Raw genomic sequence first — 57671 nt, 5'->3', positions numbered from 1 at the left:
ATCGCGGTCACCGGCTACGACGATGAAGCCGCCGCGCAGTCCGCCCTCGAATCGAGCGTGGTTCCCGAGCTCCAGGACGTCGACGGCGTCAACGCCGCGCAGATCGTCGGCGGCATCGGTGAGCGCATCACGATCACCCCCGATCAGGCGGCACTCGCCGAGCGCGGATTCACGCAGCAGGCGATCACCGACGCGCTCGATGCGAACGGCGTGCTGTTCCCGGGCGGCGAGATCACCCAGTCCGATCAGACCCTGACGGTGCAGACGGGCGCGAAGATCACCTCGGTCGACGAGCTCGCATCGCTGCCGCTCGTGCCGACGGATGCGGCGCAGTTCGGTGCGGGCGCCGTCACGATCGGCGACGTCGCGGCCGTGGCCGAGGTGGCCGACCCCGTCACGTCGATCTCCCGGGTCGACGGCGAAGCGGCGCTCACGATCGCGGTGACCAAGCTCCCGTCGGCCAACACGGTCGACGTGTCGCGCGGCATCCTGGACGTGCTGCCCACGCTCGAAGATGACGTGCCCGGCGCAACCTTCACCGTGGTCTTCGACCAGGCGCCGTTCATCCAGCAGTCGATCGAAGCGCTCGCTCAGGAGGGTCTGCTCGGCCTCGTCTTCGCGGTGCTCGTGATCCTGCTCTTCCTGCTCTCGGTGCGTTCCACGCTCGTGACCGCGATCTCGATTCCGACGAGCGTGCTGATCACGTTCATCGGCATCCAGGCCTTCGGGTACTCCCTCAACATCCTCACCCTCGGTGCCCTGACGATCGCCATCGGCCGCGTCGTGGACGACTCGATCGTCGTGATCGAGAACATCAAACGGCATTACGTGCAGGGCGCCGACAAGCTCGCCTCGATCCTGCTCGCCGTCCGGGAGGTGGCCGCGGCGATCACCGCGTCGACCCTGACGACCGTCGCCGTCTTCCTGCCGATCGCGTTCGTCGGAGACCTCACGGGCGAACTGTTCCGACCGTTCGCGCTGACCGTCACGATCGCGATGGTCTCGTCGCTCCTCGTGGCGCTGACCATCGTGCCCGTGCTGGCGTACTGGTTCCTGCGCCCCGGCAAGCCCGTCCTCGACGAGAACGGTGCGCAGATCGATCCGGAGGACCCGGCCGCGCCGCCGAGCCGGCTGCAGAAGGCGTACCTGCCGGCACTGCGGTGGACGCTCTCGCACGGCTTCATCACCCTGCTCCTCGCGGTCGTCGTGCTCGCCGGCACGCTCCTCGCCGTGCCGCTGATGAAGGTCAACTTCCTCGGCGACAGCGGTCAGAACACGCTCACCGTTACCCAGGAGCTGGCGCCGGCCGCGAGCCTCGACGCCGAAGACGCCGCCGCGCAGCGCGTCGAGCAGGCGCTCATCGACCTCGACGGCGTGCAGACCGTGCAGGTCTCGATCGGTTCGACCGGTTCGGCGCTGCGCGACGCGTTCAGCGGTGGGGGCGCCGGAGTCACCTACTCGATCACGACGGATGCGGACGCAGACCAGGCCGAGGTGCGCGCTGCGGTGCAGTCCGCGGTCGCCGACCTCGACGACGTCGGCACCATCACGGTCGCCGCGGCCGGCGGCGGATTCGGCTCGAGCGACATCGAGGTCGACGTCACCGCGCCCGATGCGAGCACGCTCCAGAACGCGACGGATGCGGTCGTCGCGTCGCTGCAGGCTCGCGACGGGCTCGGCCAGGTCTCGAGCAACCTCGCCGCATCGCTTCCGTACATCAGTGTCGCGGTCGATCGCGCGGCGGCCGCCGAGCGGGGCCTTTCCGAGGTCGCTGTCGGCGGGCTCGTCTCGAACACCATGCAGCCGCGCCAGATCGGCACGATCGAGGTCGATGAGACCGCGGTCACCGTCTACCTCGCGGCGTCGGCCACGCCGGCCACGATCGACGATCTCCGCGCCCTGCAGATCCCGACGGCGACCGGCCCGGTGCGGCTCGACGAGATCGCGACCGTCGACCAGACCGACGGCCCGACATCGATCACCACGGAGCGCGGCCAGCGCACCGCGACCGTGACGGTCACCCCGCAGAGCGACGACCTGAACGCCGCGTCGACGCTCGTGAACGAGGCGCTCGCCGACACCGACCTGCCGCAGGGCGCCGACGCATCCGTCGGCGGCGTGCTGACGCAGCAGCAGGACGGCTTCGCTCAGCTCGGCCTCGCCATGCTCGCCGCCATCCTCATCGTCTACATCATCATGGTGGCGACGTTCCGGTCGCTGCGTCAGCCGCTGCTGCTCCTCGTCTCGGTGCCGTTCGCGGCGACGGGCGCGATCCTGCTGCAGATCGTCAGCGGCATCCCGCTCGGCATCGCGTCGCTGATCGGTGTCATCATGCTGATCGGCATCGTGGTGACGAACGCCATCGTGCTCGTCGACCTGGTCAACCAGTACCGGGAGAAGGGCCTGAGTACGTTCGACGCGACGATCGCCGGCGGCTCACGGCGTCTGCGCCCGATCCTCATGACCGCTCTCGCAACGATCTTCGCCCTCACGCCGATGGCGCTCGGGATCACCGGTCACGGCGGGTTCATCTCCCAGCCGCTGGCGATCGTCGTTATCGGCGGGTTGGTGTCGTCGACCGTGCTGACCCTGCTCGTGCTGCCGACGCTGTACAACCTCGTCGAGGGCGCGCGCGAACGTCGCGCCGCGCGTCGAGACGAGGCTCCGGACGACGACGGCGGAGACGACGCGGAACCGCATGCTGCCCCGAGCGGACCTGCTCCGACGCGTCGAGCGCTCCGCTCGAAGGGGTCTGCGGCCTGACGTCCGACTCTCCCGCGCGCGGCGTCGCGCGGGGCGGTGTCGCGACGATCACCGTCTCGACACCGGCGTCGGCCTGCGTCGGGGCGACGGATGCGGGGGCGTCGACCGTTTCGATCGTGAACGTGTCGTCGGCTTCGGCAGAGACGACTTCAGCAACGTCGGCGACAACGGCTTGAGCAGAGGCGGCTTCGGCGACGACGGCTTCCGCGACGACGGCGTCGGCTACGACGGCTTCCGCAACGACGGCTTCCGCGCGGACGGGAATGGGCGCCGGGAGCACGGATGCGGGCGCCGCAGCGCGGGCAGCAGCGGCTTCGGCGAGCACGGCGTCGCGGCGCACGCAGAGCGTGAGGCATCCGAGGAAGATCCCCGACCAGCCGAAGATCGCCCCGAAGGCGATGACCTCGAACAGGGCGAGGTTGATCTGGCCGGTGACGAACACCCAGGCGCCCGCGAACACGCCCGCGAAGACGAGCACCGTCGCCAGCACCAGGCGGCGCGGCATCCGGTGCATCAGGAACGGGCTCGTTACGAGCAGGCCGGCGAACCCGAGCACCATGGCGGCGGCGACGCGGTCGTGCACGAATCCGTTGGAGTTGAGCGGGACGCAGCCCACGAGCGACAGGTTGACGCCCATGATCGAGTACATGATGCGCGTGGTGCGGGCGGCGCCGCGTCGGATGCGGCCGGGCGCGAGAGCGCGCAGCTCGCGCGCGACGGCGCCGGCGTAGATCACGACGAGGATTCCGCCGGCGATGAGCGCGCCGTTGAAGAACGCCGCTGATCCGTTCTTGAACGTGCCCAGCTGGCTGAAGTGCAGGTGCCACCAGACGGGGTCGGTGGTCGTGGCGATCGAGATCCCGATGCCGACGAGCATGGTCGTGCCGATCAGTACCGCGAGGCGGGAGGCTGATGCGGCGCGCAGACGCTCGACCCACGCCAGCGCCCCCGTGCGCTCTGGAGGAGTCGGCCCTGCCACCGCCACCGCGGGGAAGAATACGACGAAAGAAGAAACAGCAGAACGCATGCGGGTACCCTCCACCCAGACGGACACCGATAAACCGCCGGTGGAGTCGCGTGGATCCCCGCCCCGCACCGGATGACGAGCGCCAGACCCTGTATCCGGCGCGGCAGGAAGACTGCCGGTCTAAAGGTATCGGTCGCGGGTTAACGCTGACCCCGGCGTGTGTTACCTCTTGACGCAGGATTCCGGGTTTTCGGGGTCAATCAGGGCGTGCGCTCACGCGTGCAGCGTGATTCCCCACCGCAGATGCCAAGCCTCGCCGGGTTCGAGCCAGCGGAGGTCGCGCCCGGAGTTGAGTGAATCGGCCGGCGCCGTCATGGGCTCGATGGCCAGCGCGAGGTCGTGTCCGGGGTACCGGTCGGTCGTGAACAGCTGCAGGTACTCGAACCCCTCGCCCGCCCACAGCTCGACCCGCCGCCCGTCGGGGGCGTGCAGGATCGCACGAATGAGGCCATCCGCCCCGCGGGGGATTCCCGTGAATGCCGCGTCGAGAGCGAGGTCGCCGACCCGCCGCGGAACGCGGAGATCGTGCTCCTCGTCGAGGGGCTCCTCGGCGATCGGGAGGTTCCGCTCATCGAGGCGGAACCAGGACGCGGCATCCAGCTCGAGGCGAAGGTCGGCGGTCGCGGCGTCGGAGAAGCACAGATAGGGGTGGATGCCGACCGCCACGGGAGCAGCGGCCGCCCCCACGTTGACGATCTCGTGCTCGACCGCGATGCCCGCATCCGTCAGTGTGTAGGTCACCCGGGTCTCGAGGTGGAACGGGTACCCGGTCTGGGGAACGACAGCGGCCGCCAGCGTGACCGCATCCGCGGAGGTCGCGACCGGCCGGTACGGCGTGAACCGCAGCAGACCGTGCGAGGCGTTGCCGAACTTCGGCTCCGAGATGGCGAGCTGGTACGTCTGCCCGCGCTGGGTCCAGAGGCCATCGCGGATGCGGTTCGGCCAGGGAACGAGCACGACACCGGATGCGGCCGGTGTCGGCAGGTCGTCGGCGTATCGCGGCACGAGATCCACGTCGCCCACGCGCAGGGCACGGAGCGCGGCGCCCACTTGGGCGATCTCCGCAGACCCCCGCCCGGAACGGAGGGTGAAACGGTGACCGGTCGGATCGGCGCTCATGCGTTCAGCGTAGACGGCACGCGCTCGGCACTCTTCCAGGCCGGTGCGCTACTCTTGAGGGTCGGCTCTGGACACCGCGCATGTTGTGCGGATGGGTTTGTGAGTTCTAGGGGCCGATGGTGAGTGCCGATCGGCACACATGATCATCATCGATAATGGCCCCCGGATGACGGATGTCCCGGGTTATCCCCGCGTGCGCGCGGGTGCTGTTCTCGTTCGAGAGAACCCAGAAGGACACAGGCATGCCCAAGAACAAGAAGCCCGCCGGCGGACGACCGGCGAAGAACTTCGAGCCCCGCTACGGATCGAAGACCTCCTATCAGGACCGCAAGCGTCGCCCCGGCGAAGCATCCGCGGGAACCACCGGCTCCAAGAGCGCCGGCCACCGCGGCTACCGCGCGGAGGAAGCGACCGCCGAAGCTCCGAAGCGCCGCTGGACCGCATCCGACCGTGCCGGTCGCGACGAGTCGCGCAGCATCCGCACCACGGGCCGCGATGAGCGCCCCGCCCGCTCGTTCGACGACCGCCCCCAGCGCCGCGTCGCCGGGGAGCGTCCGGCCCGGTCGTTCGATGACCGCGCGCCCCGCACGTACGGCGATCGCCCGCAGCGTGATGACCGCGCGCCTCGTACCTACGGTGACCGTCCCGCTCGCGATGAGCGCGCTCCCCGCACGTACGGTGACCGGCCGCAGCGTGATGACCGTGCTCCTCGCACGTACGGCGATCGGCCGCAGCGTGATGACCGTGGTGCTCGCTCCTACGGTGACCGTCCCGCCCGTGACGACCGTGCGCCCCGCACGTACGGTGACCGCCCGCAGCGTGATGACCGTGCTCCTCGCACGTACGGCGATCGGCCGCAGCGTGATGACCGTGGTGCTCGCTCCTACGGTGACCGTCCGGCCCGTGACGACCGTGCGCCCCGCACGTACGGTGACCGGCCGCAGCGTGATGACCGTGGCGCTCGTTCCTACGGTGACCGTCCCGCCCGTGACGACCGCGCGCCCCGCACGTACGGTGACCGGCCGCAGCGTGACGACCGCGCGCCTCGCACGTACGGTGACCGCCCTCAGCGTGACGATCGCGCGCCTCGTACGTACAGCGACCGACCGCAGCGTGACGACCGTGCGCGCCGCGACGAGCGTCCGGCCCGCTCGAACAGCGACCGTCCGCAGCGCGACGAGCGTCCGGCCCGTTCTTCCCACGATCGCCCTCAGCGTTCCTTCTCGGACCGTCCGGCCCAGAGCGATCGTCCGCGCCGCACCTCCGACGAGCGTCCCGCACGCTCCTTCGATGACCGCGCGCCGCGCACCGATCGCCCCCGTCGCACTGACGGTCCGGGTCGATCGGACTGGAAGGCGACGCCGAAGGCGTACGACGCGCACGTCGACACCGTGCACGAGCGTCTCGAGGCCGAGTCGGTTGTGGCCGAGTCGGTCGAAGGCCAGGGCTTCGGTGAAATCGGTCTGGGCGATAACATCGTGAAGGCGCTCGCCGAGCTCGGCGCCGCATCCCCGTTCCCGATCCAGACCGCCACGATCCCGTCGATCCTCGAGGGTCGCGACGTTCTCGGGCGCGGACGCACCGGCTCCGGAAAGACCATCGCGTTCGGCGCGCCGCTCGTCGAGAACGTGCTGCGTTCGCAGAAGGGGAGCAAGCGCGAGTTCGGCCGCAAGCCGCGCGCGCTGATCCTCGCCCCCACGCGCGAGCTCGCCCTGCAGATCGACCGCACGGTGCAGCCCATCGCGCGAAGCGTGGGCCTGTTCACGACGCAGATCTACGGCGGTGTGCCGCAGGCGCGTCAGGTCGGAGCGCTCAAGAAGGGCGTCGACATCATCATCGGCACCCCCGGCCGCATCGAAGACCTGGTGAACCAGGGCAAGCTCGACCTCTCGCAGGTGCAGATCGCGGTCCTCGACGAGGCCGACCACATGGCCGAGCTCGGGTTCGTCGAGCCTGTTCAGCGGATCCTCCGCGAGACCGCCCCGAACAGCCAGAAGCTGCTGTTCTCCGCGACGCTCGACCGTGAGGTCGCCGCGCTCGTCGACGAGTTCCTGCGCGATCCCGCCGTGTACGAGGTTGCCGGGGAGACCCAGGAGTCCAGCACGATCGAGCACCGCGTGTTCGTGATCGACCACCGCGACAAGGCCGAAATGCTCACGTCGCTCGTCGACCGCGAGGGCAAGACGCTCGTCTTCGCTCGCACCCGCGCCTACGCCGAGATGCTCGCGGAGTCCTTCGAGGACGCCGGAATCGCCGCGGTCGCGCTGCACGGAGACCTCAACCAGGCCAAGCGCACGCGCAACCTGCAGCGCATGACCGACGGCAAGGTGCGCGTGCTCGTGGCCACCGACGTCGCGGCTCGCGGCATCCATGTCGACGACATCGACTTGGTCGTCCAGGCCGATGCGCCCGACGAGTTCAAGGCGTACCTGCATCGCTCGGGGCGTACCGGTCGCGCGGGTCGCTCGGGCACGGTCGTGACCCTGGTGACGCGTCAGCGTCGTCGGCGCATGACCGAGCTGCTCGGTCGCGCCGAGATCGACGCGCCGTTCGACGAGGTGCGCCTCGGCGACGACGTGATCGAAGAGGTCACCGGCCGCCAGCTCACCGACGTCACCAACTGACGCCGCACCACCCCTAGACCGCGAGACTGCAGTTTCGCGCCGAGACGTTGGGTTACACCCGCTGTCTCGGCGCGAGAATGCAGTCTCGCGGTTTTTCGCGCGTCAGAACAGGCGCGGCGGGGCGGCGGATGCGGATGCAGCAGCGGCGGCGGAAGCAGCGGCGGAGGCGAGGCCGCGGGAGGTCACGCGCACGGGCAGGGCTCCGGGCGGACCCCCGCCGGCGGGACGAGCGCGCACCGGCTCCTCCTCGTCGCGGCCGTCGAGGCCGTGGGCGCGGAGGAGCGGTCGCACCCGGCGCGCGAGCCACTGCCGGTACGCCTTCGGCGCGGCGGCGCTGACGCCCGGGTAGAGGCCGAGATAGCTCGACACGAGATGCGGATGCGTGCTCTCCAGCCACTGCATGAACCACGGCTTGACCCCCGCGCGCAGGTGCAGCGCCCCGTAGACGACGCGCACCGCGCCGGCATCCCGGATCCGGCGGAGGGCGTCGTCGAGCGCGGCGATCGAATCGGTGAGGTGCGGCAGCACCGGCATCAGGAAGACGGTGACGCGGAACCCCGCATCCGTCGCCGCGCGCACGGTGTCGAGCCGGGCCTGCGCGGACGGCGTGCCCGGCTCGATCTGCTTCTGCAGCTCGTCGTCGTACACCGCGATCGACATGGCGATGGAGATCGGCACGCGCGCGTGGGCCTTCTGCAGCAGCGGAAGATCGCGGCGCAGCAGAGTTCCTTTCGTGAGGATCGAGAAGGGGGTGTCCGACCCGGCGAGCGCCTCGATGATGCCCGGCATGAGCCGGTAGCGGCCCTCCGCGCGCTGGTACGGATCGGTGTTGGTGCCGAGCGCCACATGCTCACGGCCCCACGAGCCGCGGTGCAGCTCTCGCTCGAGCACCTCGGCCACATTCACCTTCACGACGACCTGCGAGTCGAAATCCCGCCCGGCGTCCAGGTCGAGATACGTGTGCGTGCCCCGGGCGAAGCAGTTGTGGCTCACCACACCGTTCGCCACGAAGTCGCCGGTGCCCGTCGTGATGTCGATGAGATCGTGCTCGGTGCCGAGGTCTTCGATGGACACGATGTGGAGGTCGGCAAAGGTCTTCACCGCCATGCCCTGCAGGCTGATCTTCCTCGTGATCGCCGGCAGCGTGAGGCGGAAGAAGCGGTCGCGCACCGGCAGGCCGCCCACGAGCCGGATCGTGCTCACGCCGTTCGGTCTGATCGGATCGTCTGCGTAGGGGAGATCGAGGGCCTGAAGGGCCTCGCGCGTGAGCGCCAGCAACTCCGGATCCTTGTTCGCTACGCGCACGATGCCGCGGGAACACGATCCTTCCGCGTCGAAGATGCCGGCCAGGAATCCTGTCTGCCACGACCGTGTGCGCGAGACCGGTGCCTGCGCGAGGGCTTCCACTCTCGCGACATCCGCGCCCCGCGCGGAGTGGAGAGCGGTCATCGCCTTGCGCGTCGCCGTCGCCGTCGCGAAAGGACGGACGAGTGTTGTCACACCCTCTGCGCTCAGGTACGCCCGGGACCGTGCGAGTGCTTCACCGTCGGCAAGGGCCAGACGGAAGCGGTGGATCGTGCGGCTCCGCCGCTCATCCACATAGGTCGCGTGGAAGAGCATCCCGTCGCCGCGCACCATTCCGCACAGGTAACCCCGGCGATAGTCGTCCTCGAGGGAAGCCGCCGGGGGAATGCCGCCGAGGCCGAAGCCCATCAGGCGACTCCGGGGTGTGAGGTGAGGGCGCCGAGCCGCGCCGGAGGTCGCACCGACGACGTGCTTCCACCCGCGCTCGGTGAGAAATCGGTGATCTCCGCTCGCGACGATCTCGGTTCCGTCGGCAAGGGTCACGCGATACGCCCGCTTCCGGGTGTCCCACTTCGCCATCACGGTCGTGGGGACGTAACGCCGGTATGCCCCCTGTTGCTCGGTGCCCATGACATCGTCGCCGATCCGGATGTCGCGGAGCGAGCGCTGACGGCCGTCGGCCATCAGGATCAATGTGTCGGGAGCCAGACAGTACACGCACGCATGACTGCATCCTCGATACGGGTTCACGGTCCAGTCGAACGGCATCGCCGACGAACCCGGCACGTGGTTCAGCGCCGAACGCGCCGCGACCTCGTGGAACGTCATCCCGGCGAACTCGGGCGTCGTCACAGAACGGACGAGACCCGACAACTGCTCCATTCCGGGCAGTGCCGCCGCATCCGACGCGTCTACCTGCTGCCCCTGCCATCGCATCCTCAGAGTAGAACAAAGAACCGATACTAAGTCAACCAGCGGGTATCCATACTCGTATATAAAACGGTTGCGGTCGCCGTGTCGGCCGCGATCGGGCGATGGGTGGACGACAATGGATCAGTGATCCGATCCGCCGACCCCGCGGCGGCCTCGACCCGTCGCGCTGCGCGAGTAGCGTCGGTGCGCGTGCGCCGTCGCCGCATCGTTGCGCTCTTCGCGGTCGTCGCCGTGGTGATCATTGCGGTCGCGATCGCGACGACGCGCGGCTCCGGAGGCGGCTCCGACCTGAGCGCCGTGGAGCCGGAATGGCCGGCGTCCGTCGACGCGATCCCCGCGCCGCAGTTCACGACCGTCGCCGCTGCGCCCTCGATCTGCGACGACCCTGCCGTCGCGGCCGCCGTCGCCGCGGGCGACGACGAGGCGGTCGTCATCGCGGCCGGTGGCGGCGCGGCGTTCCGCGAGGCCGTCGTCTCCGGCACCGCATCCGCCTGCGTCTCGCTCTCCGATCCGGCGCGGCGCTGGGTCGTGGTGAACAAGCAGCGTCCGCTCGATCCGCTCGACTACGTCCCCGGCAATCTGGTGCGCGTGCAGGGGCTGCAGACGATGAACTCCGGCATCCTGCGGCAGGATGCGGCGGAGGCACTGCAGGCCATGGCGAGCGCGATCGACCAGTCAGGCGTGGGGGCCATCGGGCAGCTGAGCGGATACCGCTCCTACGACGTGCAGGTCACGACCTACGCCGAGAACGTCGCGCGGGGAGGGCAGGCGGAGGCCGACATCTCGAGCGCCCGACCGGGCTTCAGCGAGCACCAGCTCGGCATCACGATGGATCTCATGCCGTGCGCGAACGGATGCGGCACCCTCGACGACTTCGGGGCGTCACCGGAAGGCCAGTGGGTCGCCGAGAACAGCTGGCAGTTCGGTTTCGTCGTCCGCTACGAGGAGGGGTACACCGGGATCACCGGGTACGAGGCCGAGCCGTGGCACCTGCGGTACCTCGGCCCCGAGCTCGCCCGCGCCTATCACGACGGCGGATGGCACACCCTCGAGGAGTTCTTCAACCTGCCCGCCGCGCCGGGTTACCCCGGCTGAGATTCCGCGGCGGTCCGCGGACGGTAGCGTGCGAGCCGCGCGACGCCCGCGCGATGCAACCGGTCGCCGACGAGCACGCCGAGTGCGGTGCCCGCGAGGCAGCTCGCGATCGTCAGCGCGAAGAACCCGATCTGCGCGCCCACCGGCATCGACCAGAGGTTGAACGAGACGGCCGCGAGGATCGGATACAGGATGCCGACGAGGAGTGCCCCGGCGTAATGCAGCCAGGTGGCCCAGTAGCGGTAGATCACGACGAGGAACGCGACCTCGGCGAAGAACGCCCACCACAGGCTGGTCGCGAGGTACGGGAAGGCGACGAGACCCGAGATGAGCCCGACGAGGATGCCGGCGAGCGGCCGGTGCAGCAGTCGCAGCGCCACCGTGGCGGGCAGGAGCCAGAGGCCCGCGATCGCGACCGAGATGAACGGAAAGACACCGAACAGCACGGTCGAGACAGCGGCGGCGCCCCAGAGCAGCACGCCCCCGGCCACGCCGATCGCGGCGCAGGTGAGCAGATAGACGGTCGATACGCGACTCATCGGGTTTCCTCTCCGGACGCAACGGTATGCGGATGCGGAGCCGCACCCTCGGGCCCCACTCGCCAGTAGCCGACGAAACCGATGGCGTCCTTCGGCACCCCGCGCTCGACGAGCGCGCGGCGACCCCCGGTTGCGAGCGCCTGCTCGCCCACCACGAACGCGTGCACGTCGGGTTGCGCGAGCGGCACGGTCCGCACCTCCGCGAGCGCCAGGGTCCCCGGAACCGTCTCGGCGTCGCGCACGAGCCACCGCACGTCGACGCCGGCGGGGCGGTCGAACTCCAGGGCGTCCTCGGCGCTCGGCACCTCGACGAGTGCGGTGCCGACCGCATCCGCCGGCAGGTTCGCGCAGATCCCCGCCACCGCGGGGAGCCCGGTCTCGTCCGCGACGAGCAGCACCCGGTCGAGGCCGAAGTCGGGGTGGAACGTGATGCCCTCATCGATGATGACGACGCTGTCGCCCGGCACCGCGGCGTGCGCCCACCGCGAGGCGGGGCCGGCGTCGGGCCCGGTGCCGTGCAGCACGAAATCGACGTCGAGCTCGGCGCCGCCGTCGGCCGACGCGGGTCGGTAGGCCCGCACCGTGTAGTTGCGCATCACCGGCCGCATCCCCTCCGGGATGCGGAGGAACTTCAGGTAGCCGATGAGCTTGTTGGCCTTCGCCGGAACCCGGTCGAGCCCCGCCTCACCGCCGACGGGCAGGAAGATCCGGAACCACTGGTCGAATCCCATCGGCGTGAACCGGTCGATGTCGCCCTCGCCGAGGGTGATCCGCATCCAGTGCGCAGACACCTGCCGGGTGCGGACGACACGGAGATGGAGCAGTTCTTGCACGGCGGGTTTGATGAGCCGACTCGAGCGGGCCATGGCGTCCTTTCGGGAACGGAGGGGTCTTGCGAGAGCCGGGGCTCAGGCGATGCCCCACGGGAAGAGAGAGAGGAAGATCGCGGCCGACGCCACCCAGAAGGCCAGCACGAACAGGGTGTCGCGGGTGCGGAACGGCACGTCGTAGCGTTCGGTGCGGTCGTCGTACGCGCCGAACGCGCGGGCATCCATCGCCAGCGCGACCCGCTCGGCGTGCCGGATCGCGCCGGCGAGCAGCGGAACGACGTACCCGAGTGCGCGTGCGGCTGCGGCGAACGGTCCGCGTCCGCCGTGGGCGCCGCGCACGCGATGCGCCTGCCGGATCAGGTCGAGCTCGTGCGCGAAGCGCGGCACGAATCGGAACGCGGCCAGGGCGGTATACCCGATCCGGTACGGCACGCGCAGCTGCTGCACCATCGCGCGGACGAGGTCGGCGCCGGTGGTCGTGAGCCCCGACAGCAGCGCGAGCGTGATGATGGCGCCGAGCCGGAGCGCCGTCGCGAAGCCGATCGAGAGCGCGCCGGCGAAGAGCTTCCACTCGCCGATCTGCAGCACCACCGGGGTCGTGTCGACCCGGGACGCATCGGCCCAGAGCGAGAACCCGCATCCGATGATCGCGATCCCCAGCGGCACGGCGAGCACCAGGATGCCGGCCAGCTGCGGCGTCCACCGAGCCCCCGCCAGCAGCACGGCGTACGCCAGCACGAGGAAGACGAGCGGCGTCGTGAGGTCGCGCACGAACACGAGCAGCACGGTCGCCGGGATCACGGCCGCGAGCTTCGCGAGCGGGTTGAGCGCGGACAGGAAACGCCCCGCGCGGGCGGGGGCGACAGTGTCGACCGCGACGCTCACGTGAAATCCCCCGGAAGGTCGGCCAGGCGCGTGGCGCGGGCGATCTGCGGATGCTGCGACAACCCGCGCACGGCGCGGCGGAGCGGCGGCACCCGGAGTCCCGCCCGTTCGATGAGGGCGACGTCGTCGAACACCGCGCCGGTCGGTCCGTGGGCCGCGATCCGGCCGTCCTCGACCAAGATCATCCGGTCCGCGTACTCGGACACGAGCTGCATGTCGTGGGTGACGACGATGATCGTGGTGCCGCCGCGGTTCAGTTCGGCGAGGAGACCCAGCAGCTCGTCGGCGCGCGCGCGGTCCTGCCCGAAGGTCGGCTCGTCGAGGGCCAGCACGGGCGCTCCCGCGACGAGCGCGGTTCCGACCGAGAGCCGGCGCTTCTGCCCGCCGGAGAGCAGGAACGGGTGGGCGTCGGCTTTGCCCTCGAGACCGAATCTCTCCAGGAGCGCGCTGGTGCGGGCGTGCACCTCGTCCTCCGAGAGGCGCAGGCGGCGTAGGCCGTGCGCGATCTCGTCGGCGACGGTGTGCGCGATGAACTGGTGCTCGGGATTCTGGAACACGAACCCGATTCGCGACGGCAGGGTGCGCGGATCGGTGCGCGAGACATCGATCCCGTCGACCCGCACCGATCCTCGCGGCGGCGGGATCACGCCGGCGATCGCCTGCAGGAGCGTCGTCTTCCCCGCGCCATTCGCGCCCACGATCGCGACGAACTCGCCGCGGACGACGTCGAGCGACACGTCGTGCAGCACCTCGACGCGCTCGCGGCGGCGTCCGCGGGTGAGGCTCAGCCCGCGGACCTGCACGACCGCATCCGTGGGTCGCGTCCGGTCGGAATCGGCCGGGGTCGTGCCCTGCTGCGGTGCGCTGACTGTCGCGCCCTGCGCGGGCCCGCTGACTGTCGCGCCCTGCGCCGGCCCGCTGAGAAGAGGGCCATCCGCCGAGAGGAGGGGGATTCGGCCCGAATCACCCTCATCCGGGCTGATCATCCTCGTCTCGGCGAGGGGTGCGGCGAGAGGCGCGGCGAGTGCCGTGGCGCCCAGCGCAGAGGCGGCGAGGGGCGGATGCTGCGCGAGCACCGCGCGGAGTTCCTCCGGCGTGAGCGGCAGCGGGTCGCACACGTACCCCGCTGTGCGCAGCCGCAGCGCCGCGAGCGCCGATGTCGGCAGCCACACGCCGAGGCGGTGCAGCTCCGCGGCCCGGCGCCGGAGCACATCGTCGACCGGTCCGTTCGCGACGGTGCGGCCGGCCTGGTCGAGAACGACGACGCGGTCGACGATGCCGACGACGGCGTCCAGGTTGTGTTCGATGAGCACGATCGACCGGTCGCCCTCCGCGACGAGCTCGGCGAGCGTCGCGTAAACCTCCTCGATGCCCTGCGGGTCGAGGTTCGCGGTGGGCTCGTCGAGCACGAGCAGCGGCGAGCCCATCGCCAGCGCGGCCGCGATCGCCAGCCGCTGCCGCCCGCCGCCCGACAGCACGTCCGGATTCTCGGCGCGCCGGTGCCAGAGCCCGACGCGGCGCAGCGACTCCTCGGCGCGGCGCAGCACCTCATCCGCCGGGAGACGCAGGTTCTCGGGGCCGAAGGCGACCTCGTCGAGGATCGTGCCCGTGACCAGCTGCGCGTCGGGATCCTGGAACACCATCGCGACGTGCGTGCTGAGCGTGGCGACCGTCGCCTCCGTCGTCGCGATGCCGGCGACCTCGACGGTGCCCGTCAGCTCCGCCGGGACGACGTGCGGGATCAACCCGTCGAGCGACAGCGCGAGCGTGGACTTTCCCGATCCGCTGGGCCCGAGCAGTAGCACGACCTCGCCGCGACCCACCTCGAAACTGACGGATGCGGGCGACGGATCGGTCGCGCCGTCGTGTGTGATGCCGACGTCGCGGAGGCGGAGGAGGGGCGCATCCGGGGTCGACTCGGTGCGACCTCGCGGAGGCGACGGATGCGGATCGGGCACAGGGATTCCCGGGAGGAGAGGGCGGGTGACCCCCTCAACTTAGCCGACCCTAACCTCAGTCGGAAGCGTGCGCGCGCGGCGGGAGTCCGGCGAGGAGTTCGCGGATGCCGACGCGATACGCATCCGACAGCACCGCCGCCGGCATTCCGCACAGCAGCGCGAACTGCAGGCCGCGCCACTGCGCGACGATGCGGGTCGCAGCGTTCTCGGCCGCGGTCTGCGGGTATCCCTCGGCGACGAGCACGTCGCGCACGAGCGCGACCCAGCCCGTGCCGAGCTCGCCGAGAAACTCCGCCCACTCGTCGGGGGCGCCGATCGCGACTCCGAACCGGTGGAAGAACATCACCAGGTACGGGCGGTTCGCCTCGTCGCCGATGTCGTCCCATGCCCGCAGCAGGCGGGCCTCCAGGGGCAGATCGTCGGCGCCGAGACGGTCGAAGACCGCCGCGAGGTGCGGAAAACGCTCGGACGCCCGCGCAGCCGCCGCTTGGAGCAGGCCGCCCTTGGAGCCGAAGTAGTACAGCAGCATCCGGTTGTTCGAACCGATCTGGCGCGCGATGCCCGAGAGGCTGTGGTCGAGCATCCCGTCGGCGAGGATCAGATCGGCGACGAGCCCCGCAAGGCGCCGCCGCTCGGGGGTGTCGGCGGTGGGCACGTCCGTCACCGCCGTCCGGTGCGGACGACGCCGGCGCGGCGAAGCCCCACGCCGAGCCGCAGACCGATCGCGGTCCAGGCGGCGGGCGCGAGCACGGCGACGACGAGGTACGCGACCTGCGCCCACGGTGCGTAGCTGGAGATGTGCGCCGCGAAGGCGACCGCGACCGCGATGACCACCCCGATGATGACCGCCGAGATGTAGAAACGCCACGTGGGCCAGGCGCGATAGCGGGTGAGCGCCGCGACGAGCTCCTGGATCCCGCCGAACAGGATGGCGGTGCCGAGGTAGCGGAGTGTCCACTGCGGGCTCGTCGCGCTCGCGACCAGAGCCGCCAGCACGTGGGTGAGAAGCGCGACCCAGGGAAGCCGCAGCACTTCCTGCGCGATGATGCCGGGCAGCACGTGCACCCCGAGAACCAACCCGTACGCGATCGGCACGGTCGAGAGCACGAAGAGCGTGGCCCAGCCGGCGATGCCACCGAGCAGGCCGGTCACGACACCGATCGCGGCGCAGATCAGCAGCACGCGGGTGGACATGACGACGGGACGGGCCACGGCTCCAGCGTACCGGCGGCGGCCGGGCCCCCGGACGCCCCGGGCCGGGAAAGACCGGTCGCTCAGAGGCGACGCCCGCGACGGCGCAGCCGCACCGCGGGCAGCGGCGGCGCCGGCACGCGTACATCGCCGTGATCGGCGACCCGACCGAAGCGCGCGGAGTGCGCCTCCCATTCCTCGCGGGCGGCGACGATCTCCTCGTGCGAGCGACCGACGAAGTTCCACCACATGACGATCTCGTCTTCGAACGGTTCGCCGCCGAGGAGGAAGAACGTCGCCCCGGATGCGGAGTGCGCCTCGATTCCGTCGCGCTGGATGCCGAGGTACAGCAACTGCATGTCGCCGACGGTCTCGGTGGTGTCCGCATCCGTCGTCACGCGCAGGTCGCCGTCGACGCCGACGATGGCGTACTCCCATTCCGGATGCAGCGGCACCCGCACACGCGACCCGGCGGGCACCCGCACCTCGGCCCCCACGAGGGGCGTGAACGCGCTCGCGGGCGACGTCGTGCCGGCGAACTCGCCCATCACGACGACCGCCTCGGCAGGCTCGCCCGTGACGGCGGGCAGGGTCAGTTGCGGCAGCGACGCGTGCTGCTCGAACGCGGGGGCACCGTGGCGTCGGGACTCGGGCAATGCCACCCACAGCTGCAGGGCATCGAGCGGGATCGGCTCGTCGGTCACGGAGTACTCGCTGTGCGAGATGCCCGCGCCGCTCGTCATGAGGTTCAGCGCACCGCGCGAGATGAGCACATCGCTGCCGAGCGAGTCGCGGTGACGCACGACGCCCTCGAACGGCCAGGTCACCGTCTGCAGGCCGATGTGCGGATGCGGCTCCACGCGCATGAGCGCGCGCTGCGGCCCGAAGCGGTCGAGGAAGCACCAGGCGCCGACCATCGGCAGGTCGCGCTGCGGGAGGGCCCGCCGCACGTCCATCGCGCGCACGCCGCCGAGCGGCACCTCGCGCGCCTCGAGCATGACCGAGCGGGGTCCGTCGCACTCCACGGCGGATTCGGTGGTCTCCTCGACCGGACCGGCATCGAGCCGCGTCATCGCTCGCCGCCGCCGCGGCTCGCGTCGGGCTCGTCGCCCGGGGGCGGCGGCTCCACTCCGGTGAGGCGACTCGAGGGCCAGGCGATGTCGAGGCCCGGCACGTGGTGGCCGCGCAGGTACTTCGCCACGAACGGGCACAGCGGTACGACGGTCTCACCGCGCGACGCGACATCCGCCATCGCCGCGGAGATGAGCCGGCTCCCGAGACCCTGCCCCGCATACGCCGGGTCCACCTGTGTGTGGGGGAACACGAGCCGCCCGCGCCGGTCGGGCTGGAACCGGGTGAACCCCGCGTCGCGACCGTCGACGCGGATCACGTACTGCCCCTCGGTATCCTCGCGGACCACCTGGATCGTCGGATCGTCCTCGCTCATGGCACATCCCCTCGTCGCTGCGTCCACGGTAACGGGCCAGCGGTGCCCGCGGGTCGCCGCATCCGGCAGACTCGAGAGATGACCGCATCCCTCGCCGAGCTCGTCAGAACCGCCGGCGACGACGCGGATGCGCTCTACGACGCCTTCCTGTCGTGGGCGGTCGATCGGGGCATCGAGCTCTACCCGGCACAGGACGAGGCGGTCATCGAACTCGTCTCGGGCGCGAACGTCGTGCTCTCGACCCCCACCGGCACGGGCAAGTCGCTCGTCGCGGTCGCCGCGCACGCTGCCTGCCTCGCCCGCGGCGGTCGCTCCTACTACACGGCGCCGATCAAGGCGCTCGTGAGCGAGAAGTTCTTCGCGCTCGTCGAGATCTTCGGGGCGGAGAACGTGGGCATGGTCACCGGGGACTCGTCGGTGAACCCGGATGCGGCGATCATCTGCTGCACGGCCGAGATCCTCGCGAACCTCGCGCTGCGGCACGGGTCGGATGCGGACGTCGACCAGGTCGTGATGGACGAGTTCCACTACTACGGCGACCCCGACCGCGGGTGGGCGTGGCAGGTGCCGCTGCTCACCCTGCCGCGCGCGCAGTTCCTGCTGATGTCGGCGACCCTGGGCGACGTGACCCCGATCACGGCAGACCTGGCGCAGCGCACCGGCCGCAGCACCGTCGAGGTCACCGGCGTCGAACGCCCCGTCCCGCTGCACTTCTCCTATGAGCGGCGCCCCGCGCACGAGCTCGTCGAGACGCTGCTCGAGGCGGGCGAAGCACCCATCTACATCGTGCACTTCTCGCAGCTGCAGGCCATGGAACGCGCGCAAGCGCTCGCGAGCGTCAAGGTCACGACCCGCGCGCAGCGCGACGAGATCGCCGAGGCGATCGGCGCGTTCCGCTTCACGACCGCGTTCGGCAAGACGCTGTCGCGACTCGTGCGCTCGGGCATCGGCGTGCACCACGCGGGGATGCTGCCGCGCTACCGACGCCTCGTCGAGACCCTCGCCCAGCAAGGGCTGCTCCGCGTCATCTGCGGCACCGACACCCTCGGGGTCGGCATCAACGTGCCGATCCGCACCGTCCTGCTGACCGCGCTGTCGAAGTTCGACGGCACCAAGATGCGCCAGGTCAGCGCCCGCGAGTTCCACCAGATCGCCGGTCGCGCCGGACGCGCGGGCTACGACACCTACGGCAACGTCGTCGTGATGGCGCCCGAGTGGGAGATCGAGAACGCCGAGTCGCTGCGGCGGGCCGGCGACGACGCTGCGAAGCGCAAGAAGATCGTCCGTAAGAAGGCGCCGGCGGGCGTCGTGAACTGGGGCGAGGGGTCGTTCGAGCGACTCATCGAGGCGCCTCCGGAGCCGCTCGTTCCGCAGATGCAGCTCACCGCCGCGATGCTCATCAACGTCATCGGCCGCGGCGGCGACGTGTTCGCCGACGTCCGCGCGCTCGTGTTCGACAACCACGAACCGCGTGCCCGGCAGCTCGCGCTCGCCCGCCGCGCGCTGGCGATCTTCCGCACGCTCCGCACGGCCGGTGTCGTCGAGGTGGGGCCGGATGGCCGCATCCGGCTCACCGTCGACCTGCAACCCAACTTCGCCCTGAACCAGCCGCTGTCGCCGTTCGCGCTCGCCGCGATCGAATTGCTCGACCCGGAAGACGCCGCGGGGGCCGTCGGGTCGGGGCACTACGCCCTCGACGTCGTGAGCGTTATCGAGGCGACGCTCGACGACCCGCGGCCCGTGCTCAAACAGCAGGAGTTCAAAGCGCGCGGCGAAGCGGTCGGGGCGATGAAGCGCGACGGCATCGAGTACGACGAGCGGATGGCCCTTCTCGAGGAGGTCACGCACCCGAAGCCCCTCGCGGATCTCCTGGCGCAGTCGTTCGAGGTCTTCGCGAGCAGTCAGCCGTGGATCCGGGATTTCGAGCTGCGACCGAAGTCGGTCGTCCGTGACATGTTCGAGCAGGCGTTCTCGTTCGCCGAGTTCGTCTCGTGGTACCAGCTCGGCCGGAGCGAAGGCCTCGTGCTCCGCTACCTCAGCGACGCCTACCGGGCGATCCGGCAGACCGTGCCGTCCGAGGCCCGCACCGACGAACTGCTCGACATCATCGAGTGGCTCGGCGAGCTCGTGCGGCAGGTCGACTCGAGCCTCGTCGATGAGTGGGAGAGCCTCATCCACCCCGAGGCGACGCCGCTCGGTGCCCCGATCGTGCCGCCGGCGCCGCCATCCGTGGTCACCAACCGCCGCGCGTTCACGGTGCTCGTGCGCAACGAGCTGTTCCGCCGGGTGACGCTCGCCGCGCGGCAGCGCGACGACGAGCTCGTGGCGCTCGATCCCGAGATCGACTGGTCGGCCGTGCTCGACGCCTACTTCGACGAGCACGACGAGATCCTCACGGGTGGTCCCGCGCGGTCGCCCGCCCTGTGCGCGATAGACGAGTCGGACGCGGCCGCCGGTCTCTGGCGCGTGGAGCAGATCCTCGACGATCCGGACGGCAACCACGATTGGCGCATCCGCGCGGAGGTCGACCTCGCCGCATCCGCCGAAGAGGGCACCGCCGTCGTCCGGGTGACCGAGGCTCTGCGCCTGTAGCCGCCGGCCCGGGCCTGCCGCTGTAGCTGTGGCCGGGTGCCGTCGCGCCTTGTGACGGTACCCGCGGGCGACGTCCCTGCGGGGACTGGGCCGATAACTCCTCCACTTCTCGGGGTTCTCGGCCTAGCGGTGGTCCGGCGTGCGGTTTTGGAGGAGTTACCCGCTGCGGGCAGCCCTGACGGCGGCCGCGCCTGCCGGTGGCCCGGGCCGCGCGGCGGTGGCGGCTGGTGGACGTCGAGCCGGGGGCCCGGCCGATAACTCCTCCACTTCTCGGGGTTCTCGGCCTCGGGGACCCCGCGCGTGCTGTTTTGGAGGAGTTGTCGGGCCGTTGGCCGCCCCGACGGTGGCCGTCCGGCCGGTGGCCGCGCCGGCGGGTGGCAGCCCTGCTGATGCCAGAGCCGGCCGGTGGCCCGGGCCGCGCAGCGGTGGTGGCTGGTGGCCGTCGCGCCGGGGCCCCGCCGATAACTCCTCCACTTCGAGGGGTTTTCGGCCTCGGGGTGGTCCGGCGTGCGGTTCTGGAGGAGTTAGCGGGTCGAAGCGTGCGTGACCCGGGAGCGTCGGCCACGCGAGCGGGCAGGATGGGGGGATGCGCGCACACGTCGGATGGGGGAAGGTCGCGGCCGTCGCGCTCGTCGCGGCCGCCGTGCTCACCGGCTGCGCGGCGGAGCGGCCCGTCGGCACCGAACCGGCGTCCGCCGCGCCGACCCCGACCGCCACCCCGACGCCCACTCCGGCGGATCCGATCGCGGGACTCGACCTCGACGAGCGCGTCGGGCAGCTGTTCATGGTCGGCACGTCCGTCGACGGCGCCGACCCGACCACCCTTGCGGCCGTCGCCGACCAGCACGTCGCCGGCATCTTCCTGCACGGGCGTTCGTCGGCCGGGGCCGGCGCCACCGCCGCGCTCGTCGCCCAGTTCACGGCCATGCACGATTCCGCATCGCCGCGGCTCTGGGTCGCGACCGACCAGGAGGGCGGCGATGTGCAGGTGCTCAGCGGCGACGGGTTCGAGAAGATGCCGACGGCGCTGACGTCCGCTCAGCGCGACGACGCGACCCTGCGGGCCGACGCGGCGCGGTGGGGTGCGCAGCTTCGCGCGGCGGGCATCGACATGAACCTCGCGCCCGTCGCCGATATCGTGACGAGCCCCGAGACCGCCCGCGACAACAAGCCGATCGGCATCTACAACCGCGAGTACGGGTTCGACGAGGCGACTGTCGCCGCGAAGTCCGGTGCGTTCGCTCAGGGGATGCGGGATGCGGGCGTACTGCCGACGCTGAAGCACTTCCCGGGCCTCGGTCGGGTGACCGGCAACACCGACTACGCGGCCGATGTCGTCGACGGCCAGGTCGGCGCCGACTCGCCCGACGTCTCGGTCTACCGCACGCTGCTGCCGCAGGGCCCCGCGGTCGTGATGATGTCGACCGCCGTGTACGACCGGATCGATCCGAGCGCTCCGGCGGCGTTCTCGGCGCCCGTGGTGACGGGGCTCCTCCGCGGCGACCTCGGTTTTGACGGGGTCGTGATGACCGACGACCTCTCCGCTCCCGAGCAGGTGGCGCAGTGGTCGCCGGGTGAACGTGCGACCCTCGCGGTGGATGCGGGCGTCGACCTTCTCCTCGTCTCCGCGGATGCCTCGGTGTTCCCCGAGATGTACGAGGCGGTGCGCTCGCGGGCCGAGTCCGACCCCGCGTTCGCCGAGAAGGTCGACGACGCCGCCCGCCGGGTCGTCGAGTTGAAAGCGGATTTCCCCTGAGCTCGGCAACCCCCTCTTCAGGCGGCATCGCAGCGGTACGTTGGCAGCTCGATCGGTCGAGGGGGAGGAGACGTCATGGCGTCATCGCGGGAAGATGTGGTCGGGGAGATTCTGGCGTTGAACGGGGAGGATGTTCCGTTCGCGTTCGCGGCGTTCGAGGGTGGTGTGGTCGGGGTCTGGGATTACGCCGACGCGAAGTGGGCCGGCCTGTTGGCGGCGGGGCAGATCAGTCGCGATTACGAGCTGACCGTGACGCTGCACGACGACGGAAGCTACTCGCTCCTCGATGAGACGCACGACACGCAGACCCGGCTCGACACGAAGGGTCTGCATCACGAGCGTTCGTTCTTCAAAGGAACGAAGCGCACCTTCAGCTTCAACGCGTCGTTCGCCCCGATCGCGTCCGATCACGGTCAGGTCGGCAACACGTTCGGGTGGAAGTTCGACACCGAGGAGATGAAGGAGCCCGTCCGCGAGATCCTCACTCGCCACGGATGGATCCCTCGCAACCGATCCTTCCTCGATCGACTCTTCGGGCGCTGACGGGCCGGATGGCGGGTCGCCCTCGGCCGGATGGCGGGTCGCCCTCGGTCGGGTGACAGTCGCTGACGCCCGGATGGCGGGCCGCCGGCAGTCCCGCCGGTCACCGGATGTCCGGTCACCGCGCCATGATGGCGGGGTGACCACCTACCTTGCCTTCCTCCGCGCGATCAATCTCGGGGCGAAGCGCGTCTTCCCGAAGGACGACATCCGCCGCGCGGTGGAGTCCGCCGGGTTCGACGACGTCGTCACGCATCTGAACACGGGCAACGTGCGCTTCACGAGTGGGATGCGGTCGCGCCCCCGCATCGAGGAGGCGCTCGAGCATGCGTTCCTCGCGGACCGCGGATTCGATGTGCCGACGATCGTGTTCTCCGCCGCCGAGTTCGCGGCGCTCGCCGCGGAGGCCCGCGCGCTCTCGGCGGCGCGCCCGGGACTCGCGCGGCATTACGTGTATCTGCTGAAGGACGAACTCTCCGCGGAGGTGGCGGCGCAGGTCGAGGCGACGTCCGGACCGCTCGGCGAGATGGTGGTGACCGGTCGCGCGGCGCACGCGCTCCTCGGGCCCGGGTACGCCGACGGCACGGTCGATCCGCTTCGCGCGGCGAAGCTGCTCGGGCTGGCGACCAACCGCAACCTCAACGTCGTCTCGGGTCTCGCCGAGCGCTGGTGCACCTCGACCGACTGAGCCCGGCGACCGCTCCTCCCCAGCGCGCGGTTCGGGTGGGCGGATGCGGGCGCGTGCCGCGACGTCGGACGCGCTCGTTACGCTGGTGAGGTGAACGCATCCCCGACCGACCGACCCGGATGGGATGTTCCGCCCGACGAGTGGGCTCCGCCCGAGTACGACGACGCGCCCCCGCCCTACGACGAGGCGCCGCCCTACGACGACGTCCCCGCGTTCGATCCGGCGATCGCCGCGCCGGACGACGGGTGGGTGCCCCCGACCGACGAGCCGTGGGCATTGGCGCAACCGGATGCGGCCGCCCCGCGCCGCGACTTCACGGGCGCCGATCCGCTCGCGGTGTTGAAAGAGGTCTACGGCTACGACGCCTTCCGCGGCGACCAGGCCGAGATCGTCGCCCAGGTCGTCGGTGGTGCCGACGCGATCGTGCTGATGCCCACCGGTGGCGGAAAGAGCGTGACCTACCAGGTGCCCGCGCTCGTGCGCCCGGGCACGGGTCTCGTCGTCAGCCCGCTGATCGCCCTCATGCACGATCAGGTCGAAGCGCTTCGCGCGAACGGCGTGAATGCCGCCTACCTGAACTCGACGCAGAGTCAGGCCGAGCGCATGTCGGTCGAGCGGTCCTACGTGGCCGGCGAGATCGACCTGCTCTATGTCGCCCCCGAGCGTCTCACGCTCTCGTCGACCGCCGCGCTCCTCGCCCGCGGCCGTCTCAGCGTGATCGCGATCGACGAGGCCCACTGCGTGTCGCAGTGGGGTCACGACTTCCGCCCCGACTACCTCGCCCTCGGATCGCTCGGCGAGCAGTTCCCGGGCGTTCCGCGGATGGCGCTGACGGCGACCGCGACGCACGCCACGCACCAGGAGATCACCGAGCGCCTGCAGTTGCGTGAGGCGAAGCATTTCGTCGCGAGCTTCGATCGCCCCAACATCCAGTACCGCATCGACCCCAAGGTCGAGCCGCGCAAGCAGCTGGTCGGCTTCATCCGCTCCCAGCCCGAGGGCTCGGCGGGTATCGTCTACGCGCTGAGCCGCAAGAGCGTCGAGCAGACCGCGGAGTATCTGCGCGCGCAGGGCCTCGATGCGCTGCCGTACCACGCGGGTCTTCCGGCCGAGACGCGGGCTCGCAACCAGTCCCGGTTCCTCCGCGATGACGGGGTCATCATGGTGGCGACGATCGCGTTCGGCATGGGAATCGATAAGCCGGATGTGCGCTTCGTCGCGCACATCGACCTGCCGAAGTCCGTCGAGGGGTACTACCAGGAGACCGGCCGTGCCGGTCGTGACGGCGAGCCGTCGGTCGTGTGGATGGCGTACGGCCTCGGCGATGTCGTGCAGCAGCGTCGGATGATCGATCAGAGCCCCGGTGATCGCACCTACAAGATGCGGCTCGGCCAGCACCTCGACGCCATGCTGGCGCTGTGCGAGACGGTGGCCTGCCGCCGTCAGAACCTGCTCGGTTACTTCGGCCAGCAGTCCGAACCCTGCGGAAACTGCGACACCTGCCTGACCCCGCCCGAGACGTACGACGGGCTCGTGCCGGCGCAGAAGCTGCTCTCGACCGTCGTGCGGTTGCAGCGCGAGCGCAACCAGTCGTTCGGTGCGGGTCAGATCATCGACATCCTCCGCGGTGCCGACACCGACCGCATCCGCCAGCAACGTCACAAAGAGATCGCCACCTACGGGATCGGCGCCGACCTCACCGAGCAGGACTGGCGGAGCGTCGTGCGGCAGTTGCTCGCACGCGGGATCCTCGTGGCGCAGGGCGACTACGGCACCCTGGCGCTCGGTGAGCCGGCGGCCGCCGTGCTCCGCGGTGACGAGCAGGTGCCGCTGCGGCGCGACACCATCGGCCGCACGGCCAGCGCACCGCGTGCGCGGCGGGCCTCCGCATCCGATGCCCTTCCCGAGGGTGATCGCGGACTGTTCGAGGCGCTGCGCGAGTGGCGCGCGCAGACGGCGCGCGAGCAGAGCGTGCCGGCGTACATCGTGTTCGGCGATGCGACGCTCCGTGCGCTCGCCGAACATCGCCCAGGGTCGCTCGCAGATCTCGACGGCATCAGCGGTATCGGCGCGAAGAAGAAGGATGCCTACGGGCAGGCCGTCCTCGACGTGATCGCCGCGGGCTGAGCGCGATTTCGGCGACGGATGTAGCCGACGCACAACCGCAGACGCCCTCGGGCGGCCTCAGGTTTGTACGCATCGTGCAACCGAGTTGGGAAGCTGTTGTGGCCCTTCTACGTTTTACGTGATGTGCGCTCGTCTTCGACGGAGCGCCTCCCGTCTCCGCAACGAAGGGTGATGCCATGGTTGACGCCGTCGTCCGAACCGAAAAGCCCGCCACCAGCCGCCGCACTCCGGCCGGAGGAGCGCCGACCGCGCCGCACTCCGCCGCCGAGGCCGCCGAGCCCCGGATCAACGTGGCCGAGGTCACCGATCTGCTGCTGGGCACCTGGGCCGACACGCGCCGCGAGGCGCGCGAGATGATCAAGGACCCCGCGTTCTGGAACATCGAGGGTCAGACCGTCGCCGAGCAGCGCGAACGCGTGCTCGGCCAGCTGCGCCTCATCGTCGACGCGGGCGCCGCGGCCCGATCCTACCCGCCCGAGTACGGCGGACTGGGCAACAACGGGGCCAACATCGCCGGCTTCGAGGAGCTCGTGCTCGCCGATCCGAGCCTGCAGATCAAGGCCGGCGTGCAGTGGGGGCTCTTCGGCTCCGCCATCCTGCAGCTGGGCACCAAGAAGCACCACGACAAGTGGCTGGGGGATGCGGCGTCGCTCGCTCTTCCGGGTGCGTTCGCGATGACCGAGACCGGGCACGGCTCGGATGTGGCGGCGGTCGGAACGACGGCGACCTACGACGCCGAGACCGAGGAGTTCGTCATCCACACGCCGTTCCGCGGTGCCTGGAAGGATTACCTCGGCAACGCGGCCCTGCACGGCCGCGCGGCCACCGTGTTCGCGCAGCTCATCACGGGCGGCGTGAATTACGGCGTGCACTGCTTCTTCGTGCCGATCCGTGACGAGAGCGGTGCGTTCCTCGACGGCGTCGGCGGCGAAGACGACGGCGTCAAGGGTGGCCTCAACGGCATCGACAACGGCCGTCTCCACTTCGATCACGTGCGGGTTCCGCGCGAGAACCTGCTCAACCGTTACGGCGACGTCGCCCCCGATGGCAGCTACTCGAGCGAGATCGACAGCCCCGGCCGTCGCTTCTTCACGATGCTCGGCGCGCTCGTGCAGGGCCGGGTGTCGCTCGACGGTTCGGCGACGACCGCATCCGCCCTCGCCCTCTACATCGCGGTGACGTACGGAAACCAGCGCCGCCAGTTCGATTCCGGCTCGGGCACCTCCGAGGTCGTGCTCCTCGACTACGGCCGGCACCAGCGTCGACTGCTGCCGAGGCTCGCCACGGCGTACGCGCAGGCATTCGCGCACGACGAGTTCCTGAAGAAGTTCGACGGTGTCTTCTCCGGCCGCAGCGACACCGACGCGGAGCGTGAGGACCTCGAGACCCTCGCCGCCGCGCTGAAGCCCCTCAGCACGTGGAACGCGCTCGACACGATCCAGGAGGCGCGCGAAGCGTGCGGCGGCTCCGGGTTCCTCGCCGAGAACCGGCTCGTCGGTCTGCACCACGACCTCGACGTCTACACGACCTTCGAGGGCGACAACAACGTGCTGCTGCAGCTCGTCGGAAAGCGGCTGCTGAGCGACTACGGCCGACAGTTCAAAGGCAAGGACACGGCAGCGCTCGCCCGCTACGCGGTCGGGCAGACCGCCGGCAAGGTGTTCCACAACGCGGGTCTGCGCCAGCTGGGGCAGTCCGTGACCGATTTCGGGTCGACCGCGCGGTCGGTGGAGCTCGGCCTCCGCGAGGAGCAGCAGCGAGAGTTGCTGACCACGCGCGTGCACACGATGGTCGCCGACGTCGCCGGGCGTCTGCGCCCGGCGAGCAAGCTGTCACCGGCTGAGGCGGCGGCGCTGTTCAACGAGAACCAATCCGATCTGATCGAGGCGGCCCGGGCGCACGGCGAGCTGCTGCAGTGGGAGGCGTTCACCGACGCGATCCACCGGGTCAGCGACGACGGCACGCTGCAGGTGCTCACCTGGCTCCGCGACCTGTTCGGTCTCTCGCTCATCGAGAAGCACCTGGCCTGGTATCTCCTGTCCGGGCGTCTGTCGGCGCAGCGGGCCGGGGCGGTGTCGCGCTACATCGGGCGCCTCTGCACGCGGCTTCGGCCGCACGCGCAGGATCTCGTCGACGGCTGGGGCTTCGCCCCCGAGCACGTGCGCGCGCCCATCGCATCGGGTGCCGAGCAGGAACGTCAGGACGAGGCCCGCGCCTACATGGCGGCGCTCGCCGCGTCGGGCAATGCGCCCGTCTCGGAGAAGTCGCTCAAGAAGAAGTGACCGCGCGGGCGGCGCCGCATCCGGCCCGGATGTCGGCGCCGCCCGTTAGCGTGTGAGGGTGACTGACGTGATCTTCGGCTCCGACGGGCGCGCCCGCTGCGCGTGGGCGGGCACCGACGCCGAGTACGTTCGCTACCACGACGAGGAGTGGGGTCGCCCGCTCCACGGCGACCGGCCGCTGTTCGAGAAGGCCAGCCTCGAGGGGTTCCAGGCCGGGCTCAGCTGGCTGACGATTCTGCGCAAGCGCCCCCGGTTCCGAGAGGTGTTCGCCGATTTCGAGCCGGCTGTGGTCGCCGGATTCGGCCCCGACGACATCGAACGGTTGATGGCGGATGCGGGGATCGTGCGCAATCGCGCGAAGATCGAGGCCGTCATCGGCAACGCCGAGCGGGTGCACGAGATGGCCCCGGGCGAGTTCGATGCGCTGATGTGGTCGTTCGCACCGACCGCTGCCGGTGACCGCCCGGAGACGTTCGCCGGTGTGCCCGCGACGACACCCGAGTCGCTCGCCCTCAGCAAAGAGCTGCGGCGACGAGGGTTCCGCTTCGTCGGGCCGACGACGATGTACGCGCTGATGCAGTCCTCGGGCATGGTCGACGATCATGTCGTCGGATGCTGGCGCGCCGCCTGACGCGTTCGCCTGACGCCGCGTGACGCCTGGCGTGCGTGCCTGACCCGGCGCACCGCCGGACGGGTGCGACTGGCCCCCGCGGCCGCCGGTTTCCGGTCAGCGTCCGGCGTCGAACAGGTGCCGGGCGCCCTTGCCGATCACTTTGACGACGACGCCGCGGCGGTGCAGTTCGGCCACCGTGCGGGTCTCTTCGTCGATGTCGCGGCCGAGCGCGTGCACGCTCGTCACGACGAGCACGTCTCCGGCATCCAAGCGTCCGATCAGGCGCCCGAGCCGGGCCTCCCAGCCCTCGAGGATGTCGGGCGCGGGATGGCGGAATCCTTCGATGGGCACGCCGTAGCGGGTGAGTTCGTCGCGCTGCGCGACGACCGAGGGCATGTCGGGGCGGTTGATCACGAGCCCGACGAGCCGCGACCCCGCGGGACGGGCGCGCCACCAGTTGCGATCGGACTGCAGCTCGGTGAAGCACTTCGGGCACTCGGCGGCGGTGTGCGGCAGATGCAGGGGGCTCGTCACCGCGTGCTCGACGGCCGGATCGTGCGCGGCGTGCGTGTGCGCACCGTCATTCGGTGCGTGTCGATCAGGTATGGCCGCGTCGCTCATGATGCCCCGTTCGTCGTCCCCACTGCGTCCATTCTCCCTCGGCGGCCGGCCCTCGCGGTACGCCCTACTCGATGTCGTCGTCGGTGAGCCGGAGTTCCAGGCTGAGCTGGTCGGCGTCGAGTTCGGCGAGGGCGTGGCGGAGCGCCGCCGTGCTGAAGGTGCCGGTGCGTCCGACCTCGATCAGGCGCCTCCGCATGGTCTCGATGAGCGCGAGGCGCAGCTCGAGCATCTCGCGCGCGGTGGCGGTCGATTCGTCGTCGGGGGGCTGCGCCATCCGCAGCCCGACCGTGTCGACGAGGTGCGGCGAGAACGTGCTGCCGTCGCGGCGGACGAGTGCCGGATCGCCGAGCGAGGTCACCGCCGCGGTGCGCAGTTCGGCGTCGAGGCGCAGCTGCTCTTCCGGAGTGGGTCCGGCGGCGGTGGGCGGGATGCGGAGCAATCGCACGAGACCCGGCAGGGTGAATCCCTGGAGCAGCAAGCTGATGATCGCCACCATGAACGCCACGAAGATGAGCAGCGGGCGGTGCTCGGTGTTGGCGGGAAGCGTCTGCGCGGCCGCGAGGGTCACCACGCCGCGCATGCCGGCCCAGACGATCACGGTGCCGTGCTTCCACCCGAGCGGAGACGCGCGGTAGTAGTCGAGATCGGCGCTCATACGCTGCATCCGGCGCCGGACCATGGCGAGGCGTGCGGTCATCCGGGCGGGGTCGGACGATCCGCGCGGGGGGATGCGCCCCGCCTCGACGTCATCGATACGTTCGTTCATGCGGTCGAAGTCGACGGCGTCGTAGCGGCGCGCGCGTCGCCCCTGCCGCCAGATGATGAACGACACGTACACGGCACGGACGAGCAGGATGATGCCGAGCGAGGCGAACGCGAGCCATGTTCCGTGCCAGAGACCGTCGTGCTCGGTGAGGTTCTTCGAGACGACGTCGGTGAGCTCCAGCCCCATGATGAGGAAGACGCCGCCCTCGAGCACGAGTTCGATCGTGCGCCAGTTGATCTCATCCGACAGGCGCTGATCCGGGGTGAAGAAGCGGGCCGCGCCCTGGCCGGTGACGATTCCCGCGACGACGGCCGCGACGAGTCCCGATCCGCCCAGGTATTCGGTCGGCAAGTAGGCGATGAAGGGCACCGTGAAGCTGATCGCCGTGTTGGCGGCGGAGTTCGCGACCCAGGCGCGCAGGCGCAGGTTCACGAAGCCGACGACGGCGCCCATCACGATCGCGATGAGCACACCCCAGACGAAAGTGCCGACGGCATCCGCGAAGGCGAAGCCGCTCGCCACGGCGACCGTGGCGGTCCGCAGCAGCACCAGCGCCGTCGCGTCGTTGAGGAGGCTCTCGCCTTCGAGCAGGGTCACGACGCGGGGGGATATGCCCACGCGCTTCACGATCGAGGTCGCGACGGCATCGGTCGGAGACAGGATGGCGCCGAGCGCGATACCCACGGGCAGGCTGAGCCCCGGAATGACCCAGGTGAAGAAGATGCCGAGGAGCACCGCGCTGCCCACCACGAGCAGCACGGAGAGCCCGGCGATGGGGCGGAAGTCCCGGCGGAACTCGATCGCCGGCAGCTGTACGGCGGAGGAGTAGAGCAGGGGCGGCAGCACCCCGACCAGGATCCACTCCGGGTCGATCGGGGGGATGTCGGGCACGAACGGCAGGGCGGCCAGCAGCAGACCGATCGCGACGAGCACCAGCGGGCCGGCGATGTTCAGCCGACGGCCGAGCGCGGTCACGACCGCGACGATCACGACGCCGAGGATGACGACGACGAGTTCTCCCATCTCAGAGAGCCCCGAGCGCGTGCACGGCGTCGCGTTCTTCGACGAGTTCGGCGGTCGACGCGTCGATGCGCGCGCGGGCGCGATCGTCGATGGTCAGGCCCTCGACGATGCGGTAGCCGGAGCCGTCGGAGGTGACGGGGAACGAGGAGAACAGCCCCGCGGGCACGCCGTACTCGCCGTGCGAGACGACCGCGGCGGAGGTCCAGCCGCGGGCCTCGGACGTGCCGAGCACGTCGTCGCGCACGTGGGTGATGGCCGCGTTCGCGGCGGACGCGACCGACGACGAGCCGCGCACCTCGATGATCTCGGCACCGCGCCCCGCGACCCGCGGGATGAACTCGTCGTCCACCCAGCGCGCGGCCGCATCCGCTCCGCCGAATCGCTCTTCCAGGGCGCGGAGCGCGGGCGTGCCCGCGACGGTCGCGTGCGAGATGTCGGGGAACTGGGTCGCCGAGTGGTTGCCCCAGATGGCGACGTCGCGCACGACTCCGACGGGGGCGTCGAGCGTCGCCGCGAGCTGCGCGGCCGCGCGGTTGTGGTCGAGGCGCGTGAGGGCGCTGAAGCGTTCGGGCGGCACTCCGGGGGCGGATGCGGCGGCGATCAGCGCATTCGTGTTCGCGGGGTTGCCGACGACGACCGCGCGCACGTCATCGGCCGCGTGTGCGGCGATCGCGGCGCCCTGGGGCCCGAAGATGCCGGCGTTGGCGGCGAGCAGGTCGCGGCGCTCCATTCCCGGGCCGCGGGGTCGCGCTCCGACGAGGAGCGCGATGTTGCAGCCGTCGAACGCGACCGCGGGGTCTTCCGTGACCTCCACATCGTGCAGCAGCTCGAACGCGCCATCCTGAAGCTCGAGCGCGGCACCCTCGGCGGAGCGGATGCCGGGACGCACCTCGAGCAGCCGCAGGCGCACGGGCCGATCTGCGCCCAGCATGTCGCCCGCAGCGATCCGGAAGAGCAGCGCGTAGCCGATCTGCCCCCCGGCGCCGGTGATCGTGATGGTCGTGACCGAAGCCGTCATACGCCCGAGCATATGGCGCACGCGGCCGCGCCGCCGCTCCCGAGCGATCCGGAGGCGCACGGTACCGTGAAGTCATGACGGTGAACGAGATCGACGATGTGCTGTACCCGCCGATCGAGCCGTACGCCACGGGCGAGCTGCTCGTCGGCGACGGGCAGCGGGTGTACTGGGAGCAGTCCGGAAACCCCGACGGAAAGCCGGTCGTCTTCCTCCACGGCGGGCCGGGTGCGGGGACCTCGCCCTGGCAGCGGCGCTTCTTCGACCCCGAGCGCTACCGGATCGTGCTGTTCGATCAGCGCGGATGCGGGCGGTCCACGCCGCACGCGAGCGACCCATCCGCCGACCTGCGGTTCAACACGACGTGGCACCTGGTCGGCGACCTCGAACTGCTCCGCCGCAACCTCGGCATCTCGACGTGGCAGGTGTTCGGCGGATCCTGGGGCAGCGCGCTCGCCCTCGCCTACGCGCAGGCGCATCCGGAGGTCGTCAGCGAACTCGTGCTGCGCGGCATCTTCACGCTTCGCCGCCACGAACTCGAGTGGTTCTACGAGGGCGGCGCATCGGCGATCTTCCCCGATCTGTGGGAGGACTACCTCGCCGCGATCCCCGTGCTGGAGCGCAACCACTTGATCGACGCCTATCACCGGCGGCTGTTCGATCCGGATCCGGCCGTGCACCGGCCGGCCGCGCTCGCGTGGACCCGCTGGGAAGCCTCGACGCTGACGCTGCGTCCCGATCCCGACCTCGTCGCCTCGATGACGGATGCGGATGCCGCCACCGCCTTCGCGCGGATCGAGAACCACTACTTCGTCAATGCGGGATGGTTCCGCGAAGGACAGCTCATCGACGAGGTCGACCGCATCCGGCACATCCCCGCCGTGATCGTGCAGGGGCGGTACGACGTCTGCACGCCGATCATGACGGCGTGGGATCTGCACCGCGCCTGGCCCGAGGCGGAGCTCGCCGTGATCGACGACGCGTCGCACTCGGCGACCGAGCCCGGGATCGCCGCTGCCCTGCGCGCGGCGACCGACCGCTTCGCGGGCTGACCGGCGGGAGTGCCCGCTCTCTCTCTGGGCGGACCCGCTCTACCCGCGCCGCCGCGCGCTCACGCGCCCATCGCGCGGATCAGTGTCGCGATGAGGCGCAGCGGCGATCGGCCGATCAGGTAGCGGGTGAGTCCTTCGCTCACGGCCGTCGAGGTGCGTGAGGTCACGAACCACGGGGGCGTGGGGAGCACGCTGAATCGCCCGCGTCCCAGCGAACGCGGGAACGGGCGGAAGGGGCCGCGCAGAACGGACCGCTCGACCCCCGCCAGGAGCAGGGTGTTGTGCACGATCCCGAGGCCGCTGCCCACGTCGTCGAGGGTGCTTCCGGGGAAGGCACCCCAGGAGAGGATCGGCGTCGCGAACACCACGCCCGTCCAGGCGTTGATCGCGATGCCGCCGTAACGCAGGTCGGCGATCGCCCGGTCGAGGTCGTCGCCGAGGTCGCGCTCCGTGGCCGGGTCGATCAGGACGTTGGCCCCCAGGGTGCCGGTCAGCCGCTCGTTCGCGTGCGCGATCGCGGCGCGCAGGAAGTCACCGCCCTGCCCACCCAGCTCGACGACGCCCAGCACGGGAGCGAAGTACTCCGTCGTCTCGATCGGATGCGGATCGTCACCGGCGGCGACCTCCACGAGCAGGCGCCCGCCCCCGGCCTGCTGCGCGCCGGGGTAGGTGGCACCCGCGGCGGTGAGGCGCTCCGCGGCGTGCGGGTACCAGACGGGGCGCGCGGGAGCAGCGGCGTAGGCGGTCTCCAACTCCCGGAGGAACGCGTCGCGCTGCGGCCAGTCCCGACTGACGAGCACGACCTGGCCGGCGATGCAGTTGTGGCCGCTGTTGTGCAGCCGCATGGTGGCGATGTGCTCCGCCTGGAAACGCAGGTCGGCATCGGTCCACGGCCCGGGCACGACGATGATCGGCGAGACCCCGCCGAGCTCAGCCGTGATGGGGGTGGTGAGGAGCGGTTCTCCGGACGCGCGGCGGGCGACCGCATCCGGCCCCGTTCCCCACACGATCGCGTCGAACGTGGTCGCCGAGCCCGTGATGTGCACGTGCGCGAACGACGGATGCCGGGTCAAATACGCGCCGACCGGGCCGCCTCCGCGGACGATGCGCACGAAGCCGGCGTCGATCAGCGGCGCGAGCGCCCGCTCGAACACGGGTACGAGGGCGTTCTGCGTGGGATTGACCTTCAGCAGCCCGACCCGGTTCTCGGCGAGCAGTTCGTACAGCACATCGAGCACGGGGATGGCGGTGATGTTGCCGGCGCCGAGCACGAGCCCGACGCCCGCCGGAGCGCCCGGGTCGAGTTGGCCGAGGCCCGCCGCACGCGCGGCCGACCCGGCATCCACCCCCGGTCGGAACCAGACCTCGCCCGTGTGCCCCGACAGCAGCAACGCGTCGATCGCGCTCGCCGGAAAGACGTGCGCCCGGATGCGGCCGCCCGGAGCGGCGTCGATGCGCACGCCGTCGAGCGGGCTCGCGCCGCGGGCGAGCGTGCGCAGCGTGCGCAGGTAGCCATCGAGCGCGCTGAGGACGGCGTACGGACCCGAGAGCCACTCCTCGCCGCGCAGCGGGTGGCGCGCGTCGAGGCCCTTGGAGGCGGCGGCGGTTGTGGCCCATTCCTCCGCGACGGCGCCGACGGCATCCCGCACCTGGTCGAGCAGCGACGCCCGCTGGTCGAGGCGCAGAGTCGACCACGCGTCGGCCCCCGTGGCGAGCTCGTCGATCGCCAGATCGAGCGCGGCGGTCTCGGCATCCGAGAGTTCGGATGGGGCAGGGCTGATCGAGGTCACGGCGCTCTCCTTCGGGCGGCCGCCGAGCGGACTCGGAGGTGCGCTCAGCCTACCGATCCGCCGTCGCCGCGCCGCGGATCAGAGCAGACCCTGCGCGCCGAGAGCCGCACGCAGGACGGGGGCGATGTGCTCGGCGTACGCGACCGTCAGGTGCGTCTGGTCGTACTTGGTGGGGATGGTGCCGGCGAAGGCCGGGCACACGTTCTCCCAGCAGCTGAACGGGAGCGAACTGAGGGCATGGTCCCCGGATGCGGCCGCCGCCGCCTCGGCTGCTGACTGCATGTCGGTCCACGTCGTGTCGACGGAGGTGAGGCAGTTCGCGGGGCTCGACAGCGGTGAGTAGCACTGCCCGAGATCGGCGCCGAGCGGCGGCGGCGCGAGGTACGCGATGCGGCCGGGCATCGCATAGGTCGACATCTCGGCCTGCGTCGCCGCGATGAGCGCCGGTGCCGAGAGGTCGGTGCCGTCGGTCGTCCGACCGAGCGTGTAGGCGTTCGAGACCACGACGAGCTGGGCGGGGTCGGCGGCGATCGCCGCGCGCACGTCGGTCTTCCGCTGCGGGCAGGCGGCCATGACCCCGGCGCCGTCGTTCTGCACGAGCACGTCGGTGAATCGGCATCCGTAGAGCCCGATCGTCGTGATGCGCCACGCCCCGCCGCTGTCCTCGGCGATCTTCTTGAACGCGGGCGCGTACGCCATCGCGGTCGAGTCGCCGACGAGGTACATGTGGTTCGGGGCATCGGTGCTTCCCCACGTGCATCCGGCCGCGTCGAACGCGGCATCGGGTGAGAAGCAGTCGTGCGCGGGGTTGTCGCTCGATGAACGCGAGATCACGTCGTCGAGCGAGGGGGAGAGGGCGGGCCACGCGGTGGCTGATGCGGCCGCCGCCAGTTCTTCCTGGAGCGCGGGGAGCGGGTCGGTCTGCTCCTCGGCGGCAGGCGCGAGCGGTGCGAGCGGGCCGAGGGTGGGGATGCCTCCGACCGTCGACTGCAGGGTGATGGCGATGACGCCGGCGCCGATCACGAGCACGACGACGCCGAGGACGGCCTGCCCGGCGAAGCGAGCGCGCCAGGCCGACCAGGCCGCGCGACGCGTGTCGGGCGCCGTCGGTCGCTCATCCGATCCTGGCTCGGGCGTCGCCGGGGCTGACGGGGGAGCCGCAGCGCGGGACGCGGCGGCGCCGACGGCGAGAGCCTCGGATGCGGGCGGGCCGCTCGGGGACGCGACCGCCGGGGACGCGACCGCCGGGCGCGCGGGCGCCCCGGGGTAGTAGCGTGCGCCGGGAGTCCAGCCGGCGGGCCGACTCTGCAGCGTCCGTGCGGGCGGGGTTACGGGCGCCGGAGGTGCGACAGGCGCCGCAGGTGCGACGGGCGCAGCGGATGCGACGGGCGCAACCGGGGCCTCCGCACCGGCGCGCGAATCGGGCGCGCCCGCTGGGCGCGGGTACGCGCGGAGCCACGGCGAGCGGTGGAGCGGCTGCTCCACGACGAGATAGGACGCGACCGACAATGCAGCGATCGCGCCCAGGACGATCGGGGTCGTCGGGGCGCCCGCGGGCAGCAGAACTCCCGCGAAGACGATGACGGGGAAGTGCCAGAGGTAGATCGAGTACGAGAGGTCGCCGATCGCGACGCTCAGGGGGTTGCTGAGGGGGAACAGATGCCGGGCCCGAGGGTCGCCCCCGACGCCCGCGGCGATCACGAGCGCGGTGGCGGCGACGGGCAGGGCGGCCCACGGCGCCGGAAACGCGCTGTCGGCGTCGATCGTGACGAACGACCACAGGATTCCCGCGAGTCCCGCCCAGGCGAGCGGCACGCGGAGCAGACCCGGGATGCGGGCGAGCACGGGTGTCAGCGCGGCGAGGAGCGCGCCCGTGCCGAGTTCCCAGGCGCGCGTCGCGGTGGAGAAGTAGGCCACCGTCGGCTGGGCCGCCGTGTCGGTGAGGGCCCACGCGAAGGAGGCGACGACGATGACCGCGGCGGCGAGCCCGACCGTGATCCTCCGCGAGGTGGGGGTTCGCCGCGCGAGCGGAATCATCAGGAGTGCGACCAGAAGCAGCGGCCAGAGCAGGTAGAACTGCTCCTCGACCGACAGCGACCAGAAGTGCTGCAGCGGAGAAATCGCATCCGTCGCCCGGAAGTAATCGGTGCCGTCGGCGGCGAACCGCCAGTTCGACGACAGCAGCATGGCCGCGATCGCATCGCCCAGGGTCTGCTCGGCGCGCGGGCGGTTGAACACGAAGAACGCCGCGGTCGTCACGGCGACCAGCACGAGAAGCGACGCGGGCAGGATGCGGCGGATGCGGCGGGCCGCGAACGCGCGGAGCCGGATGCGGCCGGTGCTCTCCTGCTCGCGGAGCAGCAGGCCCGTGATCAGGAAGCCGGAGATGACGAAGAACACGTCGACCCCGACGAACCCTCCGGCCGGAAAGCCGATCGCGTGGCACAGCGCGACGGCCACCACGGCGATGGCCCGGAGTCCCTGAACATCGCGCCGAACAGGGGGCGCGGCGGAGGAGGGAGAGGAGTTCATAGGGGAGGGCGGCGCCGCGATCGAGACGCATCACCGCCGACCAGTGTAGGCCTGGGAGCGGTACCACGGCACCCGCGCCCCATCGCTGCCTCTCGCAGCGGGGAGAGCGACTCAGATCAGCGAGAGCTCGCGGAGCTTCGCGTCGACGTCGGCGTTGGAGGGCTCGACGTGGTGCGAGGAGTCGGGGTAGACGACGACGGGGATCTGGGTGCGCCCGGAGATGTCGCGCGCGACGTCGGCGGCCGCGGGGTCGGCTTCGAGGTCGATGTAGGTGTACTCGACGCCGAGGCCGTCGAGCTGCGCCTTCGTGCGGCGGCAGTCGCTGCACCAGGCAGCGCCGAACATGGTGATCCCGGACGGTGTTTCGCTCATGAAACCAGGGTAAGAGTGAACATCAGGTGTCCGGGTCGTGTCGGTCTCCTTAGCGACTTCCTGTGCGGATGCCCAGCCCCCGGTTTTCGATCAGGTCGGCATGTCAGGATGAAGACGATCTCCTGATCCGGGTGGTCGTTTCTGTTTTTCCCCAAGGCGGTTCGTATGCAGGTCACGGTCGTCGTGCCGACGTTCAATGAAGCTCCCAATGTGGCGGAGCTGGTTCGTCGGGTCGCCGCATCCGCTCACGGATACACGGTCGACATCCTCTTCGTGGACGACAGCACCGATGACACCCCCCGGGTGATCGAGCAGGTCGCCGCGACCGCTCCGGTCCCGGTGCGTCTCATCCACCGCGACAACCCGGTCGGCGGGCTCGGTGGCGCGGTGACCGCGGGGATCGCCGCGGCCGACTCCGACATCTGCGTCGTCATGGACGGCGATCTGCAGCATCCGCCCGAGACCATCGCGAACCTCGTCACGCGCTTCCGTCGCGGCGACGTCGATCTCGTCGTCGCGTCGCGGTACGCCGAGGAGGGCGCCGCGACCGGGCTTTCCGACGCGTCGCGCGTGCTGGTCTCGCGCGCCTCGACCTACCTCACGAAGGCCATGTTCCCGCTGCGCTTGAAAGAGGTGAGCGACCCGATGACCGGGTTCTTCCTCGTCGACCGCCGCGCTCTCGACCTCGAAGAGCTGCGCCCGCGCGGCTTCAAGATCCTCCTCGAGATCCTGGCCCGTCACCCCGTCCGCGTCGTCGAGGTGCCGTTCTCGTTCGCCGACCGGCACGCGGGCGCGTCGAAGGCGTCGTTCCGTCAGGGTCTGCACTTCCTCGCCCAGCTCACCGCTCTGCGCTTCGGCAAGATGTCGATGTTCGCGATCATCGGCGGGCTCGGCGCGATCGCGAACCTCGCCATCGTCTGGGTGCTCGCGCACGTCGGCATGGGCGACATCAGCTCGATGCTCGTCGCCGCCGAGATCACGATCATCGCGAACTTCCTGCTGCAGGAGCGGTTCGTCTTCCAGGACGTCAAGGCGGATGCGTCGGGCATCGTGTCGCGATTCGCGAAATCGTTCGCGTTCAACAACGCCGAACTGATCGTCCGCATCCCGATCACGACGCTGATCATCTCGAACTGGCACATCTCGGTCGTCATCGCGACCGGCATCACCCTCGTCGCCGCGTTCGTCCTGCGATTCCTCTTCCACTCGCTCGTCGTCTACGCGCCCCGTCGCGCCGGCGCTCGGAAGACGTCGCCGGCCCGCGCGCTGGTCGAAGAACTCGACCGCCAGGCCGTCTCTCCCGGCGAGCTCTGAGCCCGGTCGTCCGGCGACGAGCCTGAGCCCGGTCCTCCGGCGACGAGCCTCAGCCCGGTCCTCAGCCGACCAGGTTCCGGAAGCCGTCGAGGTCCATCCCGTAGTTGATGCGGATGGTGGGCAGGGCGAGCTTGTCGGTGCCGGCGCGTACGTAGCCGGGCTCCACCGTGCGCGCCATCTCGAACCCCGCGCGGCGCAGTGCCTCTTTCGCGGTGTCGTTGTAGTGGCCGTAGGGGTAGGCCATGACCTCTTTCGCACCGAGGATCGCCGCGGAGGTCTCCATGTCGGCGGCGATCTGATCGGCGGTCCAGTTCACCATCCGGCCCTGCCCGTTCTCGCCGGCGGTGTGCATGTCGTGGGTGTGCGAGCGCTGCAGCACGTACATGTTGGGCGTGGGCTCGGTGCGGGCCGAGGTGATCACGAACGATGTGGTCGGCACGCGATAGTTCTGCACGATCGGGGCGGCGAGTTCGAGCCAGCTGGAGTCGGCGTCATCGTCGGTGACGATCGCCGACAGCCGGGGGATGTACAGCGCCCCGTCGATGAAGGCGCTCAGTTCGTCCCAGGTCGGAAGGTAGAAGCCGCTCTCCGCGAGGTAGCGGATGTGCGACTCGAAGTCGCCGATGTAGGTGTAGTTGGCTTTCAACCAGCCGGACTCGCCCTCGGGCTTCGTCGTGAACTGGTGGTACATCAGGATCGGCACGCCGACGTTCTCGGCGGCGACGTCGTCGGGTGACTTCCACGCGGCGTGCACCGTGGTCTCGTGGTCGGCGCACGTGACGAGGTCGGCGCCGTTGATGCGCGCCCCGACGCTGTAGGACGCGGCGTCGCTCGGTGTCGCGTACCACCCGGCGAACACCGCGCCGTCGCGGCGGGGGATCGGTAGGCGGGCGTAGAGGGCGCCCTCGGTCTGCAGCTGCGGGGCCTCCGCGATGCCGTCGCCCGCGAAGCTCACGGCGCAGGCGCGCGGATCGGCGGCGGTGCGGAGCAGTTGCTGCGCGGCAGTGAGCGGCGTCGCGCTCGGGGTCGGCGCGGGCGTCGCGCTGAGCGTCACCGCGGGGTACGGGGCGGCGGATGCGGGCGTGAACCCGCGGAGGAATGTGAGGGTGGCGGCGACGCCGGCGGCGACCACGACGACCGGGATCAGCACGGCGACGAACACCCGGAAGGCCCTCCGTCGACGTGGCGGTCGGGTATATGTGCGCCGTCGAGTCACCATCGTCGTTTCCCCCTACATGGGCGCTCGGTGCCCTCCCCCGTGCGAGGCGACGACCCCGCGACGGTCAGAGTGTAGCGGCGTCGGGTGACGCGGCCGGGGTGCGACATCCGGAGCCCGCCGACCCCGGTCGTAGACTGGGCTGCTGACCATCGGGGCGCTCTGGCGCACTCCCTCGGCCGCCGCATCCGTCACGAACCAACGAACGAAGACACCATGCCGCACTCCGCCGCCGGTCTCGCCTACCGCGAGGCGCGGGACACCCTGCTCGCCCATTCGCACGACGTGGAGGCCGCGCGCGACGCTTTCTCGTGGCCCGACGTGGGGCCGCACTTCAACTGGGCGGTCGACTGGTTCGACGGCATCGCCGAGGGGAACGACCGCGTCGCCCTGCGCGTCGTTGAAGAGGACGGCAGCGAGGCGTCGCGCACGTTCGACGAGATGCGCCGCCGCTCGAACCGGGTGGCGAACTGGTTGATCGCGCAGGGTGTCGGGCGGGGCGACCGCGTGATGCTGATGATCGACAACCGCGTCGAGCTGTGGGAGGCGATGCTCGGGATCATGAAGATCGGCGCCGTGATCCTGCCGACGTCGGTGGTGCTCGGTGCCGACGACCTGGCGGAGCGCATCGATCGCGCCGGCATCCGCGTCGTGATCGCCGACCAGGACGACGCGGCGAAGTTCGACGGCTTCGATCTCGATCTGGTGCGCATCGTGGTCGGGGCGTCGCGAGCGGGATGGGTGTCGTTCACGGATGCGGACGCCGCATCCGACGCGGCACCCGGCATCGTCGTCGACTCGACCGACACCTCGATCGTGTACTTCACCTCCGGCACGACGTCGCGGCCGAAGATGGTCGAGCACACCCACCTCTCGTACCCCGTGGGCCACCTCAGCACGACGTACTGGATCGGTGTGCGGCCGGGAGACGTGCACATGACGATCAGTGCACCCGGCTGGGGCAAGCACGCGTGGAGCCTGTTCTTCGCCCCGTGGATCGCCGAGGCCACGATCTTCGTCTACAACTACGGCCGGTTCGATGCCGGCGCTCTCGTCGCCCAACTCGATCGTGCCGGCGTGAACTCGTTCTGCGCGCCGCCGACGGTGTGGCGGATGCTGATCCAGGCCGATCTGGAGCAGCGCCCCCGCGGGCTCCGAGAACTGCTCTCAGCCGGCGAGCCGCTGAACCCCGAGGTGATTGCGACGATCGAGCGCTGGTGGGGCATCCAGATCCGCGACGGCTACGGGCAGACCGAACTGACCGCGGTCGTCGGCAACACCCCGGGCGTCGCGCTGAAGCCCGGGTCGATGGGGCGGGCGCTGCCCGGGGTCGACGTCGTGCTGCTCGACCCGGTCACCGGCGAGATCGCGGACGAGGGCGAGATCTGCCTGCCGACGCATCCGGTGCGTCCGCTGAACCTCATGCCCGGCTACATCGGCGACGCCGAGCGCACCGCGCTGGTCGAGTACGACGGTTTCTACCACACGAGCGATGTCGCCTCCCGCGACGAGAATGGTTTCCTCACGTTCATCGGCCGCACCGACGACGTGTTCAAGGCGAGCGATTACAAGGTGTCGCCGTTCGAGGTGGAATCGATCCTGCTCGAGCACCCGGCGGTCGCCGAGGCCGGCGTGGTGGGTGCGCCCGACGAGCTGCGGCTGAACATCGTGAAGGCGTACGTGCACCTCGCGGCCGGGGCGCCGGCGGATGCGGAGACCGCGCGCAGCATCCTGGCGCACGCGCGCGAGCACCTGCCGCCGTACATGCGGGTGCGGCGGGTCGAGTTCTTCGAGTTACCGAAGACGATCTCGGGCAAGATCCGTCGCGTCGAACTCCGCGAGCGCGAGATCGCGCACGCCGGCGGGCGGATCGAGAGCGAGTTCCGCGAGTCGGACTTCCCGGGGCTGAAGGGCTGACGCGAGGCCACCCTGCCGGATGCGCGCCCGTAAAATGACGTCGCGGCGCATTGTCGCCATCCTGTTGCCGCCTCCCGCGTGATCGTGCCGGAGGCGTCGTCGACACCCCCTTCACCCCGGGAGCCGCATGTCCGCCGTCGTCACCGCGCCGCCGCGTCGCGCTCGAATCGAATCGACCGTTCTCCAGGCGCTGCGGAGTCCCCGCCTGCTCACCCGCGAGGTGCTCGCCGGGCTCGTCGTCGCGATCGCGCTCATCCCCGAGGCGATCGCCTTCTCGATCATCGCGGGCGTCGACCCGCGGGTCGGGCTCTTCTCGTCTTTCGTGATGGCGGTCGTCATCGCGTTCGTGGGTGGCCGCCCCGCGATGATCACGGCTGCGACCGGGGCCGTCGCCCTCGTGATCGCCCCGGTGGCGCGCGAGTACGGCATGGACTACTTCATCGCGACCGTGCTGCTCGCCGGCATCATCCAGGTGCTCCTCGCCGTGCTGGGCGTCGCGAAGCTCATGCGCTTCATTCCGCGCAGCGTCATGGTCGGGTTCGTGAACGCGCTCGCGATCCTCATCTTCCTCTCGCAGATGCCGCAGCTCGTCGATGTGCCGTGGGCGGTGTATCCGCTGGTCGCGGTCGGGCTCCTCATCCTGTTCCTGTTGCCGAAGGTCACGCGGGTCGTGCCTGCACCTCTCGTGGCGATCATCCTGCTGACGGCGGCCGTGGTGGTCTTCGCGATCTCCGTGCCCACGGTCGGTGACCAGGGTGCGCTGCCGCGGAGCCTTCCCGAGCTCTTCGTGCCGAACGTGCCGCTCTCGTTCGAGACCCTCGGCATCATCGGGCCGTACGCGCTCGCCGTGGCGGTCGTCGGTCTGCTCGAATCGCTCATGACGGCGAAGCTCGTCGACGATGTCACCGACACCCGCTCGAGCAAGACCCGTGAGGCATGGGGTCAGGGAGTCGCCAACCTCGCGTCCGGGTTCTTCGGCGGCATGGGCGGCTGCGCGATGATCGGCCAGACCATGATCAACGTGAAGGCCTCCGGCGCTCGCACCCGGATCTCCACGTTCCTCGCCGGCGTCTTCCTCCTGGTGCTCGTCGTCGTGCTCGGCGACGTCGTCGCGATCATCCCGATGGCGGTGCTCGTGTCGATCATGATCTTCGTCTCCGTGGCCACCTTCGATTGGCACAGCATCCGCCCGTCGACGCTCCGTCGCCTCCCGTTGAGTGAGACGGCCGTCATGGTCGTGACGGTCGCGATCACGGTGTGGACCCATAACCTCGCGATCGGCGTGGTCGTGGGTGTCGTGATGGCGATGGTGCTGTTCGCGCGTCGGGTCGCCCACTTCGCGACGGTGACCCGGACCACGGACGCGGATGCGGATGCCCCAGAACCCACGGCGCACTACCGCGTGGACGGAGAGCTCTTCTTCGCCTCGAGCAATGACCTCACCACCCAGTTCGAGTACACGACCGATCCCGATCGGATCGTGATCGACCTGTCGCGCTCGCACGTCTGGGATGCATCGACCGTGGCTGCGCTCGACGCGATCGTGACGAAATACGAACGCCTCGGCAAGAAGGTCGTGTTCGAGGGGATGAACGACGAGACGACCGCATTCCACGGACGACTTTCGGGCGGACTCGGCGCCGGTCACTGACCTGTTGCCCGCGTCACCTACGGCAGCGCGGCGGGGGAGTCAACCCGCTGCCGGTGTCGGCGGGCGCGCCTAGCCTCGGAGCATGTCCGATGCGAACAACACTCCCGAGACTCTCGGCGCCGTGCACGATAGCGACAACCCCGCCGAGAAGGATCCCTCCGATTGGGTCACGGGCGACGAGCCCATGACCGCGCCGCAGGCGAGCTACCTCGACACCCTCGCCCGAGAGGCCGGCGAAGAGATCCCCGCCGACCTCACGAAGGCTGAGGCATCCGAGCAGATCGATCGTCTGCAGGCCGAGACCGGCCGCGGCAACAGCTGAGCGTCAGTCGCCAGAGCGCGATCGCACACCCGGGACGCCGCGAGCGTCCCGGGTGTTTTCGCGGGGTGCGGATGGTGCGAGCTTCAGACCGATCACCGCGGCGATGATTCCGGCGATGCACACGAGCTTCGCGATCGAGAACGGCTCGGCGCCGGTGAGTAGCGCGTACGCGACGGTCAGGGCCGCGCCGATGCCCACCCACACGGCGTACGCCGTGCCGATCGGGATGCTGCGTGCCGCCCAGCCGAGTCCGAGCATGCTGGCGACGATCCCGACCGCGAAGACCACCGTGGGTACCGGTTTGGAGAGGCCGTCGGAGGCGCCGAGGGCCGTCGCCCACACCGCTTCGCACACGGCGCTGAGGATGAGCACGAGCCACGGCATCAGCTGACCACCTTGAGTCCGATGACCGACGCGACCAGCAGCAGAAGCAGCAGGATGCGAACGAGCGAGGCGCGCTCGGCGCCCGTGACCATCGCCCAGATGACCGTGAGGGTCGCCCCGATCCCCACCCAGACGGCGTAGGCCGTGCCGGTGGGCAGCTCGGTCATCGCGTAGGCGAGCCCGGCCATGCTCGCGACGAGGGCGACGCCGAACACGATCGTGGGGCGCGGGCGTCCAAACCCGCGAGATGCCGCGAGTGCGGCGGCCCAGACGGCCTCCAGCATTCCCGAGGCGATGAGGATGATCCACGCCATGACATGACCTTCCGAGTCAGTCTTGTCGAGATGCGGGTACTGCTCCCTCGTCCGCAGGGCCGGATGGGCCCTCTGCTCCAGAGTAGCGCCGGGGCCCGCCCGCATCCGAAAAGCACCGCAGTTTGGGGGTGGCGAGGCTCCTCCGCCCGGGACTCGTCAGCGCCAGGCCTCGGCGACGGCGATCTCGCGGCCGAGCACGCGGCAGGCCGCGCGGTGCCCCGAGAGCAGGGCGGCCGTGACGGTCGCCGGGTCGTCGGTCCAGGTCGCCTCGCCCGCGAGGTGCAAGACGCCCTCGATCGGGGTCGCGAGGTCGTCGTGGTCGGCCGTGGTCGATCCGAGGGTCATGTAGGCGTACGAGCCGCGGGCGAAAGGGTCGTTCTGCCAGGCGGTGATGTCGACCCTGATGGGGCGCTCGACGCGCGCGCCGTAGAGGCGGCGGAGCTGCGCCAGCACCGATTCCACGACGCGATCCTCCGGCCAGTCGCGGATCTCGCGCGCGGCCGGGCCGGCGGCGAAGGTCAGCAGCGTGGGGGTGCCGTGGAGGGGGGTCAGGTCGTACCAGGAGTGCCACCACCGGCTGTCCGGTCCTTGCTGGCGGATCGCGTAGACGTCGTCGTCCCAGAACGCCGTCTCGAACCGCAGGAAGATCTTCTCGAACGCGTTCATCGTGAGCCGGCCGAGCGCTGCCGCGTTGATCTCCGGCAGGGGCGGATCGAAGGTGAAATCGTCGCTGCGCAGCACCCCGACGGGCACGGTCACGATCGCGCGGGCGGCGTTCACGATGCGCTCGCCGGTCGGGTCGTCGGCGGCGGTCACCGTCACGCCGCCCTTCGACCACTGCACGCGGGTGACGGTGTGGGAGAGGCGGATGTCGAGTCCCTCCGCGAGTCCGGCGGGGAGGCGGTCGTAACCGCCCGGGAACACGACTTCGTCGCCGTCGATCGCATCGTCGTCGAGTCCGTGCGCGGCGAGGTCTTCGATCCACGCGCCGTACTGCTCCTCCGCGCGGTGTTCGAGGTACTCCCGCACGCGCTGGGTCCGGTCTTCGTCCCAGCCCTGTGCGACGAGGGCGGCCTCGGTGACGTCGCGGTACGAGGCGTCGGGGGCGGATGCGGCGACGGTTTCGAGCAGCGTCTCATCGACCGTGTGGATGTCGTCGGTGAAGCGGGCCGCATCCGCATCCGAGAGTCGGGTTCCGTTCGGGGAGTAGTAGGCGATGGGGCGGCTGTTGGGCTGATAGCCGCCGACGGTGAACTCGATCGTCTGCATCCCGAACGCCGCGGCGGCCTCGGCCACCGGGCTGTCGGTGATGCCGTGGATCCACGACGCGCCGAGGTCGGTCGCGTGTGCGCCGCTGCGGTCGGTGTGCACGCGCCCGCCGATGCGATCGCGGGCTTCCAACACGACGACCGACTGGCCACTCTTTGCGAGAAGGCGGGCCGCGGTGAGTCCCGCGACGCCCGCACCGATGACGACCGTGTCGAACTCGTGCATGTCGGGACCCTACTCCTCGCATCGCGCTCTTTTGCCCGCGATGGCGCCTGTTTCCTGTCATGGCTGCAGAAACATGTGGCGCCAGGACAGGAAACTGCCGCCATCGGGGAGGGGGGCCAGGCCGAGCCTGGCGCGGCGGGTCGCCCGGGTCAGTCCGCGGCGTCGGCTCTCTCGAGTTTGTCCTTCAGCTCGTCGAGGTCGACGGCGCCGGTCGTCACCTGTTTGGTGCCGTTGTACACGTCGCGGTCGAGTTGGTTGCTGGCGTTGGCGACGAGCATGGCGACGAAGGTGTCGCCGTTGACGTTGAGGAAGGTGCGGAAGATTCCGGCGAACCAGTCGACCGCGATGAGCAGGCCGACGGCCTCGAACGGCAGCCCGAGGGAGGTCGCGAGGAACATCGCGACGACGGGGAAGCCTCCGGGCACGGTGATCGTGCCCATGTTCAGAAGGATGGCGAGCGCCATCCCGAGCACGATCGTGCCGAAGTCGAGCGAGACGTTGCCGGATTGTGCGAGGAACATCACGACGATCATGTAGTTGAGTACGGCGCCGTACGACCCCATCGTGAGGCCGACCGAGAGGGTGAAGTTCGCGACCGGCTGGCTCACGCCGATCTTCTCGATCGCGGTGCGGAGCACGGTCGGGTACGTGACGGCGGAGCTCGTCGTCGTGATGGCGATCATCGTCTGGTCGGTGAGCTTGGCGGGGAGCTTCGCGGGGTTGAGGCCGGTGCGCAGCCAGACGACGAGGATGAACAGGGCAAGGATGATCAGCACGCCGATCAGGGTCGAGCCGAGGTAGGCGAGGGCGCTGGTGACGACCAAGAAGCCGACGGTGCCGGAGAGGTTGGCGAGCAGGCAGAAGACGCCGATCGGTGCGATCAGCATCACGAATCGGATCATCGTGAGCACGATCTGCTGGATCTGGTCGAAGAAGTCGAGCACCAGGCGGTTGCCGCTCTTGGCGATGTAGGTGTTGAGCGCCACCCCGAACAGCAGCGAGAAGATGATGATCGGCACCATGGTCGCGGTCGACATGGCGTCGAAGATGTTCGTGGAGACGAAGTTGACGACGGTCTGCTGCCAGCCGGTGGTCTCGCCGGCCGACTCCTGCAGAGCGGGGTCGACGCCGCCGGAGAAGTCGATGCCCGCGCCGGGCTGGAGGATGGAGCTGATGCCCCAGGCGAGCACGGCGGCGACGATCGAGAATCCGATCATCCACTTGAAGGTGCGGAACGCCATCTTGCCCATGCCGGATCCGGTCATCGCGCCCGTCGCGACGATGACCGACGACATGACGAGCGGCACGATCGCCATCTGGATGAGGCGGATGAACAGGTCGCCGACGAACTTCAGGTTCGCGGCCCACTCGCCGACGATCAGCCCGAAGACGATTCCGAGGATGGCGGCGGCGCCGATCTGCAGGGCGGGGTTCTTCAGGACTTTGGGCACGACGGTCTCCATTCGCACGCCGCCAAGTTGGGGGGATGGGGCGGCGACGTGCGGGGCCAAGGTAAGAGATCGCGGCCTGCGATTTCGACTCGACGCGAGGGGTTTAACACGGTTTTTACGAGGATGACGCGTGGGTGCGTGCTCAGGTCGGTCTACGCCGTGTGAAAGGAGGGAGCCCGCACGCTGGGACGGACACGCCAGAATGCCCGCCCTCTATCCGTGGAGCGTCACAAGCTCCGGCGAGAAGTTCGACGGTGGGAGGAGTCTGACGTCGCCGCCCACTTGAATCATCTCGCTGTCTTCTTCCACTCTCTGGGGAGTGATCCTCTCCATGTCCTGCCATAGGAGTTCAAACAACTCGCGGGCGGTGGAGTTCGGATCGGGCGTCAAGATCGCGACGAGTCGATGCTCTCGACTGCGGAAGACGACGACCACGAGGGGGCCGGTCGCAGCCGCTGACTCGACTTGGTAGTGGTCGTCACCGGCGCTGGTGTCGTAGGGGTACCACCCTGGCGCCTCGTGGGTCGCTGCAGGCAACGCATGCGTTGGTCCCAGTCCCCACTCGTTTTCGGCGAGTGAGGCCAGGGCTCGGGCAGTGTTCGTGTCGGACGGCATCACAGGCTGTCGTTGACCCACTGGGGGCATGTGCGCGTCGGAGCCGAGGCTGAGTCACGACAGTAAGCGGTGACAACCCCCAGCTCGAATGGATCGGGGCTCTCAGCCCCTGGGCTTCGTTCCTGGATGAGCTCGAAGTTGATCACCACATCGCCGTTGGGATCTTGATAGTACGCACCGTACAGGTAGCGCCCGTTGGGCTGGAGATAGCCCCCGGTGTTGATGCTGACCGTGTTTTCAATGGTTTGCTGCTCGACATTGTGGGTGTTCAGCGCGTGTAGGTACCCGAACGAGCCGGTGGATCCCTGGCGGAGGACCACCTTCTCGCCGGAGCCGTCAAGGGTGACGCTCAGGCAGTTGAATTCCGGTCGATTCGGATAGCTCGTGGTTCCCGCCGCGCATCCGTCGGCGAGCGCAACGGCATCGCTCACATCTGCAGGGGATGCAGAAGAGGAGCTACCGTACTTGGTCTGCATCACGGGGTCACTCGTGTAGGCGACCCACTCTCCGGCGGGCGCTTCAGATGGTGTGGGCGAAGTCGCTGCAGATGCGGGCGTGAGCGACCACGAAGCAGCCACGAACAAAGCGACGACACCTACTCCGACCTTCATCTTCGTTCTCATTCGCAATCCCCCTCGAGGTTTGACTCGGAATCGGAGTGAGCGACGTTACGGAACTCGCATGAGAGCTGCAAGGGGTCGCGCCGATCGCGATCGCTCACCGCGCTGCCCGCTGCTGGGCTTCGCGGAGCGGGCACATCGGACCCAATTGGCTGCGTTCGACACCAGGGACTCGGCCGGAGATTCAAGGGAACTCCATGAGTAGAAGCCACACGAGGCTTTCAGTTACTCCCACGGGCGTCGACTCCGTGACCTCACGATTTTCAGTTGTATGCGCCGGGTTTACGGGTGCTCATGAGTGCTCGTTTGCCGCGTGATTCCGCGGAAGTCGTGCTCGTTGGTGATGGCTGGTTCTCGATGGTTCCAACCGAGTTCCCGGCCCGGGACCGGCCCGCGCGAGAGGCGAGAACTTCGCCGATGACCTTCCGCGCTGCACAGGTCAGGAGTTGCTCACAGGGTAGTCGGCGCCGCGGGTTCAGATGCACTACCGCGATAGTCTCTCAGTCATAGGGCAGCCATGAGAGGGCGCACACATGAACCCGTTCGAGGAGAAGACCGCGAAGGTCAGTGACCTGCGTCTCGACCTCCGGAATCCTCGTATGCCGGATGACCAGTTCGCCGACGAGGACGAGGCTATTGAGTACCTCGTTCGGCACGCTGCCGTGGAGGAACTTGTCGAATCGATCGGCAGTTCTGGATGGTTCGATTACGAGCCGCTCATCGTCCTGAGCTCCGAGGACAACAACCGGAACATTGTTATCGAAGGGAACAGGCGCCTCGCCGTTCTCCGTTTGCTTCGTGACGACGCACTCGCTAAGCGCCTTGGGGTGCGGATCCCGACGCCCCTCCACGAGGATGCCAAGCCTGAGACGGTCAAGATTTGGGAAGTCGGGCATCGCAGAGACGCGCGCGACTTCATCGGGTTCAAACACATCAACGGGGCGTTCAAGTGGGATTCCTTTGCAAAGGCGAAGTACGCGGCCGAATGGCTCGATGAGGATCCCGACGTTGCGGCCGTCAGCAGGCGTCTGGGCGATACGCATAACACTGTCGTGCGCTTGGTCAACGGATATCGAGTCCTGAGGCAGAGCGAAAGGCAGGGATTCGACAGGGAGAAGCTGCCCAGGCGCTTCTCGTTCTCGCATCTCTACACAGCATTGACTCGACCCTCGGTGCGGTCCTACGTGGGTCTGGAGGAGGGGACTGGGCTGCTTGGTGCGGATCCAATTCCTGACACGCACAGCAAGGACCTGCATCAGCTAATTACCTGGCTCTACGGCGACGAGGAGACCGATCCCGTCATCAAGTCCCAGAATCCAGACCTCGGTCGGCTGGTATCTGTTCTTGGAAACGAGAGCGCCACCAGGTTGCTAGAGGCACATCCGAGCCTGCCTGCGGCGTTCGAACTCGTCGAGGACAAGCGAGCTAGATTCACCTCCGAGATGGCGAAGTTGCTCGACCAGACGAAGATTGTCTCGAGCCTGATCGGAAGCTTCGACGGGGACCAGTCGACGATGGAGATGGCCACGACTGTGCAGCGAACCGTGAAAGTAATCGTCAAAGCAATGGAAGCGGAGACGTCATCGCTCTCGCCGCGAGGCAAGGCACGGGAGTGAAATTCGAAGTCTTCGACGCGCGGTCGAGCCGGAGCGACGTTGCGGACTGGTTGGAACTCTTCGCGCTGCGAAGTCTGCGTCCGGTTTCGGCGGCTGATTTTCAGCGATCGGACAGTGTGATGGCAGAGCCCGACAACGAGACCGACTTCGATACCGAATCGGGCGAGGACGTTGAACGCGAGATCGTCAACGAAGAGGCTGAGCTGTTTCAACAGGAGCTTTGGAACGAGCTGCGCTTTCGGGAGAGTGTCTTGGGGGACGCATACCCCTTCGAGTTGATAACGTCGCGCTCGGTGTGGACGCTCGCGCCTCGAGAGGTCGAAACCGACGCACTGAGGGTCGCTCACGTCCTCTACAACACTTGTTTGATGATCTCGGCGTTGCGGTCAGGACTAGTAAAGAAGTCCTCGAAGAAAGACGAAGAGTTCAAGTGGCTGACGACCAATGCGCCGAACGTAATTCAGGCAGCCTCTTACGTCGCCGCCGCAGCGCTCCTTGGTGGTGAGAGCCATTGGTTCGGGTGGCCCCGTCTGGACGGGACAGCCAAGATGCGAGACGCACTGAAGAATCTTGTCGCAAGAGTCGGTCACGGAAGGCTGAAACAACGCGATCCAGCATGGGTGACGGGGCAGGAAAAGGACGGCACGATTGACGTCGTGGTGTGGCGGCCTTTCCGTGACCTGCGGCACGGTGGCCTTCTCATGTTGGGGCAGGTTGCGTCTGGACTGAACTGGCCGACAAAGCCAGCTCGAGCATTTGCCGATTCGCACTTCAACGACTGGTTTGAAGAGCCGATCGAACATGAGTATTTGACCGCGATGTTTATGCCGTTCATGTTGCACGCGGATGCGGCCCCAAACCGCGATTACTCGTTCGATGAAGTCGCCGAGGCTCAGATCCGGCAAAGTTCAATTTCACACGGATCAATGATTGATCGTGTTCGACTAGTGGATCTAGTCGCAGAGCAGTTGAATATTCGCTCCTATCGAGACGAGTTGTCGGCGCAGGGCGTAGGCATGTACAGGTGGTATTCGCGAGCCCTACGGGCGCTCAGAACGGCAACTACGGAGTAGGGGCCGGTAGGAGGTCCATAGCGCGCCGGATGGGTGAGGACATCACCATGAGTTCCTGCGCGCGCTCGGCCCGATGAGCTGAGTAGGGAAGCTCAAAGGTTCCCTGATACCGACCGCGATAGAGCTTGCGGATGGCGGCGCAGTCGTCATACGTGAGCAGCCAAATGGCATCGGGGTTGTCTGTGAGTAGTTTCGCCAGAGCCGAGTGTGCAGCGTCATCAAAAGCGTTGAGGTAGAGAAGTGCGCCCTTCTCGTAATAGGGCGGATCCGCATAGACAAAAGCGCCCTCACCGAGCTTTGAACGAATGAATTCAGCACCATCCATTGACGTCACACTAATGTCGTCCGAGCGCGCGCCGATCGCTTCGACTCGTGCTGCAAGGTCCTCGCGGTTGAAGCGAGCGTCGATTAGATACTTCCCGCCTTGCTTCTGGCCCCCGATGACGCCCGCGTGAAGTACTCCGGAGCGGTTCGTGCGATTCAGGTAGAACATTGCGAAGCCGCGGTCGAAGCCGTTGGCTTCCGGGTCTCGATAGATTGCTTTCTGCGTGCGCCACTCATCTAGCGTTAGCGGGACTGACCGAACCTTGTCAGAGAACCGATCAGATTGATCGACAACTGCGCGCCAGAACTCGTGGACTGCCGGGTCCAAATCATTGATGGCGATCCGGGGGACCACCTTGTCCATCAGAAGAGTCAATGCAGCTCCGGCGCCACCGCCGTAAGGCTCCGCATATTCTCGGTCAGTCCATCCGCCGACCTCAATCAGTGAACGCAGGAAGCCTGCAAGCCGAGACTTGCCGCCTGGGTATCGAAGAGGAGTATGAATTTGACCCCGATGTACAGTCACGCCCGCTAGTCGCATGATTCTCCTTGAGGGCGCGTCATAAATGGCCGTCTGTCCGACGGCGCAGCGAGGATGTTAGGCCCAACCACCGACACGCGGCTTGAGTGTGGACGAGCCGAGGAGCGCCCGGACCGCAGCGAAGCGAGGACCGGACGCACCGCAGGCTCGTCCACGCATCGCCGGCCGGAGGCCGGCCTTGAACGAGTAAAGAAAGTTCTCACAGCTCATCCGCCCGGCTGGCGCGAACGCGTCGAGCTGCGTTGTCCTCATCGGTGTCAGAGGCTCGGAGCTTTCGGGAACGGATGCCCTTGGCGTCGTAACGTCCAGAGTCGAGCAGCGCCTGGGCAGACGCACCGACGGTTCCACCGAGGTCGACGAGATCAAGGATTGAGACCGAGGGGAACGCAAGAAGCACCGTCTCTACATCGGGCTTCGGAGACAGCAGAGATGCGACTGCGTCGACGGTCCCTTCCGAGTAGCGGCGAATGAACCCCTGCGAGCTCGTGTCTTGGGCTCGAGCGAGGTCGGAGATCACCGGTCGCGGGTTGTGGAACTTATGAGCGTAGGCGGACAGTAGCGCGCGCAGATCCGTGGCAGCGCGCGTCGTCTTGTGGGCGGCTCCGATCGCGAGACGTAGCTCCTCTTGTACGTCGCCGGGCTTATCTGGCCACTTGATTCGTTCAGCTCGCCTGGCATTCTCGGAGGCTCGCTTGGCCAGCACGCGGGCGAGTTCGACGATCACCGGGGGGACTGTGCCCCATGGCAGATCCAGCTCTTCTTCCACGATGCCTCCTCTGTTTCGAGGGTACAGCGCCCGTTGGCTCTTCTCCGGACTGCGAATCTCGGCAACGTCTGCTCAGAGGACAAACAAATGTTGACAACGGGAACAGCTGTGATGCAGACTGGCGCCAACGATGGTCAATCGAAAGGAACAGAAATGGCACTTCAGTCCGCAATCCCGGTCAACTTCGAGGCGTTCTTCCCTCGTGGCGCGTTTGTCGTCGGCGAGGTCGAACCTGTCGTCAAGTGGTCCGACGACGGCCAGCGTCAGGGGCAGGACCTCGACAAGGTCACGGGTCATCCGCTCTGGCAGGTCCGAGTGATCGACGCCGACCCTGACGCGAAGAAGGGGCAGGGCGAGGTCACGGTCAAGATCGTCAGCATCTCAGAGCCGCCGCTGCCGCCCGAGTCGAACGGCTTGCCGTTCCGACCGGCCTACTTCGACGGGCTCACCGTCACCCCATACGTGAAGGAGGGCCAGGGGCGTCCTCGCGTCGCGTACTCCCTCCGGGCCCGCGAAATGAAGGCAGCACCGAAGGCTCGCGGGGGAGAGTGATGGGCAACACCGTGCCGCGCGAGCTGCGCACCTGGGGTGACGAGGTTGGGATTGTCGCTCGTCGTTGGTGGTGGGCACTCGCGGTCATCGTCGCCATGACGTGGCGTCCTCCCGTTCCAGCGGTCCAGGTCGCGTTCAACTGGGCGATTCTCGTGCTGGTTCTGCTCGTCGCAGCTTGGGTGATCCTCACCGCTCGACGGATGCCGCATCGACCCGACGAAAAGTGGAAGCGCGACGTCGGCCGGGGCATCTACCGGAGTTGGACGGCCGTCGCGATGCGCCTCGGCCTCGCGGTGCCTGACTACTCCGCGCGCGGCACGGTGCCCCCATCCGTCAGCTATCCCGTGTGGGACGGGTGGACCTGCAATCTGCACGTCTCCCTCCCGCAAGGTCTGGGGCGTGAGCACCTTCAAGCTCAGACCGGACTATTGGCCCAGGCATTCGGCGCTCGGCGGGCGGTAGTCGAGGGATCTCACATCGGCTCGCTTCTGCTCCGACTCGAATACGCCGACGCGCTGGACGAGCCGTTCAGGCTTGAGAACGACCTGCCGTGGGATGGCAAGACCGTGCCCATGGGCATCTTCAGCTCGGGGCAGATCTGGCGGTTGCGGCTCGGACCGCACACCCTCGTTGCTGGCGCCTCGGGCAGCGGCAAAGCCTCGCTCGTGTGGGGACTATTGCTTGGTCTTGCCGAGCCGATCCACAGTGGGCTCGTCGAAGTTTGGGGCGTCGACCGTAAGGGCGGCATGGAACTCGCGCTCGGACGCCAACTGCTCACCCGGTTCGCCGACGACGCCCAACGCTCGGTGATTCTGCTCGAAGAAGCAGTCGACGCGATGCAAGCGCGTGCTCGGCAGCTCGCAGGCAAGACCCGGCAGCACGTCGCGGCGAAAGACAGCCCGACGATCGTCATCCTCATAGACGAACTTGCAGCGCTCACGGCCTACGAGACCGATCGCGACTTACTCCGCCGCGCGAACGCAGCGATCGCGACACTCGCGTCCCAGGGCAGGGCCGTCGGTTTCGTGGTCTTCGCCTGCCTGCAAGACCCTCGCAAGGAAACCCTTCCCGCGCGCGGTCTCTTCACACAGACAGTGGGCCTACGCCTCCGCGACCGAATGGAGACCGCGATGGTGCTCGGAGACGGTGCGGTCGTGGCAGGCGCGCTCTGTCACGAGATATTGCCCGACACCCCGGGCGTCGCTTACGTGCTGCCTGAGGACGGCAAGCCACCCGAGCGCGTAAGGGCTGGCCTCGTCACCGACGAGATGATTCGCGACACGGCATCCAGATTTGCCGCACCGCGGCAGATCCCGATCGTCATCCCCGAATCTCCGCCAGACGTCCCTCGTCAGCCGCGCTCGCGACGTGAACCCCGCACGACCACACGAAAGGAAACCGCATCATGAAGAACCGGAAAAGGGCCGCCGCGGCAGGCGTCCTCCTCGTCGCCACCGCGCTCGCGGGTTGTGCAGAAGCTCCCGCTCCCGCGGAGACATCCTCCGTCGAAGCCCGCCCCGTTCGCGGCTTTGAGGCGGCTGCTTGCAACCTCGGAGAGCAGTTCGACCAGGACGCGATGGTCAAGCGCGCTCGATACGACAGCCCGGCTGCCAGCGAATACGACCTTGAGCGCTATGGCCCGATGATCGCCAACAATTCATGCTCCGACGCGCAGATCATCAAGTGGCAGGAGCTTCGACGCGAGCTGGGCGAAAGCGACACGATCTGCCGCGTTGTCTACTACGACGACGTCTTCTCCTCGAGAACGTATCCGATCGGCTGCGCCGTGCCCGTCATGGTGGTGACCGATGCGTCTCGATGAGTCGGTCGCTCGGCGACTCCGCAGCCCTGACTTCGACCGTTGGATGCGTGGCGTCTCCGCCACTGGCTACTGCCATAACCCTGTTCGTCTTGTGGGTTCGTCTGCGACTCTTCACGAGCGGTCGGGCGAGGTTCTCTCGGAGTACGCCTCCGCGAATGAACCCGACGGTGTCACCTTCACGCGGTGCGGCAACCGTCGCTCCAGACGTTGCGAGTCGTGCAGCCACGAGTACAAGGGCGACACCTGGCACATGATCATGGCGGGTGCAGCAGGCGGGATGAAGGACGTCCCCGAACGGATCGCGGAGCATCCGATGGTCTTCCTGACGCTCACCGCGCCCTCGTTCGGAGCCGTCCACACGACTGCCAAAGATCGTCGCGCCGGACTTTGCGAGCACGGTAAGCCAACCGGATGCCGCTGCGACCACGAAACGGACGACCCGCAGCGCGGCGATGCCGTCTGCGAAGACTGCTACGACTACGTCGAGCACGTCGTCTGGCAGTTCCACGCGCCAGAATTGTGGCGTCGGTTCACCATCCGGCTTCGCCGCGAGCTGGCCCGCAGCCTCGGGATGACTCAGCGCGCGGCGTCCCGAGTCGTTCGGGTGCAGTTCGCGAAGGTCGCCGAGTTCCAGCGCCGCGGAGTCGTGCACTTCCACGCGATCATCCGCCTCGACGGCGTTCACCCGGAGCAACTTTTTCCGGCGCCGCCCGCGGCTGTGACGACCGATCATCTGCTGCAAGCGATTGCGGCTGCGGTTCGCACAACCCGCACGTCGGCTGCTCCGTTTCCGGGGGAGGAGCGCGGCCGGACGCTGGTGTGGGGCAAGCAGTTCGACGCTCGACCGATCATCCGCCGGGAGGGTCTCGACGGTTCGCTTTCCGATCGTGCCGTCGCCGCTTACATCGCGAAGTACGCGACCAAAGCCACCGAGGACCTCGAGCCGACTGGCGCCGGTCGCGCGCACATCAAGCGCATTAAGTCGACCGTGCGCGAGCTCGCCGCGACCGTCGATGTCGAAGGGCCGTACGGCCAGCTCCACCGCTGGGACGGGATGCTCGGCTTCCGGGGCCACTTCTCAACGAAGTCGCGCCGATACTCCGTCACGCTCGGTTCCCTGCGCGGCGCCCGTCGCATCTGGCGCCTGCGGCGCCTTATCGAGACCGCCAAGCCCAACGACGATGTCGCGGTGGATGAAGTGCTCGTGATCGGTTCCTGGGCCTACGCAGGCATGGGTTGGCTCACAGACGGCGACAAAGCTCTGGCAACCGAAGCCGCGGATGCCGCTCGGCAATGGCGACATCAACGCGCCCGCGATCGCAGAACCCCACCTACCGAGAGGAGCCCGAGATGACCACCCAAGTGCTGACGGAGGCCGAGCAGGCAGCGACTGTCGAGCCCGAGCACAACGAATACCTCACGCGCCGCGAAGCCGCCTCGCTTTGCCGGGTGCCGCTGTCGACCTTCGACTCGCTGCGGCGTCAGAACCGATTCCCGTTCCCCGACGCTCACATGGGCAAGCACATGCTCTGGCGAGCTTCGACCGTCACGGCGTTCCTCGACGCGGGCGGGACCCGCGGTGGCGACTGAACAGGGTGGGCGGATTGATCCGAAGACCCGGCGTCAGCTGCCCGACGGCATCCGATTCCGCACGGACCGTGGCAAGTACCAGGTCCGGGTCTGGGCGATCGGGCTGAACGGCGAGCAGCGGGAGCGGAGCTTCTACGCGGACACGTTGGTCGAGGCCAAGAGGCTCCGTGCCGAGACGCTCACAACGCGATTCCCGGACGGCGACATGACACTGACTCAGTGGCACGCACGGCACTGGCCTGTGATTCAGGAGAGCGTGCGCGCGTCAACCGCCAGAGCGTACGAGCGAGGATGGCGGTTGCGCGTGAAGCCGTGGCTCGGGCACATAAAGCTTGAGAAGCTGACGGCAGGCGTCATCGAAGAGGCGATCTCGGGATGGACCGGCACCACCTCGACGCGCATTGACGCTCTATCGGTGCTCAGTCGGCTGCTGGATGGCGCTGTTCGAGCGCGTCTCGTGCCGCTCAATCAGGCGCGACTTGCTCGCCGTCCGAAGTCCGACGCCTCGAACAGCCTGCGGTCACGCGCCCTCACAGCTGCAGAAGTCCAACTACTGCTCGCGTCGATCGACGATGCGCACTATCGGCGCTATATCGCCGGTCTG

General features: G+C 69.0%; 48 protein-coding genes and 1 riboswitch (2 of these 49 running past the window's edge). Of the genes, 23 read left to right on the top strand and 25 right to left on the bottom strand.

Features of this window, described 5'->3' with window-relative positions; all coding sequences use genetic code 11:
- On the top strand, window positions 1-2763 hold the 3' portion of the coding sequence (locus tag LMI96_RS09315) for an efflux RND transporter permease subunit (protein WP_228361297.1). It extends 420 nt beyond the left edge of the window; only the last 2763 of its 3183 coding nucleotides appear in the window; the start codon falls outside the window, past its left edge; the stop codon is at window positions 2761-2763.
- 1240 nt (window positions 2764-4003) lie between these two features.
- Here LMI96_RS09315 and LMI96_RS09310 read toward each other — a convergent pair.
- Window positions 4004-4909 (bottom strand): aldose 1-epimerase family protein, encoded by a 906-nt coding sequence (locus LMI96_RS09310; RefSeq protein ID WP_228361296.1) that lies wholly within the window; start codon window positions 4907-4909, stop codon window positions 4004-4006.
- Between the two features lie 242 nt (window positions 4910-5151).
- Here LMI96_RS09310 and LMI96_RS09305 point away from each other — a divergent pair, with 242 nt between their 5' ends.
- Window positions 5152-7533 carry a DEAD/DEAH box helicase gene (locus LMI96_RS09305; RefSeq protein WP_228361295.1) on the top strand — a complete coding sequence of 794 codons (2382 nt, stop codon included), beginning with the start codon at window positions 5152-5154 and terminating at the stop codon, window positions 7531-7533.
- A gap of 102 nt (window positions 7534-7635) precedes the next feature.
- On the opposite strand, the gene LMI96_RS09300 is transcribed toward LMI96_RS09305, so the two are convergent.
- Window positions 7636-9774, bottom strand: a complete 2139-nt coding sequence (locus tag LMI96_RS09300; protein WP_228361294.1) for an intein-containing Rv2578c family radical SAM protein — start codon at window positions 9772-9774, stop codon at window positions 7636-7638.
- Between the two features lie 120 nt (window positions 9775-9894).
- Here LMI96_RS09300 and LMI96_RS16340 point away from each other — a divergent pair, with 120 nt between their 5' ends.
- The gene (locus tag LMI96_RS16340) at window positions 9895-10866 is read left to right on the top strand and encodes a M15 family metallopeptidase (RefSeq protein WP_228361293.1); all 972 of its coding nucleotides are present in this window, start codon (window positions 9895-9897) and stop codon (window positions 10864-10866) included.
- Here LMI96_RS16340 and LMI96_RS09290 read toward each other — a convergent pair.
- From LMI96_RS09290 to LMI96_RS09255, 8 genes are all read right to left on the bottom strand, one after another.
- On the bottom strand, window positions 10854-11405 hold the full coding sequence (locus tag LMI96_RS09290; protein ID WP_228361292.1) for an ECF transporter S component: 552 nt from the start codon (window positions 11403-11405) through the stop codon (window positions 10854-10856). The genes LMI96_RS16340 and LMI96_RS09290 overlap by 13 nt on opposite strands.
- Window positions 11402-12271, bottom strand: coding sequence for a siderophore-interacting protein (locus LMI96_RS09285; protein WP_228361291.1), 870 nt, complete (start codon window positions 12269-12271; stop codon window positions 11402-11404). Before LMI96_RS09285 ends, LMI96_RS09290 begins: the two co-directional genes overlap by 4 nt.
- Window positions 12272-12313: 42 nt before the next feature.
- Window positions 12314-13120, bottom strand: a complete 807-nt coding sequence (locus LMI96_RS09280) for an energy-coupling factor transporter transmembrane component T (RefSeq protein WP_228361290.1) — start codon at window positions 13118-13120, stop codon at window positions 12314-12316.
- A complete protein-coding gene (locus LMI96_RS09275) occupies window positions 13117-15078 on the bottom strand; it encodes an ABC transporter ATP-binding protein (RefSeq protein ID WP_228361289.1) in 1962 nt (653 codons plus the stop codon). Before LMI96_RS09275 ends, LMI96_RS09280 begins: the two co-directional genes overlap by 4 nt.
- A gap of 55 nt (window positions 15079-15133) precedes the next feature.
- The gene (locus LMI96_RS09270; RefSeq protein WP_228361288.1) at window positions 15134-15742 is read right to left on the bottom strand and encodes a TetR/AcrR family transcriptional regulator; all 609 of its coding nucleotides are present in this window, start codon (window positions 15740-15742) and stop codon (window positions 15134-15136) included.
- Window positions 15739-16290, bottom strand: a complete 552-nt coding sequence (locus LMI96_RS09265) for an ECF transporter S component (RefSeq protein ID WP_223722208.1) — start codon at window positions 16288-16290, stop codon at window positions 15739-15741. Before LMI96_RS09265 ends, LMI96_RS09270 begins: the two co-directional genes overlap by 4 nt.
- A gap of 62 nt (window positions 16291-16352) precedes the next feature.
- The gene (locus LMI96_RS09260) at window positions 16353-17342 is read right to left on the bottom strand and encodes a pirin family protein (RefSeq protein ID WP_228361287.1); all 990 of its coding nucleotides are present in this window, start codon (window positions 17340-17342) and stop codon (window positions 16353-16355) included.
- Window positions 17339-17716 carry a GNAT family N-acetyltransferase gene (locus LMI96_RS09255; RefSeq protein ID WP_228361286.1) on the bottom strand — a complete coding sequence of 126 codons (378 nt, stop codon included), beginning with the start codon at window positions 17714-17716 and terminating at the stop codon, window positions 17339-17341. Before LMI96_RS09255 ends, LMI96_RS09260 begins: the two co-directional genes overlap by 4 nt.
- A gap of 78 nt (window positions 17717-17794) precedes the next feature.
- On the opposite strand from LMI96_RS09255, the gene LMI96_RS09250 reads away from it, so the two are divergent.
- The 7 genes from LMI96_RS09250 to LMI96_RS09220 all read left to right on the top strand — a co-directional run bounded on the left by LMI96_RS09250 (window position 17795) and on the right by LMI96_RS09220 (window position 28332).
- Window positions 17795-20308, top strand: coding sequence for an RNA helicase (locus LMI96_RS09250; protein WP_228361285.1), 2514 nt, complete (start codon window positions 17795-17797; stop codon window positions 20306-20308).
- Between the two features lie 586 nt (window positions 20309-20894).
- The gene (locus LMI96_RS09245) at window positions 20895-22064 is read left to right on the top strand and encodes a glycoside hydrolase family 3 N-terminal domain-containing protein (RefSeq protein WP_228361284.1); all 1170 of its coding nucleotides are present in this window, start codon (window positions 20895-20897) and stop codon (window positions 22062-22064) included.
- Window positions 22065-22139: 75 nt separating this feature from the next.
- The gene (locus LMI96_RS09240; RefSeq protein WP_228361283.1) at window positions 22140-22607 is read left to right on the top strand and encodes a hypothetical protein; all 468 of its coding nucleotides are present in this window, start codon (window positions 22140-22142) and stop codon (window positions 22605-22607) included.
- 136 nt (window positions 22608-22743) lie between these two features.
- Window positions 22744-23292 (top strand): DUF1697 domain-containing protein, encoded by a 549-nt coding sequence (locus tag LMI96_RS09235; RefSeq protein ID WP_228361282.1) that lies wholly within the window; start codon window positions 22744-22746, stop codon window positions 23290-23292.
- A gap of 90 nt (window positions 23293-23382) precedes the next feature.
- Window positions 23383-25419 carry a DNA helicase RecQ gene (gene recQ, locus LMI96_RS09230; RefSeq protein WP_228361281.1) on the top strand — a complete coding sequence of 679 codons (2037 nt, stop codon included), beginning with the start codon at window positions 23383-23385 and terminating at the stop codon, window positions 25417-25419.
- Between the two features lie 176 nt (window positions 25420-25595).
- Window positions 25596-27701, top strand: a complete 2106-nt coding sequence (locus tag LMI96_RS09225) for an acyl-CoA dehydrogenase (RefSeq protein ID WP_228361280.1) — start codon at window positions 25596-25598, stop codon at window positions 27699-27701.
- Window positions 27702-27753: 52 nt separating this feature from the next.
- Window positions 27754-28332: a DNA-3-methyladenine glycosylase I gene (locus LMI96_RS09220; protein WP_374197920.1), complete on the top strand. Its 579-nt coding sequence runs from the start codon at window positions 27754-27756 to the stop codon at window positions 28330-28332.
- A gap of 96 nt (window positions 28333-28428) precedes the next feature.
- Here LMI96_RS09220 and LMI96_RS09215 read toward each other — a convergent pair whose 3' ends face one another.
- The 3 genes from LMI96_RS09215 to LMI96_RS09205 form a co-directional block, all read right to left on the bottom strand.
- On the bottom strand, window positions 28429-28935 hold the full coding sequence (locus LMI96_RS09215; RefSeq protein ID WP_228361278.1) for a recombinase family protein: 507 nt from the start codon (window positions 28933-28935) through the stop codon (window positions 28429-28431).
- A 64-nt stretch (window positions 28936-28999) separates the two neighbouring features.
- A complete protein-coding gene (locus LMI96_RS09210) occupies window positions 29000-30724 on the bottom strand; it encodes a sodium:proton antiporter (RefSeq protein ID WP_228361277.1) in 1725 nt (574 codons plus the stop codon).
- Between the two features lies 1 nt (window position 30725).
- The gene (locus LMI96_RS09205; RefSeq protein WP_228361276.1) at window positions 30726-31742 is read right to left on the bottom strand and encodes a malate dehydrogenase; all 1017 of its coding nucleotides are present in this window, start codon (window positions 31740-31742) and stop codon (window positions 30726-30728) included.
- A gap of 74 nt (window positions 31743-31816) precedes the next feature.
- Here LMI96_RS09205 and pip point away from each other — a divergent pair, with 74 nt between their 5' ends.
- Window positions 31817-32791, top strand: coding sequence for a prolyl aminopeptidase (gene pip, locus LMI96_RS09200; RefSeq protein ID WP_228361275.1), 975 nt, complete (start codon window positions 31817-31819; stop codon window positions 32789-32791).
- A 59-nt stretch (window positions 32792-32850) separates the two neighbouring features.
- Here the strand turns inward: pip and LMI96_RS09195 are convergent, their stop codons facing one another.
- The 3 genes from LMI96_RS09195 to LMI96_RS09185 all read right to left on the bottom strand — a co-directional run bounded on the left by LMI96_RS09195 (window position 32851) and on the right by LMI96_RS09185 (window position 37485).
- Window positions 32851-34581, bottom strand: coding sequence for an aldehyde dehydrogenase family protein (locus LMI96_RS09195; protein ID WP_228361274.1), 1731 nt, complete (start codon window positions 34579-34581; stop codon window positions 32851-32853).
- A 78-nt stretch (window positions 34582-34659) separates the two neighbouring features.
- Window positions 34660-37113 (bottom strand): acyltransferase family protein, encoded by a 2454-nt coding sequence (locus tag LMI96_RS09190; RefSeq protein WP_228361273.1) that lies wholly within the window; start codon window positions 37111-37113, stop codon window positions 34660-34662.
- Window positions 37114-37224: 111 nt separating this feature from the next.
- Window positions 37225-37485, bottom strand: coding sequence for a glutaredoxin domain-containing protein (locus LMI96_RS09185; RefSeq protein WP_228361272.1), 261 nt, complete (start codon window positions 37483-37485; stop codon window positions 37225-37227).
- 165 nt (window positions 37486-37650) lie between these two features.
- Here LMI96_RS09185 and LMI96_RS09180 point away from each other — a divergent pair, with 165 nt between their 5' ends.
- Window positions 37651-38799 carry a glycosyltransferase family 2 protein gene (locus LMI96_RS09180; protein ID WP_223722225.1) on the top strand — a complete coding sequence of 383 codons (1149 nt, stop codon included), beginning with the start codon at window positions 37651-37653 and terminating at the stop codon, window positions 38797-38799.
- 61 nt (window positions 38800-38860) lie between these two features.
- Here LMI96_RS09180 and LMI96_RS09175 read toward each other — a convergent pair whose 3' ends face one another.
- Window positions 38861-39961 carry a polysaccharide deacetylase family protein gene (locus LMI96_RS09175; RefSeq protein WP_228361271.1) on the bottom strand — a complete coding sequence of 367 codons (1101 nt, stop codon included), beginning with the start codon at window positions 39959-39961 and terminating at the stop codon, window positions 38861-38863.
- Between the two features lie 270 nt (window positions 39962-40231).
- Between LMI96_RS09175 and LMI96_RS09170 the strand changes: the two genes are divergently transcribed.
- From LMI96_RS09170 to LMI96_RS09160, 3 genes are all read left to right on the top strand, one after another.
- A complete protein-coding gene (locus tag LMI96_RS09170) occupies window positions 40232-41932 on the top strand; it encodes an AMP-binding protein (RefSeq protein WP_228361270.1) in 1701 nt (566 codons plus the stop codon).
- A gap of 127 nt (window positions 41933-42059) precedes the next feature.
- On the top strand, window positions 42060-43583 hold the full coding sequence (locus LMI96_RS09165) for a SulP family inorganic anion transporter (protein WP_228361269.1): 1524 nt from the start codon (window positions 42060-42062) through the stop codon (window positions 43581-43583).
- Window positions 43584-43665: 82 nt separating this feature from the next.
- Window positions 43666-43905: a DUF3072 domain-containing protein gene (locus tag LMI96_RS09160; protein ID WP_223722229.1), complete on the top strand. Its 240-nt coding sequence runs from the start codon at window positions 43666-43668 to the stop codon at window positions 43903-43905.
- Between the two features lie 3 nt (window positions 43906-43908).
- Here LMI96_RS09160 and LMI96_RS09155 read toward each other — a convergent pair whose 3' ends face one another.
- From LMI96_RS09155 to LMI96_RS09130, 6 genes are all read right to left on the bottom strand, one after another.
- Window positions 43909-44289 carry a multidrug efflux SMR transporter gene (locus LMI96_RS09155; RefSeq protein ID WP_228361268.1) on the bottom strand — a complete coding sequence of 127 codons (381 nt, stop codon included), beginning with the start codon at window positions 44287-44289 and terminating at the stop codon, window positions 43909-43911.
- The gene (locus LMI96_RS09150; RefSeq protein WP_228361267.1) at window positions 44289-44603 is read right to left on the bottom strand and encodes a multidrug efflux SMR transporter; all 315 of its coding nucleotides are present in this window, start codon (window positions 44601-44603) and stop codon (window positions 44289-44291) included. Before LMI96_RS09150 ends, LMI96_RS09155 begins: the two co-directional genes overlap by 1 nt.
- A gap of 10 nt (window positions 44604-44613) precedes the next feature.
- A riboswitch (guanidine-III (ykkC-III) riboswitch) is annotated at window positions 44614-44679 on the bottom strand.
- An 80-nt stretch (window positions 44680-44759) separates the two neighbouring features.
- Window positions 44760-46097, bottom strand: coding sequence for an NAD(P)/FAD-dependent oxidoreductase (locus tag LMI96_RS09145; RefSeq protein ID WP_228361266.1), 1338 nt, complete (start codon window positions 46095-46097; stop codon window positions 44760-44762).
- Window positions 46098-46246: 149 nt separating this feature from the next.
- Entirely contained in the window at window positions 46247-47560 is a 1314-nt protein-coding gene (locus tag LMI96_RS09140) for a dicarboxylate/amino acid:cation symporter (protein WP_228361466.1), read from the bottom strand.
- Window positions 47561-47761: 201 nt separating this feature from the next.
- Complete coding sequence (locus tag LMI96_RS09135) at window positions 47762-48163, bottom strand: hypothetical protein (protein WP_228361265.1); 402 nt, start codon at window positions 48161-48163, stop codon at window positions 47762-47764.
- Window positions 48163-48594 (bottom strand): hypothetical protein, encoded by a 432-nt coding sequence (locus LMI96_RS09130; protein ID WP_228361264.1) that lies wholly within the window; start codon window positions 48592-48594, stop codon window positions 48163-48165. The genes LMI96_RS09135 and LMI96_RS09130 overlap by 1 nt, the downstream gene beginning before the upstream one ends.
- Window positions 48595-49316: 722 nt before the next feature.
- On the opposite strand from LMI96_RS09130, the gene LMI96_RS09125 reads away from it, so the two are divergent.
- Together LMI96_RS09125 and LMI96_RS09120 are read left to right on the top strand one after the other, a co-directional pair.
- Window positions 49317-50399: a hypothetical protein gene (locus LMI96_RS09125; protein WP_228361263.1), complete on the top strand. Its 1083-nt coding sequence runs from the start codon at window positions 49317-49319 to the stop codon at window positions 50397-50399.
- Window positions 50396-51472, top strand: a complete 1077-nt coding sequence (locus tag LMI96_RS09120; protein WP_228361262.1) for a hypothetical protein — start codon at window positions 50396-50398, stop codon at window positions 51470-51472. The genes LMI96_RS09125 and LMI96_RS09120 overlap by 4 nt, the downstream gene beginning before the upstream one ends.
- On the opposite strand, the gene LMI96_RS09115 is transcribed toward LMI96_RS09120, so the two are convergent.
- Both LMI96_RS09115 and LMI96_RS09110 read right to left on the bottom strand, forming a co-directional pair.
- The gene (locus LMI96_RS09115) at window positions 51462-52337 is read right to left on the bottom strand and encodes a DNA adenine methylase (RefSeq protein WP_228361261.1); all 876 of its coding nucleotides are present in this window, start codon (window positions 52335-52337) and stop codon (window positions 51462-51464) included. The genes LMI96_RS09120 and LMI96_RS09115 overlap by 11 nt on opposite strands.
- 199 nt (window positions 52338-52536) lie before the next feature.
- Window positions 52537-53103: a hypothetical protein gene (locus LMI96_RS09110; protein WP_228361260.1), complete on the bottom strand. Its 567-nt coding sequence runs from the start codon at window positions 53101-53103 to the stop codon at window positions 52537-52539.
- A 153-nt stretch (window positions 53104-53256) separates the two neighbouring features.
- Between LMI96_RS09110 and LMI96_RS09105 the strand changes: the two genes are divergently transcribed.
- The 6 genes from LMI96_RS09105 to LMI96_RS09080 all read left to right on the top strand — a co-directional run.
- Window positions 53257-53655, top strand: a complete 399-nt coding sequence (locus LMI96_RS09105) for a plasmid replication, integration and excision activator (RefSeq protein ID WP_228361259.1) — start codon at window positions 53257-53259, stop codon at window positions 53653-53655.
- Complete coding sequence (locus LMI96_RS09100; RefSeq protein WP_228361258.1) at window positions 53655-55064, top strand: FtsK/SpoIIIE domain-containing protein; 1410 nt, start codon at window positions 53655-53657, stop codon at window positions 55062-55064. The genes LMI96_RS09105 and LMI96_RS09100 overlap by 1 nt, the downstream gene beginning before the upstream one ends.
- A complete protein-coding gene (locus LMI96_RS09095; RefSeq protein WP_228361257.1) occupies window positions 55061-55477 on the top strand; it encodes a hypothetical protein in 417 nt (138 codons plus the stop codon). Before LMI96_RS09100 ends, LMI96_RS09095 begins: the two co-directional genes overlap by 4 nt.
- On the top strand, window positions 55464-56831 hold the full coding sequence (locus LMI96_RS09090) for a replication initiator (RefSeq protein ID WP_308015756.1): 1368 nt from the start codon (window positions 55464-55466) through the stop codon (window positions 56829-56831). The genes LMI96_RS09095 and LMI96_RS09090 overlap by 14 nt, the downstream gene beginning before the upstream one ends.
- Window positions 56828-57067, top strand: coding sequence for an AlpA family transcriptional regulator (locus LMI96_RS09085; protein WP_228361255.1), 240 nt, complete (start codon window positions 56828-56830; stop codon window positions 57065-57067). Before LMI96_RS09090 ends, LMI96_RS09085 begins: the two co-directional genes overlap by 4 nt.
- Window positions 57068-57212: 145 nt before the next feature.
- On the top strand, window positions 57213-57671 hold the 5' portion of the coding sequence (locus LMI96_RS09080; protein ID WP_228361254.1) for a site-specific integrase. The gene runs 507 nt beyond the window's last position; the window shows 459 of its 966 coding nt (coding positions 1-459); it begins with the start codon at window positions 57213-57215; its stop codon lies off the right edge, out of view.

This window comes from Microbacterium sp. cx-59 (assembly GCF_020805625.1).
GTDB lineage: Bacteria > Actinomycetota > Actinomycetes > Actinomycetales > Microbacteriaceae > Microbacterium.
This window is presented reverse-complemented; position numbering and strand designations above follow the sequence as displayed.

What these genes read in the sequence shown, in the direction of transcription:
- LMI96_RS09310 (WP_228361296.1), bottom strand. Translation starts at nt 4,909, where the DNA reads ATGAGCGCCGATCCGACCGGTCACCGTTTCACCCTCCGTTCCGGGCGG.
- LMI96_RS09305 (WP_228361295.1), top strand. Translation starts at nt 5,152, where the DNA reads ATGCCCAAGAACAAGAAGCCCGCCGGCGGACGACCGGCGAAGAACTTC.
- LMI96_RS09300 (WP_228361294.1), bottom strand. Translation starts at nt 9,774, where the DNA reads ATGCGATGGCAGGGGCAGCAGGTAGACGCGTCGGATGCGGCGGCACTG.
- LMI96_RS09290 (WP_228361292.1), bottom strand. Translation starts at nt 11,405, where the DNA reads ATGAGTCGCGTATCGACCGTCTATCTGCTCACCTGCGCCGCGATCGGC.
- LMI96_RS09285 (WP_228361291.1), bottom strand. Translation starts at nt 12,271, where the DNA reads ATGGCCCGCTCGAGTCGGCTCATCAAACCCGCCGTGCAAGAACTGCTC.
- LMI96_RS09260 (WP_228361287.1), bottom strand. Translation starts at nt 17,342, where the DNA reads ATGACGCGGCTCGATGCCGGTCCGGTCGAGGAGACCACCGAATCCGCC.
- LMI96_RS09255 (WP_228361286.1), bottom strand. Translation starts at nt 17,716, where the DNA reads ATGAGCGAGGACGATCCGACGATCCAGGTGGTCCGCGAGGATACCGAG.
- LMI96_RS09250 (WP_228361285.1), top strand. Translation starts at nt 17,795, where the DNA reads ATGACCGCATCCCTCGCCGAGCTCGTCAGAACCGCCGGCGACGACGCG.
- LMI96_RS09245 (WP_228361284.1), top strand. Translation starts at nt 20,895, where the DNA reads ATGCGCGCACACGTCGGATGGGGGAAGGTCGCGGCCGTCGCGCTCGTC.
- LMI96_RS09240 (WP_228361283.1), top strand. Translation starts at nt 22,140, where the DNA reads ATGGCGTCATCGCGGGAAGATGTGGTCGGGGAGATTCTGGCGTTGAAC.
- LMI96_RS09225 (WP_228361280.1), top strand. Translation starts at nt 25,596, where the DNA reads ATGGTTGACGCCGTCGTCCGAACCGAAAAGCCCGCCACCAGCCGCCGC.
- LMI96_RS09215 (WP_228361278.1), bottom strand. Translation starts at nt 28,935, where the DNA reads ATGAGCGACGCGGCCATACCTGATCGACACGCACCGAATGACGGTGCG.
- LMI96_RS09210 (WP_228361277.1), bottom strand. Translation starts at nt 30,724, where the DNA reads ATGGGAGAACTCGTCGTCGTCATCCTCGGCGTCGTGATCGTCGCGGTC.
- LMI96_RS09205 (WP_228361276.1), bottom strand. Translation starts at nt 31,742, where the DNA reads ATGACGGCTTCGGTCACGACCATCACGATCACCGGCGCCGGGGGGCAG.
- pip (WP_228361275.1), top strand. Translation starts at nt 31,817, where the DNA reads ATGACGGTGAACGAGATCGACGATGTGCTGTACCCGCCGATCGAGCCG.
- LMI96_RS09190 (WP_228361273.1), bottom strand. Translation starts at nt 37,113, where the DNA reads ATGAACTCCTCTCCCTCCTCCGCCGCGCCCCCTGTTCGGCGCGATGTT.
- LMI96_RS09185 (WP_228361272.1), bottom strand. Translation starts at nt 37,485, where the DNA reads ATGAGCGAAACACCGTCCGGGATCACCATGTTCGGCGCTGCCTGGTGC.
- LMI96_RS09180 (WP_223722225.1), top strand. Translation starts at nt 37,651, where the DNA reads ATGCAGGTCACGGTCGTCGTGCCGACGTTCAATGAAGCTCCCAATGTG.
- LMI96_RS09170 (WP_228361270.1), top strand. Translation starts at nt 40,232, where the DNA reads ATGCCGCACTCCGCCGCCGGTCTCGCCTACCGCGAGGCGCGGGACACC.
- LMI96_RS09165 (WP_228361269.1), top strand. Translation starts at nt 42,060, where the DNA reads ATGTCCGCCGTCGTCACCGCGCCGCCGCGTCGCGCTCGAATCGAATCG.
- LMI96_RS09160 (WP_223722229.1), top strand. Translation starts at nt 43,666, where the DNA reads ATGTCCGATGCGAACAACACTCCCGAGACTCTCGGCGCCGTGCACGAT.
- LMI96_RS09155 (WP_228361268.1), bottom strand. Translation starts at nt 44,289, where the DNA reads ATGCCGTGGCTCGTGCTCATCCTCAGCGCCGTGTGCGAAGCGGTGTGG.
- LMI96_RS09150 (WP_228361267.1), bottom strand. Translation starts at nt 44,603, where the DNA reads ATGGCGTGGATCATCCTCATCGCCTCGGGAATGCTGGAGGCCGTCTGG.
- LMI96_RS09145 (WP_228361266.1), bottom strand. Translation starts at nt 46,097, where the DNA reads ATGCACGAGTTCGACACGGTCGTCATCGGTGCGGGCGTCGCGGGACTC.
- LMI96_RS09140 (WP_228361466.1), bottom strand. Translation starts at nt 47,560, where the DNA reads ATGGAGACCGTCGTGCCCAAAGTCCTGAAGAACCCCGCCCTGCAGATC.
- LMI96_RS09135 (WP_228361265.1), bottom strand. Translation starts at nt 48,163, where the DNA reads ATGCCGTCCGACACGAACACTGCCCGAGCCCTGGCCTCACTCGCCGAA.
- LMI96_RS09125 (WP_228361263.1), top strand. Translation starts at nt 49,317, where the DNA reads ATGAACCCGTTCGAGGAGAAGACCGCGAAGGTCAGTGACCTGCGTCTC.
- LMI96_RS09115 (WP_228361261.1), bottom strand. Translation starts at nt 52,337, where the DNA reads ATGCGACTAGCGGGCGTGACTGTACATCGGGGTCAAATTCATACTCCT.
- LMI96_RS09105 (WP_228361259.1), top strand. Translation starts at nt 53,257, where the DNA reads ATGGCACTTCAGTCCGCAATCCCGGTCAACTTCGAGGCGTTCTTCCCT.
- LMI96_RS09100 (WP_228361258.1), top strand. Translation starts at nt 53,655, where the DNA reads ATGGGCAACACCGTGCCGCGCGAGCTGCGCACCTGGGGTGACGAGGTT.
- LMI96_RS09095 (WP_228361257.1), top strand. Translation starts at nt 55,061, where the DNA reads ATGAAGAACCGGAAAAGGGCCGCCGCGGCAGGCGTCCTCCTCGTCGCC.
- LMI96_RS09090 (WP_308015756.1), top strand. Translation starts at nt 55,464, where the DNA reads ATGCGTCTCGATGAGTCGGTCGCTCGGCGACTCCGCAGCCCTGACTTC.
- LMI96_RS09085 (WP_228361255.1), top strand. Translation starts at nt 56,828, where the DNA reads ATGACCACCCAAGTGCTGACGGAGGCCGAGCAGGCAGCGACTGTCGAG.